Here is a 55522-nt window from a genome sequence, read left to right as displayed (position 1 = left end):
TGGAGCTTGATGGAGTCCTTGGCGCTCGGCACCGGGATCACGGCGTACGCCACGCCTATCGCGGCCACGCCACCACCGAAGAAGATCAGGAACAGGCTCAGCACCTGCTTCCAGGACGGCATCCACCGCTTGAAGCCGGACTTGCCGAAGCGCGGGTAGTCGATCAGCCGCTTCTTGCCCGGCTTGCCGTTGCGGCCGGCGTTCCGGCCGTTCGGCGGGCCTTCCGATCCGCCGTCACCGCCGCCCTTGCGGCCCTGCTTGCGCATCTCCGCCCGGGTCATCCGGGGCTGCTGGGCAGTCTCGCGCGCCGGGCGGCGGCCACCGGGGCCGGCCCCAGGACCGGGGCGGCCGGGGCCGGACGCCGGCCCGCCCTGCTCCCCCGCGTAGTCGGGTGCGCCCTCGACGGGGCTGCCGTAGGCATACGGACGCCCGGCGGACGCCCGCCTGGAGGGCGGCTCCTCGCCCCCGGGGTTGGCCGACCTGCGCCGGTGTTCGCTCATTCTCTCCGCAGCCTCTCGGTCAGGGTGCACCAGGCGACAGAGTACGGGTCCCTGACAGGTCGCCAATCGGGCATTGGCAGCCAACCAGGACGAACCGGCCTCGATTCATTACATGCCCGTTGCCCAAAGGCCTTGTGATCGCGGTTACGCGTGCCCCTCTTGCTCCTTCCGTGACCCAGGGTTACTGTTGCCGATATATCGAGCCGATACATCGGCGCGACACATCGGTTCGGCATACCTTGCGGGCCGGACCGGCATCCGAAGAGCAGGACCCCGTTACGGAAGGAGGAAGGCGGTATGAGCCGACGCTCCGGCGTCCTCGAATTCGCCGTCCTCGGCCTGCTCCACGACGCCCCGATGCACGGCTACGAACTGCGCAAGCGGCTCAACGTCCTGCTGGGCTCGTTCCGGGCCTTCTCCTACGGAACGCTCTACCCCTGCCTGAAGAGCCTGGTCGCCCAGGGCTTCCTGGTCGAGGACAACCCGGACGTCGAGTACGTCCCGGCCACCGCGCTCAACGGCAAGCGGTCGAAGATCGTCTACCGGCTCTCCGCCGAGGGCAAGCAGCGCTTCGAGGAGCTGCTCGCCGAATCCGGACCGGACGCCTGGGAGGACGAGCACTTCGGCGTGCGCTTCGCCTTCTTCGGCCAGACCGACCGGGCCGTCCGGATGCGCGTGCTGGAAGGCCGCCGCAGCCGGCTCGAGGAACGGCTGGAGCGGATGCGCAGCTCGATCGCCCGCACCCGCGAGCGGTTCGACGACTACACCCTCGAACTCCAGCGCCACGGCCTGGAGTCCGTGGAGCGCGAGGTCCGCTGGCTCAACGAGCTGATCGAGACCGAGCGCGCCACCAGAAACGGACGCAACTCCGCGTCCCCGCAATCTTCGGACGGCCATGGTCCGGCCGCCGGGTCCTCGGACCCGCCCGGGCCACCGTACGACCGCCCGGGGCGCTCCTGACCGGAGCGCTGAGCAGCACCGCGCCGGCCTTGCCGCCGCTCGCGGCGAGGCGTGGGCGCCCCGCGCGCCCGTCAGACAGTCAGAACAGATGTGGAACGAGGTGCCGCCACACCACGGCGACCCTCATGAGATTCAGGGAGCAACCGGAATGGGTTCGGTTCGCGTAGCCATCGTCGGCGTGGGCAACTGCGCCGCCTCGCTGGTGCAGGGTGTCGAGTACTACAAGGACGCCGACCCGGCCGGTAAGGTCCCCGGCCTGATGCACGTCCAGTTCGGCGACTACCACGTGAAGGATGTCGACTTCGTCGCCGCCTTCGACGTGGACGCCAAGAAGGTCGGCTTCGACCTGGCCGACGCCATCGGCAACAGCGAGAACAACACCATCAAGATCTGCGACGTGCCGCCGACCGGCGTCACCGTCCAGCGCGGCCACACCCTCGACGGCCTGGGCAAGTACTACCGGGAGACCATCGAGGAGTCCGACGAGGCCCCGGTCGACGTCGTCCAGATCCTCAAGGACCGCCAGGTCGACGTCCTCGTCTGCTACCTGCCGGTGGGCTCCGAGAACGCCGCCAAGTTCTACGCCCAGTGCGCCATCGACGCCAAGGTCGCCTTCGTGAACGCCCTCCCGGTGTTCATCGCCGGCACCAAGGAGTGGGCCGACAAGTTCACCGAGGCCGGTGTCCCGATCGTCGGCGACGACATCAAGTCCCAGGTCGGCGCGACCATCACGCACCGCGTGATGGCGAAGCTGTTCGAGGACCGCGGTGTCATCCTCGAGCGCACCATGCAGCTGAACGTCGGCGGCAACATGGACTTCAAGAACATGCTCGAGCGCGAGCGCCTGGAGTCCAAGAAGATCTCCAAGACCCAGGCCGTCACCTCGCAGATCCGCGACCGTGAGCTGGGCGCCAAGAACGTCCACATCGGCCCGTCCGACTACGTCGCGTGGCTCGACGACCGCAAGTGGGCGTACGTCCGCCTCGAGGGCCGCGCGTTCGGCGACGTCCCGCTGAACCTCGAGTACAAGCTCGAGGTCTGGGACTCCCCGAACTCGGCCGGTGTCATCATCGACGCCGTCCGCGCCGCGAAGATCGCCAAGGACCGCGGCATCGGCGGCCCGATCCTCTCCGCGTCCTCCTACTTCATGAAGTCCCCGCCGGTTCAGTACTTCGACGACGAGGCCAAGGAGAACGTCGAGAAGTTCATCCGCGGCGAGGTCGAGCGCTGAGCGCTAGCGAAGCCTGCTCGCTGCGAAGGGTGAGCGCTGAGCAATGAGCTCTGAGCTCTGAGCTCTGAGCTCTGAGCTCTGAGCTCTGAGCATTGACGTTTCGTCAGGCTTGACCGGAGGGCCGTCCCGCATCTCGCGGGGCGGCCCTCCGGCGTGTTTCAGTTCCAGGCCTCGTGCCAGGTGACCGGCCCGACGATGCCGTCCACCGTCAGTCCGTGGCGCTGCTGGAAGGCCCGGCAGATCTGGGCCGAGGCGGGCCCGTACCAGCCGTCCGCCGTGATCGCCCAGGTCCGCCAGGCCAGCCGCCGCTGCCACGTCAGCACGTCGTCCCCGTGCATCATCGGCGACTGGAGCTTCAGGTACCGCCCCGGCCACGGCGGCGCCCCACCCGCCTGCCCGGACGTCCGCGCCGCAGGCGTCCCCCCGAGCGCCGGATCCGCCGACACCGTGCCCTCCGGATAGGCCGGCACCCCGTACCCGTACGGCGACCCGGGCCCGCGCCGCGCCCGGGCCTTCCGGTAGACCCCGTCGCCCTCGGTGGACCCGGAGTCGTTCGTATTTCCCTCCACCGTGTAAATGGTGTCGGCGTCGTAGGCGTAGACGACTCCGGTGTGGTCGCCGCCGTCGGGGCCGAGGTAGAAGGGGCCGCCGAGGACGGGGTAGGGGGTCCAGCGGTTGTGGTCGCGCCACCAGGCGACGGCGGTCAGGCAGGAGGCCGTCATGGGCCAGAGGTTGTCCATGCCGGTGCGGTGGGCGGCCCAGGCTTCGAAGGTCGCGCACCAGGGCTGACCGTCGGACCATTCGAGGCCGGGGGTTTCCTCGCTGTAGCGCTGGCGGTTGTTCCAGGTCCCGTCGGGGTCGCGGCCTTCGTGGTGGCCGACCTGGCTGAGCAACAGGGTTGTGAACTCGTCTCGCATGGGAGCCTCCCGTCGTTCCGAGAGAGTTCTTCCCCGGTAAGTGCCCTACGACATCCGGGCGATGGCGCGCCAGCGGTGGTGCGGAGGCGTGCGGGGGGCGCGCGCCGCTCGAAGTTGGTGGAGGTTTCACGTGAAACACCGTCGGCCTCGTGGCACCCTTGGCGGGTGATCGTCGAACAGATCCCGCGAGAGGCCACCCTGCGCGGCCTGCTGCACGGCACCGGTTTTCGGCGCCTGCTGACGGTGCGCCTGCTCTCGCAGCTGTCGGACGGCGTCTTCCAGGTCTCGCTGGCCGCGTACGTGATCTTCTCCCCCGAGCACCAGTCCTCCCCCGCCGACATCGCCGCGGTGCTGGCGGTGATGCTGCTGCCGTTCTCGGTGATCGGCCCGTTCGCGGGGGTTCTGCTGGACCGCTGGCGGCGCCGGCAGGTACTGCTGATGGGCAATCTGGCCCGCTTCGGTCTGGGGCTGGTGACGGCGGCGCTGCTGCTCGGGCGGGCCCCTGACTGGATGTTCTTCGCGGCGGCGCTGCTGGTGACGGCGCTCAACCGGTTCATCCTGGCGGGCCTGTCCGCCTCACTGCCGCGGGTGGTGGCCACGTCCGAGCTGGTCACCGCGAACGCCCTCTCGCCCACCCTGGGCACGGTGGCGGCGGCCTCCGGCGGCGTCGTCGGCTTCCTGGTGCACCAGGTGATGCCGCCCGGCCGGCACGCGGACGCCGTCCTGGTGACGCTGGCGGCGCTGCTCTACCTGTCGGCCGCGCTGGCCGCCCGGCGGATCGCCCCGGACGCGCTGGGCCCCGAGGTGAGCGACGAACTCCCGTCCCTGCGCCAGGCGTTGTCCACCTCCTGGCACGACCTGCTGGCGGGCCTGCGGCACCTGGTGCGGGACTGCCGGCCGGCCGTGCAGGCGCTGGGCGCGGTCACCCTGGCGCGGTTCTGCTACGGCGTGCTGATCGTGGTCGTGCTGATGCTCTCCCGGTACACCTTCAACAGCGCGGCGGACACCGAGGGCGGCCTGGCCAGCCTGGGCCGGGCGGTGATCCTCTCCGCGGTGGGCTTCTTCGTGGCCGCGCTGATCAGCCCGTGGTGCACCCGGCGACTCGGCCTGGTCGGATGGATGACGACCTGCCTGGCGAGCGCGGCGGTGTTCGTCCCGGCGCTCGGACTGACCTTCGACGAAGTCCCGGCGATGGCCGCGGCGCTGCTGCTGGGCGTGGTCACCCAGGGCACCAAGATCTGCGCGGACACCCTGGTGCAGGAGTCGGTGGAGGACGAGTACCGCGGCCGGGTGTTCGCGATCTACGACGTGCTGGTCAACGTCTCGTTCGTCGCGGCGGCCGGGGTGACCGCCCTGGTGCTGCCGCTGAACGGCCGCTCGGTGCCGGTGGTGCTGGGCCTCGCGGTGCTGTACGCGCTCGGCGCGCTGCTGTACTTCCGCGCCGCACGCCGGTCCTGACGGGGTCTCTGCCGCTAGGGTCGTGGGCGCACGGCACGCTCTCGTCGCCAGGGGGAAGAACAGATGAGCACTCCACCGCCACCCGGCCCGTACGGCCAGCCCGGACCGTACGGTCAGCAGCCCGGCCAGCAACCGCCCGGGTACGGCCAGCCTCCCGCATACGGACAGCCGCCCACGTACGGTCAGCCGCCGTCCTACGGCCAGCCCTCGGGCTACGCCCAGCCGCCGGCGTACGGCCAGCCCGAGCCCGGTCCGCAGCCCGCGTACGGCCAGCCCTCCGGCTACGCCCAACCCCCCGCGTACGGCCAGCCCCCCGCGCCGGGCCCGCAGCCCGCGTACGGGCAACCGCCGACCGGCGAGGGGCAGATGCCGGCCTGGGGGCAGGCGCCGCCGCCCGCCAAGCCGCCGTCCCGGAAGGCCCGGATCCGCGGCGCGAGCATCGGCGTGGGCCTGATCGCCCTGGTCGTCGGCGGCCTGTGGTGGTTCGGCTCGCTGTTCGGCGCGGGCAGCAAGGGCGCGAGCGTCGGGGACTGCCTGACCGCCAAGCACGACGAGGTGGCCTGCACCGCGTCGGACGCCAACTGGAAGGTCGTAGGGCGCCACACCGGCATGATCAGCACCTACAGCTGCGCCCAGGAGTACCCGGGATCGACGGCCTACGACAGCCAGTACCGGTCGAAGAAGAAGACGACCAAGTACCGGCTGTGCCTCAGCCCGCTGAACGCCGCGCCGCCCAAGCCCGCCGCCAGCAAGCGCTGACGGGGCGTCAGTCCTTCGGCTGCGCCGCCCACCACTCGTGCAGCGCGGCGACCGCCGCCTCGTGCTCCATCGGGCCGTGCTCCAGGCGCAGTTCGAGCAGGTGCTTGTAGGCGCGGCCGACCGCGGGGCCGGGGCGCAGGCCGAGCAGTTGCATGATCTCGTTGCCGTCCAGCGCGGGCCGGATCGCGTCCAGCTCCTCCTGCTCCTTGAGGGCGGTGATCCGCTCCTCCAGCGAGTCGTAGGTGCGGGCGAGCGCGGCGGCCTTGCGCTTGTTGCGGGTGGTGCAGTCGGAGCGGGTCAGCTTGTGCAGTCGCTCCAGCAGCGGGCCGGCGTCGGTGACGTAGCGGCGCACCGCGGAGTCGGTCCACTCGCCGCCGCCGTAGCCGTGGAAGCGCAGGTGCAGCTCGACCAGCCGGGACACCTCGGCGATCAGCTCGTTCGAGTACTTGAGCTCGCGCATCCGCTTGCGGGTCATCTTCGCGCCGACCACCTCGTGGTGGTGGAAGGAGACCCCGCCGTCGGACTCGAAGCGGCGAGTGCGCGGCTTGCCGATGTCGTGCAGCAGCGCGGCGAGGCGCAGCACCAGGTCGGGGCCGTCGGTCTCCAGTGCGATGGCCTGCTCGAGGACGGTCAGCGAGTGTTCGTAGACGTCCTTGTGGCGGTGGTGCTCGTCGCTCTCCAGGCGCAGCGCCGGGAGCTCGGGCAGCACGAACTCGGCGAGGCCGGTGTCGACCAGCAGGCGCAGGCCCTTGACCGGGTGTTCGGCGAGCAGCAGCTTGTTGAGCTCGGCCTGGACGCGTTCGGCGGAGACGATGGTGATCCGCTCGGCCATCGCGGTCATCGCGGCGACCACCTCGGGCGCCGGTTCGAAGTCGAGCTGGGCGGCGAAGCGGGCGGCCCGCATCATCCGCAGCGGGTCGTCGGAGAAGGACTCCTCGGGGGTGGCGGGGGTGCGGAGCACCCGGGCCTCCAGGTCGTCCAGTCCGTGGTGCGGGTCGACGAAGCCGCGGCCGGGCAGGTCGACGGCCATCGCGTTGACGGTGAAGTCGCGGCGGACCAGGTCCTGCTCGATCGAGTCGCCGTAGCTGACCTCGGGCTTGCGGGAGCTGCGGTCGTAGGCCTCGCTGCGGTAGGTGGTGATCTCGATCAGGAACGAGCCCTCCGCGGTGTCCTTGCGCGCGCCGACGGTGCCGAACGCGATGCCGACGTCCCAGACCGCGTCGGCCCAGCCCTTGACCAGCTTGAGGATCTGCTGCGGGCGGGCGTCGGTGGTGAAGTCGAGGTCGTTGCCGAGCCGGCCGAGCAGGGCGTCCCGGACCGAGCCGCCGACCAGCGAGAGCCGGTGGCCGGCCTCCTCGAAGCGGCGGGCGATCTCGTCGGCGACCGGGGAGACCCGAAGCAGTTCCTGCAGGCCGAGGGTCTGCGCCTCGGTCAGGCCCGGCAGGGCGATCCGGTCGGCGGAGCTGGAATGATTGGTGCTGGACGCATTGGCAGTGGACACGGCTCACAAGGGTACGTGCCCGCCCTGCCCCGCCGCCCTCCTGTTTCCTCCGCCCCGCCGCTCCGGCCAGCTTCCGGCCCGCAACACTGCGTGCCGCAAAGCGTCGTTACCATGCCGGGTGAACGCTCCTTGTCGGAGACCGCCGGGGTCGGGCGGGGCCGCGTCGGTGCGTGGGTCGATCGAGACGATCAGGAACGGCGAGGACGCGCGTGGACGAGCGGACCGGGCGGGGCGCGGCAGGGGCCGGGCGCCGCGGACGGTGGACGGGCCGGCTGGCCAGGAGCACCGCCGCCCTGCTGGCAGGCGGGCTGGTCGGTGCCCTCGCGGCCGCCCCGGCGGCGGCCGGGCCGGGCACCCTGGTGACGGCGTCGGGCGAGTACCCGGCGGCGGTGCAGATCGACACGGTGCAGGTCGGCACCGGGGCGCCGCAGATCGTGCACGAGAACGACACCGTGACGATCACCGGCAAGGTCACCAACTCCGGTTCGGAGAAGCTGAAGTCGTCGAAGGTCATGGTCCGGGTGCCGAACCCGGGCAAGCCGATGCTGGCGACCCGCAGCGACATCGACATGATGGGCTCCTGGGGCTCGCCGAGCGCCAAGGACGGCACCCCGCTGGAGAACCCGGCGCAGGACGTCGGCGACCTGGACCCGGGGCAGAGCAAGGACTTCTCCCTGCCGGTGCCGGTGTCCGCGCTGGGCGCCAAGGAGACCGGCAGCTACGAGCTGGCGGTGGACCTCTGGGGCCGGACCGGCGACGACAAGGCGCACTCGCTGGGCATCGCCCGCACCTACCTGCCGGTCCAGGGCCGGACCACCGCCAAGCCCTCGCCGGTCGCGGTGGTGTGGCCGCTGACCCACGCCCCGGTGCTGGTCGCGCAGACCATGCCGGACCAGGACCAGACGCCGGTGCTCCGGGACGACAGCCTGGTGGGCGAGCTGACCGGTGACGGGCGGCTGAACCAGCTGGTCGAGATCGGCGCGAACATGCCGAACCTGACCTGGGCGATCGACCCGGACCTGCTGGACACCGTGCTCGCGATGACCAAGACGTACCGGGTGCAGAAGCCCGGCACCTCCGGCGAGTCCGCGCGCGACGACAACACCGTGCCGGGCACCGGCCGCGACGCGGCGACGGCCTGGCTGGCGAAGCTGAAGGCGGCGGTGTCGAAGTCGGGCTCCGAGGTGGTGTCGCTGCCGTACGCCGACCCGGACCTGGCGTCGATCGCGCACAACGGCGCCAAGCTGAACGGCATGGACAACGCGCTGCGCAAGGCCATGACGGCCGGGCAGGTCACCACCGAGGGCCGTCTCCAGGTGAACGCCCAGTCGGACGTGGCCTGGCCGTACCGGGGTCTGCTGGACCAGCGCACGGCGGCGGTGGCGAACGCGGCGGGCGGCCGGCTGGTGCTGGTCAACGGCGCGTCGATGCCGGAGTCCGACAAGCTGACGTACACGCCGGGCGCGGCGCGTCCGATCGGCAACGGGCAGACCGCGGTGGTCTCCGACGCCGTGCTGGCCTCGCTGTTCCAGGGCGACCTGGGCACCGTGCACGACCGCACCGCGGCCCAGCAGCGGTTCCTGGCCGAGACCCTGGCGATCGCCCACCAGGAGCCGGAGCACCCGCGCGGCGTCCTGGTGCTGCCGTCCCGCTCGCTGACCGTCGGCACCGCGCTGGCGCTGCGCGACTCGATGCAGGCGGCGTCCGGCAGCGGCGGCTGGGTGACCCCGGCCACCCTGCAGAAGGTCTCCGAGATGCCCGCGGACCCGGGCGTCAACACCGACGTCCCGAACGACTACCCGGGCGACGCGACCGGCGCCGAGCTGTCCTCCGCCGAGCTGACCGCCACCATGGGCATCCAGGACGGCGTGGACCAGCTGATGATGATCCTCACCCAGCCGGAGCGGGTCCGCGGCCCGTTCAGCGCGGCCATGGTGCGGTCGATGTCCACAAGCTGGCGCGACCAGCAGAAGGCCGGCGTCGACTACCGGGCCGGCGTGCAGCGCTACCTGGACAACCTGAAGTCCGCGGTCCGGGTGCCGAAGAAAAGCACCGTGACGCTGCCGGGCGACAACGCGACGCTGCTGATCAGCGTGAAGAACGACCTCACCCAGGCGGTCGGCAACCTGGAGCTGCGGCTCTACTCGAGCCAGCAGAACCGCCTCCTCGTGGGCGACAACCAGCCCGTGGTGCTGGACGCCACCACCAGCCGCACCTTCCGCTTCCCCGCCGAGGCGCAGGTCAACGGCCAGGTCAAGGTGAACGCCGAGCTGTGGACCACCGGCCCCAACCCGCGGCGCTACGGCGAACCGGTGGAGTTCGTCGTCGACGTCACCTCGGTGGCCAGCGGTGTGACGTACGTGATCGCCAGCGGCACCGCGCTGATGATCCTCGCCGGGCTGCGGTTCTACCTGCAGCGCAAGAAGCGCAAGGCGGCCGGCGAGATCGACGAGGACCCGGAGCGGCTGCTGTCGGACGCCGCGGGCGGTGACGACGGCGACGCGCAGGCCGACGCCGACGCGAAGCCGACCGACACGCAGGCCGACGCCGACGCGAAGCCGACCGACACGCAGGCCGACGCCGACGGGAAGCCGACCGACGCGCAGGCCGACGCTGGTGGGAAGCCGACCGACGCGGAGCCCTCGTCCGACCGGGATGACAGCGATCGGGTCTCCGGTGATGAGAAGGTGGATCACTAGGCGCTTCACCCCCGGGCGCCAGTCCCCCCTCTCTGACGTGGATTGGTGGCATGAACGAGCGGAGCGAGCGAGCAACCCAGGACCAGGGCGGAGGTGGGCCCGAGGACCGCGCGGGCGGTCCACGGTCCGCCGCCGCCCCCGCCGACCCCACCGCCGACTGGTACGTCGCCGACACCTACGCCCGTGACCCGTACGCCGCCGAGGCGTACGGGGGCACGGACCCGTACGGCGAGGTCGACCTGCAGGACGCCGCGGGCGCCCAGGACACCCCGAAGGCCACGGCGGCGGTGCCCGGCCAGCCGAGCCGCGAGTCCGAGGCCACCCTGCAGCTGACCGCGCCGGCGCCGCGCTGGGCGTCGATCGCCGCCGAGGTGGCCGCGGAGGCCGCCGAGCCGGCCGGGTCGCGCCGGGACACCGGGACCGCCGAGTACGTCGGCGTGGAGACCCTGCTGTCGGCGCCCGAAGAGGCACCGGCGCCGGCACCGGAACCCGCGCAGGCCGTGACGATGGCCACGGACGTCGACGCGCCGGGCGACCCCGAGCCCGCCCCGGCCCCCGAGCCGGTCCCCGCGGGGGGCGAGCGCCACCCGTACGTGCCGCCGATCGAGTTCGACCCGCCGCTGTCCGAGGAGGAGGCGGTGATGCGGGCCGACGCGGCCGTGCTGGAGGCCAACGCCGCCGCTGCCGCGCCGCCCGAGCCCACCGCCCCGCCGGCCCCGCCGGCCCCGACCGCCCCGCCCGAGCCGGTCGTCGACGGTGCCGGCAGCAAGGTCGCCGGGCTGCTGAACTCCAGCGCCATCATGGCGGCCGGCACCCTGGTCTCCCGCGGCACCGGCTTCCTGCGCACCATGGTGATCGCCGCCGCGATCGGCGTGGCCTCGATGGGCGACTCGTACAACGCCGCCAACACCCTGCCCACCCTGCTGTACATCCTGATCGGCGGCGGCGCGCTGAACGCGGTGTTCGTCCCGCAGCTGGTGCGCAGCATGAAGAACGACGAGGACGGCGGCACCGCCTACGCGAACCGGCTGCTCACCCTGGTGGTGACCGGCCTGGCGGGCGTGGTGTTCGTGGCGGTGCTGGCCGCGCCGGTGCTGGTGCAGCTGATCTCGCACGCGCTGATGCGCGACCAGCAGAGCGCCGACACCACGGTCGCGCTGGCCCGGTACTGCCTGCCGACCATCTTCTTCATGGGCGTGCACGTGGTGATGGGCCAGATCCTCAACGCCCGCGGCCGGTTCGGCGCGATGATGTGGACGCCGGTCCTGAACAACCTCGTGGTGATCTTCACCTTCGCGATGTACATCGGCGTGTACGGCACCTTCCAGCACACCGGGGTCACCCCGCAGGCCATCTCCCCCGAGGGCGTCCGGCTGCTCGGCATCGGCACCATGCTCGGCCTGGCCGTGCAGGCGCTGTCGATGATCCCGTACCTGCGCTCGGCGGGCTTCTCGTTCCGGCCGCGCTTCGACTGGCGCGGGCACGGCCTGGGCAAGGCGGCCCGGCTGGCCAAGTGGACCTTCCTGTTCGTGCTGGCCAACCAGGCGGGCTTCCTGGTGGTGACGCAGCTGGCCACCGCGTCCGGCAAGGCCGCCGAGCACGACGGCCACCTCGGCGTCGGCCTGGCCGCGTACTCCAACGCGCTGCTGATCTGGCAGCTGCCGATGGCCGTGATCACCGTGTCGGTGATGAGCGCGGTGCTCCCCCGGCTGTCCCGGGCGGCCGCCGACCAGGACGCCGGGGCGGTCCGCGACGACCTCTCCTACGGCCTGCGCACCTCGGCGGTGGCGATCGTCCCGGCGGCGTTCCTGTTCCTGTCGCTGGGCCCGGTGATCGGCTCCTCGATCTACGGCCTGGGCAACGGCGGCGCGGCCGCGCAGGGCACCACCGCGGTCGGCTACATGCTCTCCGCGTTCGCCCTCGGCCTGATCCCGTACTCGGTGCAGTACGTGCTGCTGCGCGGCTTCTACGCGTACGAGGACACCCGCACCCCGTTCTCCAACACCGTCTGGGTGGCGCTCACCCAGGCCGGCACCGCGGTGCTGTGCTGGCTGGTGCTGCCCGCGCAGTGGGCGGTGACCGGCATGGCGCTGGGCTACGGCCTGTCCTACGCGGTGGGCGTGTTCGTCGCGGTGCCGAAGCTGAAGGCGCGGATCGGCGGCCTGGACACCGCCCGGATCACCAAGACCTACGTCCGGCTGGCGATCGCCTCGCTGCCCGCCGCCGTGGTCGGCCTGGCGATCGAGCTGTTCGCGCTGCGGGTGCTGGACGGCTGGCTCGGCAACGTGCTGACGCTGCTGGCGGCGGCCGTCGTCCAGGTCGCGGTGTTCCTGCTGCTGGCCCGCCGGATGCGCATCGAGGAGCTCAACGCGCTCACCGGAATGGTCCGCCGGCGGCTCGGCCGCTGACCCGGAACACCGGTCACAGGTTGACGGCACGTCACCCGGAGTGCTGACGATCCGTCGACGACCCAGTCCGCCTACGGTGGGCCGGAGTCGGGGTACGCCCCCGATTCCGGCCCATTCGTCTGCCGTTCGCACGGAAGTGGGCGAGTGGGCAACCTCCAGGCACTCTCAGCGGTCGTACAGGGGGGCCGGGAGTGGGCACAATTGACCTTGCAGCACGGACGTCCACTCCGGCAGCGGCTCGTCGACCGTCCCGGCTTGGCCCGGGACGACACAAGGGGAGGCAGGACCACGGTGGCTGACGGCACCAAGGCGATCGTCGACACGTCCGAGACGGACGGGGCGGCGACCGAGGCCGCGCCCGGAACCTCGCAGCGCGACACCGGATCCGACCGCGGCCCCACCGCGAAAGGCTCCGCCGCCCGCGCGGTGAAGAGCACCGCGAACGGCTCCCCGAAGGACGCCGCGAAGAGCACCCCCCAGGACGCGTCGAAGGACGGGGCGAACGGCTCGGCGAAGTCCCGGGTGAAGGACACCGCGGCCACCCCCCTGCGGCCCGCCCTCACCGCACCCGCCGCCGAGGCCGGAAGCGACGAACCGCAGCAGCCGCTCGCCGAGGCCACCGCCCCGCTCTCCGCGCAGGAGATCGACGCCGAGCTGGCCGCCCAGGGCGCCGCCCGCACCGAACGCCCCTCCCGCAGCCGCGGCGTGCGCCGCCCGCTGCCCCCGGTCGAGCCGTCCGAGCCCGCCCCGGCCACCAGCACCGAGACCCTGGACGCCGACACCGCCACCCTGCCCACCGTGCTGCCCGCCCCGCAGCGACACAGCGGCGACAAGATCGGCGGCCGCTACCGGCTGGAGGAGTGCATCTCCGAGTCGGACACCTTCACCAGCTGGCGCGCCGTCGACGAGAAGCTCCGCCGCGCCGTCGGCGTCCACCTGCTCTCGGCCGGCCACCGCCGCGCCAAGTCGGTGCTCACCGCCGCCCGCAGCGCCGCCCTGCTCGGCGACCCGCGCTTCGTCCAGGTGCTGGACGCGGTGCAGGAGGGCGAGCTGGTGTACGTGGTCCGCGAGTGGCTGCCCGGCGCCCGCGACCTGGCCGAACTGCTGGCCGACGGCCCCCTCGAGCCCTACGACGCCTACCAGATGGTCCGCCAGGTCACCGACGCCATCGCCGCCGCCCACCAGCGCGGCCAGGCGCACCTGCGGCTCACCCCCAAGTGCGTGCTGCGCACCGACGGCGGCCAGTACCGGATCAACGGCATCGCGGTGGACGCCGCCCTGCGCGGCCTGCCCACCGAGGACGCCGAACTGACCGACGTCCGTGCGATCGGCGCACTGCTGTACGCCGCGCTCACCCACCGCTGGCCCTACCCGGAGGACCGCTACGACCTCCAGGGGCTCCCCAAGGACCTCGGTTGCGTACCCCCGGACCAGGTCCGGGCCGGCGTCCACAAGGGCCTGGCGGAGCTCGCCGCCCGGATCCTGTGCGAGCAGCCGCCGCAGCACAAGGCGCCGATCACCACCCCCGCCGAACTGGCCGCGGCCATCGCCGAGCTGCCCAAGATCCGCCCGCCGGAGCAGCCCGCCCCGCCCGCGCTGCGCGCCCTGCCCACCTCCCGGCCGCGCTACTCCCCCGCCGCGCCCACCCAGGCGATCCCCACCACCGCACCCGCCCCCGCACCGGCCCCCGCTCCGGCCCCGGTCGCCCCCCGGCCCGCTCCGCGCCGCCGTCGCGGCCTGCGCCGGGTACTCAAGTGGACCGCCTCGCTGCTGGCCCTGTCCGCCGTCACGGTCGGCTCCTGGCAGGCCGTGGAGTACGTCAACAAGAAGGACAACGGCACCACCAGCCACAGTTCGCCCGCCCCCACCCCGAGCGGCAGCGCCCCCGCCGCCACCGGCGCGAAGCTCGCCATCAGCTCGATCGTCCCGTTCAACGCGTACGGCGACAACAAGGACGAGCACACCAGCGAGGTCCCGAACGCCACCGACGGCAACCCGTCGACCGCCTGGACCACCCAGCGCTACAACGACCAGCTCGGCGACTGGCGGCCCGGCACCGGCCTGCTGATCGACCTCGGCTCGCCCCACCCCGTCAGCTCGGTGGACGTCCAATTCATCGGCTCCACCAAGGTCGAACTGCGGGCCGCCCCGACCGGCGCCACCACCGCGCCGACCGCCGACGACAACGGCTTCAAGACCCTCAGCCAGATCGCCACCGGCTCCGGCAACAAGGTCAGCCTGAAGCCCACCGCCCCGGTCAACACCCGGTACCTGCTGGTCTGGCTCACCAACCTGCCCACCGGCGACGACGGCGGCTACCGCGGCAAGATCGCCGAGATCCAGGTCAACGGATAGCCCCGACCGGCAGCCGGAACCCCGGCACCTCTTGATCCGCCCCGCCGGATCCCCAACGATGGTGACCCACGGCCGCCGGAGCGGACGGCCGGACCGCGAGGAGGGGGCGGATGGCCGAGGAGCCCACCGACGCCGAACTGCTCGCCCGGCACACGGCGGGCGATCCGGACGCCTTCGGGGTACTGGTACACCGCCACCGCGACCGGCTGTGGGCCGTCGCGGTGCGCACCCTCGGCGACCGCGAGGAGGCCGCGGACGCACTCCAGGACGCTCTGGTCTCCGCGTTCCGCGCCGCGGCCGGCTTCCAGGGCCGCTCGGCGGTCACCACCTGGCTGCACCGGATCGTGGTCAACGCCTGCCTGGACCGCGCCCGCCGCGGCGCCGTCCGCCGGGCCGAGTCGCTCGACCAGCACCCCGGCGGCCCGCCGGAGGCCGCGCTCGGCACCAGCGAGGGCGCCGAGAGCCACGCGGTGCGCTCCGAGACCCGGCGCGAGGTCGCCGACGCGCTGGCCGCGCTGCCCGCCGACCAGCGGGCCGCCCTGGTGCTGGTCGACATGCAGGGCTACCCGGTCGCCGAGGCCGCCGAGGTGCTCGGCGTCCCGGTCGGCACCGTCAAGAGCCGCTGCGCCCGCGGCCGGGCCCGGCTGCTGCCGCTGCTGCGCCACCTCGGCCCGGGCGGTGTTCCACGTGAAACCGATACTGCCCAGGTTCCACGTGGAACCGCCGCCGCCCGCGTTCCGCAGGAGACCGATCCGGCCCGTGTTCCACGTGGAACAGTCCTCGCCCCAGGCCCCCGGGAGGCCCCCGGTGTTCCACGTGGAACACCGCCCGCGCCCCGAGCCGGGAACCCGAACCGGCCCGCCCCCGTCCCACCAACGGATCCCGCCACCGCGCTGGAAGGAGATGCGACCCCGCGATGACGCCGCACCCGCCTTCCGAGCACCCCGATCTGGACGTGCTGGCCGACCTGGCCGAGGAGCTGCTCCCGCCCGAGCAGGCCGAGCCGCTCCACCACCACCTGGCCGGCTGCCCGTCCTGCGCCGAGGACTACGCCGCGCTCCGCGGCCTCCCGGAGCTGCTGGCGGACACCCCCGCCCCGCCAATGCCGCAGGACGTCGCCGACCGGCTGACCGCGGCGCTGGCCGCCGAGTCCGCCGCGCGCACCGAGACCCACCCCGAGGACCGGACCGAGGCCCGCACCAACGACCGTCCGGAGCGCCCCGCCGCAGGCCCGTCCGGCCCGCCCCGCACCGGGGGGCCCGCCGGGTCCCCGCGCGCCGCGAACGGCCCCGGCCGCCGCGAGCGCCGCCGCCGTCGCGCCCTGAGCCTGCTGCTCGCCACCGCCGCCGTGGCCGTGGTGGCCACCGTGGGCGGGGTGCTGCTCAACCGGAACGCACCGAGCAGCACGGTGGCCACGGCCACCGGCGGCAAGGCCGTGCCCCAGCCGACGGCCGCCGACGCCTCGCGCCCCAAGCCGAACGTCGCCGGCAGCGACGGCCCGAACCTCACCGCAGGCAGCGGCGGCCCGGACTTCACCGCCGACCAGCTCCCGGCCCAGATCCACGCACTGCTGGCCACCAAACCCGTCGCGGGCCTCTCCCCGGCCGACGCCGGCAACGGCCCCGCGGCCTGCGCCCTGAGCGCGGCCGGGCACCCGGGCGAACCGCCGCTGACCGCCGGAACGGGCAGCTACCAGGGCCGGCCGGTGCTGGCCCTGGTGTTCCGCCCGCCGGGCGGCAGCGGGCCGCTGGACGTCTACCTGGCCACCCCGGACTGCCCCGGTTCGACGATCCTGCTGCACAGCACCGTCCCGGCCCCCTGATTCCTCACCGTTCCACGCCGCCCACTCCCGGACCGTGGGTGGTTGGTGCGGTCGGGCCTGGGAATGCGGGAGACTGGTAAGTCGTTGTCCGGGGCGGCGGAGCGACCGCCCTCCCCCGCGCAAGCGGGACGCCCATGCGAACCAGGAGATGCAGTGAGCGACGTCCGTAACGTGATCATCATCGGTTCCGGCCCGTCCGGATACACCGCTGCGCTGTACACCGCGCGTGCCTCCCTCCGGCCGCTGGTGTTCGAGGGCGCGGTCACGGCCGGCGGCGCGCTGATGAACACCACCGAGGTGGAGAACTTCCCGGGCTTCCGCGACGGCATCATGGGCCCCGAGCTGATGGACAACATGCGCGCGCAGGCCGAGCGCTTCGGCGCCGAGCTGGTCCCGGACGACGTCATCGCCGTCGACCTCACGGGCGACATCAAGACCGTCACCGACTCCGAGGGCACCGTGCACCGCGCCCGCGCCGTGATCGTCACCACCGGCTCGCAGCACCGCAAGCTCGGCCTGCCGAACGAGGACAAGCTCTCCGGCCGCGGCGTCTCCTGGTGCGCGACCTGCGACGGCTTCTTCTTCCGCGACCAGGACATCGCGGTGGTCGGCGGTGGCGACACCGCCCTCGAGGAGGCGACCTTCCTGTCCCGCTTCGCCCGCAGCGTCACGGTCGTCCACCGCCGCAACACCCTGCGCGCCTCCAAGGCGATGCAGGAGCGCGCCTTCGCCGACCCGAAGATCACCTTCGCCTGGGACAGCGCGGTCGAGGAGATCCACGGCGACCCGAAGCTGACCGGCCTGACCCTCCGGGACACCAACACCGGTGACCTGCGCGAGCTCCCGGTCACCGGCCTGTTCATCGCGATCGGCCACGACCCGCGCACCGACCTGTTCAAGGGCCAGCTCGACCTCGACGCCGAGGGCTACCTCAAGGTCGAAGCCCCCTCCACCCGCACCAACATCCCCGGCGTCTTCGCCGCAGGCGACGTGGTCGACCACACCTACCGCCAGGCGATCACCGCCGCCGGCACCGGCTGCTCCGCCGCGCTGGACGCCGAGCGCTACCTCGCCGCGCTGACCGACGCCGAGGCCGAGACCGCGGCCGTCGCGGTCTGACACCACACCGGGCCGAGCAGCCCTCCGGCCGGGGGCGGCGACCGTTTCCTCCCCGAAACAGAACCGCCCCCGCCGTTGTTATCCCTCTCGCATCTCTCCTCCGACCCCAAGGAGTTCCCGTGGCCGGCGCCACCAAGGAAGTAACCGACGCCACCTTCGCGGCCGAGGTCCTCAAGAGCGACAAGCCCGTCCTGGTCGACTTCTGGGCCACCTGGTGCGGCCCGTGCCGCCAGATCGCCCCGGTCCTGGAGGACATCGCGGCCGAGCACGGCGACAAGCTGTCCGTCGTCAAGCTCGACGTGGATGCCAACCAGGAGACCGCCGCGGCCTACAACGTGATCTCCATCCCGACGCTGAACGTCTACAAGGGCGGCGAGCTGGTGAAGACCATCACCGGTGCCCGCCCGAAGGCCGCGCTGCTGCGCGAGCTGGCCGAGTACCTGTAAGTCCGTTCCGGACGGCCGTCGCCGAGGCGGCCCGCGCGGGGAACCCCCGTACGGGCCGCCTCGGCGTTTCCGTGGCCCCACGAGCCGTCGCAAGCCACCGCAAAGCTCCACGAGGCTTCGTCAGGAAGCCCTGAGAGCACGGCGGCCCGCTCCGCGCCGACCGGCCCGGAGCGGAGAACGCGTCCCGCAAACTCCCTCAGGCACCCTCAGCCACCCTCAGAACGGCCGCAGCGCCGGTTCCTTGCGCCGCCCGCCGAGCAGCCGCTCCAGCGCGCCCTCCATGTCACCCTTCCAGGACAGCGTGGAACGCGCCTCCAACCGCAGCCGCGGATACCGGTGGTGCGGCCGGACGGTCTTGAAGCCGACCGCCAGCAGGTACTCGGCGGGCAGCACGCAGCTGGGGATCTCACTGCCCTGTGCGCCGAACGCCTCGATCGCCCGGAAGCCGCGCCGGATCAGGTCCTTGGCCACCGTCTGCACCAACACCCGCCCCAGGCCCTGTCCCTGAAACTCCGGCAGCACCCGGGCGACCATCAGCTGCACCGCGTCCGGGGAGATCGGGCTGGTCGGGAACGACTGCCCGCGCGGCACGTACGCGGGCGGGGCGTAGAGCACAAACCCGGCCGGCCGGTCGTCCACGTAGGCGACTCTGCCGCAGGATCCCCAGTCCAGCAGTACCGCGGAGATCCAGCCCTCCTTCTCCAACTCGCCCTTGCCGCCGTCCTGCGCGGCCCGTCCGCTGACCGGATCGAGCTCCCAGAACACGCAGGAGCGGCAGGTGTTCGGCAGCTCCGAGAGGTTGTCCAGTGTCAGCGGAACGACCCTTCGCCCCACGCCCGTACCTCCTCCTCCACGCGGAAACCGGCCCTGGAGTCCAGTCTGCTCCGAGCGACGAAACGGGTGCACGTTTCACGTGAAACATGCACCCGTTGTTCGCCGTTCGGGCTCACCGTCAGGACAGCTGCAGCCCCTGCTCGCCCGGCGCGAGGCTGTCCAGGATCCGGTTCAGGTCCTCGACCGAGGCGAACTCCAGCACCACCTTGCCCTTGCCGATCCGGCCGTCACGCTGCGAGGCCTCGACCTTGACCCGGGTCTCGAAGCGGTCCGAGAGCCGGTCCGACAGCTCGGTGAAGGCCGGCGAAACCGTCCGGCCCACCCGCGGACCGGCCTTCTTCGCCTTCGGGGTCTCACCGGCCATCAGCCCGGCGATCTCCTCGGTGGCCCGCACCGTCAGCAGCTCGGCCACCACCCGCTCGGCCAACAGCTCCTGGCCCGCCCCGTCCGGCACCATCAGGATCGCCTTGGCGTGCCCGGCGGTGACCGTCCCGGCCGCGACCTTCAGCTGCACCGCGACCGGCAGCTTCATCAGCCGCAGCGTGTTGGACACGTGCGAGCGGGACTTGCCGACCCGCCCGGCCAACTGGTCGTGCGTGCAGGCGAAGTCGCGCAGCAGCTGGTCGTACGCGGCAGCCTCCTCCAGCGCGTTCAGCTCGGCCCGGTGCAGGTTCTCCAGCAGCGCGTCCAGCAGCAGCTTGTCGTCCTCGGTGGCCCGGACGATCGCCGGGATCACCTCCAGGCCGGCCTCACGGGAGGCCCGCCAGCGGCGCTCACCCATGATCAGTTCATAGCGCTCCGGGCCGGTCTGACGGACCACCACGGGCTGCAGCAGGCCGACCTCCTTGATCGAGGCGACCAGTTCGGCGAGCTTCTCCTCGTCGAACACCTCGCGCGGCTGGCGCGGGTTGGGGCTGATCGAATCCAGCGGCAGCTCGGCGAACCGGGCCCCGTTCACCGGCGCCAGCGCCTGCTCCAGCACACTGCGGCGCTGGTCCCCGGCCAGCTCCCGCAGACTCTCCGCGGCGGCCTTGGCCGCCACCGTGCCGCGATCGGTGGGAACCACCGGCGCCAGCGGGGCGGCCGGTGCGGCCGCTCCCCCGGCCGCCGCCGGGGTCGCCGGAATCAGCGCCCCCAGACCCCTGCCCAGACCCCTGCGCGTGCCACTCACCGCATGCCCTCCATCGAACTGTGCTGTGCCGTCGACGCGGACGGCTCCGCGCCATTGCGAGGCGGAACGACCTCCGCACCCGCCCGGTGGCGCCCCACCGTCGTCTTCGCGACCTCGGCCCGCAGCGCCAGCTCGCGCCCCGCCTCCAGGTAGGAGAGCGCGCCACTGGAACCGGGGTCGTAGGTGAGCACGGTCTGCCCGTAGCTCGGGGCCTCGGAGATGCGCACCGATCGCGGGATGGCGGTGGCCAGCACCTCCTTCTCGAAGTGCGTCCGCACCTCCTCGGCGACCTGCGCGGCCAGCCTGGTCCGGGCGTCGTACATGGTCAGCAGGATGGTCGACACGTGCAGCATCGGGTTCAGGTGCGCCCGCACCAGCTCCACGTTCTTCAGCAGCTGGCCCAGTCCCTCCAGCGCGTAGTACTCGCACTGGATCGGGATCAGCACCTCCTGGCCGGCCACCATGGCGTTGACGGTCAGCAGCCCGAGCGAGGGCGGACAGTCGATCAGCACGTAGTCCAGCGGCTGCTCGTAGGCGGCGATGGCCCGCTGCAGCCGGCTCTCCCGGGCCACCAGCGAGACCAGTTCGATCTCCGCGCCGGCCAGGTCGATGGTGGCCGGGCAGCAGAACAGCCCCTCGACGTCCACCACCGGCTGCACCACGTCGGCCAGCGGCTTGCCCTCCACCAGCACGTCGTAGATCGACGGCACTTCGGCGTGGTGGTCGATGCCCAGGGCGGTCGAGGCGTTGCCCTGCGGATCGAGGTCGATGACCAGCACCCGCAGGCCGTGCATGGCGAGCGAGGCGGCCAGGTTGACGGTGGTGGTGGTCTTGCCGACCCCACCCTTCTGGTTGGCGACCACCATGACCCGGGTGGCGGCGGGTCGGGGAAGCCCCTCCCCGGCGTACCCGGTGACGGGAACGACGGCGTGCGCGGCACGTGCGACGGGGGTTTCATCCACCTGATCGACGATCTCCGACTCCTGCATGGGGGCCAGTGTTTCACGTGAAACCGGAGCCGCGACAGTCACTGCCGGGGCCCGTTCACGGGTCCGGTTCAGCTCCTGATCAAGTACGCCGGTCAGCAGGAAGCGACGTTTCACGTGGAACACGATGCCCGGAATGTCGGTATCCGGCGGCCCGACACTCCGGGGTGCCGACAAGCCGACGGGGCGGGTGACCCGATCGCCACCCGCCCCGCAACTTCACCGCGTCCAACCGGGTCAGCGCCGCCCGCGGCCACTGCCGCCACGCCGGCCGGCGCCCTCGGCGCCCTTGCCGCCGCGACCGGCCCGGGCCGCCTTGGCCCGCCGGGTGGCCGCCTTGACGCCGCCGGGGCTCTCGCCGGCCTCCACCCGGACCACCCGGGTCTGGGTCTCCAGCACGCCCTCGCCGACGCCGATCACCGACCACTTCACCGCGCCGAGCCGGGTCAGTGCCGCCCGCGAGTCGGTCAGCTCCTGCTCCGCGGTGTCGCCCTTCAGCGCCAGCATCTGCCCGTAGGGCCGCAGCAGCGGCATGCCCCATCCGGCCAGCCGGTCCAGCGGAGCCACCGCACGGGCGGTCACCACGTCCACGGCCAGCTTGCCGATCATCTCCTCGGCCCGGCCGCGCAACACGGTGACGTTCTCCAGACCGAGCTCACGGACCACCTCCTCCAGGAAGGTGGTGCGCCGCAGCAGCGGCTCCAGCAGCGTCACCGAGACGTCCGGGCGGGCCAGCGCCACCGGGATGCCGGGCAGCCCGGCACCCGAGCCGACGTCGCACAGCGAGACCTCGTTGGGCAGCAACTCGCCCAGCACCGCGCAGTTGAGCACGTGCCGGTCCCACAGCCGGGGCACCTCACGCGGACCGATCAGGCCGCGCTGCACGCCGGCGGTCGCCAACAGCTCGGTGTAGCGCACGGCCAGTGGCAGCCGATCGCCGAAGATCCGTCCCGCTGCCGCCGGCGCTTCGGCCAGCCCCTCCAGCGGCGCCTCAGGCTCCGTGCCGTCCCTGTCCATCTCTGCCTCTCCGCTCACCGTCGAATCCACCCACCCGTCCTGCACTGTTCCACGTGAAACATCAGTCCACCGCAAAGGCAACGACCCCGCCCGCGAGAGGCGGGCGGGGTCGGACGCCGTTCCGACGGCACCACCGGCATCAGGCCGGCAGTACGACCACACAACGCTGGGGCTCCTCGCCCTCCGACTCGCTGCGCAGCCCCGCGGCTGCCACCGCGTCGTGCACCACCTTGCGCTCGAACGGGGTCATCGGCTGCAGCTTGACCTGCTCGCCGGTGCGCTTGACCCGCTCGGCCGCGTCCGCGCCCAGCTCCGCGAGCTCGGCCCGCTTGCGCGCCCGGAAGCCCGCGACATCCAGCATCAGTCGGCTGCGCTCACCGGTCTCCCGGTGCACGGCCAGCCGGGTCAGCTCCTGGAGCGCCTCCAGCACCTCGCCGTCCTGGCCCACCAGCCGCTGCAGCGTCCGGTCGTCGCCCTCGCCGACGATGGAGACCAGCGCCCGGTCCCCCTCGACGTCCATGTCGATGTCGCCGTCCAGGTCCGCGATGTCCAGCAGACCCTCCAGGTAGTCGGCGGCGATGTCACCCTCGCGTTCCAGACGCGTGAGGGCGCTCTCACCGGCCGGCGCGGTCTCGACGGCGGAGGTGGTGCCATCGGTCACAGGTGGACTCCTTCAGCAATGAGGCCCTCGGATGGGGGCCGGGAACGAGGGTCGGGACTACTTCTTCTTCGGCCGCGGGGTCTGGCCGCCGCGCTTCGGCTGCTGGCGCTGACCCTGCCGGTCGGCCGGCTTCGCCCCGCCCGCCTTCGTACCGGGCTGCTCGGCCTCGGTCGGCTCGGCGCTCGCCTCGTCGCCCGCCGGGCCCTGCTCCTCCGCGGCGTGCGCCTGGTGGGCCGCCGTCGCCTGGCGCTGGGCCTTGCTCTGCTTGCGCGGCTGCTGCCGGCGCACCTGCACGCTCTCCTCGGCCACCGCCTGGGCCTGGGCCTCGGCGCTCTTGGAACCGGTCAGCGTGGCCAGCACACCGCCGGCCTTCTTGACCGAGCCGTCCGGGTTGAGCCGGCCCTGCTTCTTCAGACGGGCCTGCCGCTCGTCCCACGCCCGGCTGCCCGGCGTCGGGTTGTTGCGGATGACGACCAGCTGCTGGCCCATCGACCAGACGTTGGTGGTGAGCCAGTAGACCAGCACACCGACCGGGAAGTTGATACCCATCACGGCGAACATGACCGGGAAGACGTACATCAGCATCTTCTGCTGCTGCATGAACGGCGTCTTGACCGACAGGTCCACGTTCTTGGTCATCAGCTGGCGCTGCGTGATGAACTGCGACAGCGACATCAGCACGATCATGACCGCACAGACGATCTGCACCTGGATGCTGTCCGCGCCGACGAACTTCGCCGACAGCGGGGCACCGAAGATGTGCGCGTGCTTGGCGCTCTCCAGCAGGCTCTGGTCGATGACGCCGATCGGCTTGTCGTTGGCGACCGAGGCCAGCACACCGTAGAGGGCGGTGAAGAACGGCGCCTGCACGAGGATCGGAAGGCACGAGGAGAACGGGTTGGTACCCGCCTCCTTGTACAGCTTCATCATCTCTTCGGACTGGCGCTGCTTGTCGTTCTTGTAGCGCTCCTGGATGGCCTTCATCTTCGGCTGGATCGCCTGCATGGCCCGGGTCGCCTTGATCTGCTTCACGAAAAGCGGGATCAGGCAGATCCGGATGACGACCACCATCATCACGATGGACAGGCCCCAAGCCCAGCCGCCGTCAGGATCGAAGACGTGGCTGAACAGCGAGTGGAACTGGACGATGATCCAGGACACCGCGTAGTAGAGGGGACTCAGAAAACCGAAGGTCACCGGTCAGACTCCTTGGACATCGGGCTTCGCCACCGGCTCCGGCTCGGCGGTCCCGCTCGTGGGGGTCATCAGATTGCGCAGCCGGCGGTGCCACACCGGATGCTTTCGCGGCGGAACATGGTCGACCCCACCGGGAGACCAGGGATTGCAGCGCAGGATGCGCCAAGCGGTCAGCCCGCTTCCCTTGATCGCCCCATGGACGCGCACCGCCTCGTACCCGTAGCGGGAGCACGAGGGGTAGTAACGGCACACCGGGCCGAGCAGTGGACTGATCGTCCACTGGTAGAGCCTGATCAGGCCCATCAGCAGGTACTTCATCGCCCTGTTCCCGTCGGGGCACTGCCGGCCGGATCCGACCTGATCAGGCGGCGCAGCGCCGCGTCCAGGTCGTGCCCGAGTTCTTCGTACGAGGCCGCCGCCGCAGCGGGCAACGCCCGTACCACTATCAGGCTACCTTCGGGCACCCGGGACAGACGCTCGCGGACCAGGTGACGCAGCCGACGCTTCACCACGTTGCGGACCACGGCCGGACCCACGGCCTTGCTCACGACGAAACCCGCACGCGCCGAAGGAAGCCCCTCGGCGACGTGCGGGCGGGAGTCGCTGTTCCGGTCGGCGCCCTCATCAGGTGCCACCTCTCTGTGGAGGTGGACCACCAGCAGGGGCCGACCGGCGCGGCGACCGCGTTTCACCGCGGTCGCGAAGTCCTGGCGCCGCCGCAGCCGATTCTCGGTGGGCAGCACTGCAGACCCTTGGCGCGGATCAGGCGGACAGGGCGCTGCGGCCCTTGTTGCGACGCGCGGCCAGGATGGCGCGGCCGGCGCGGGTACGCATACGCAGCCGGAAGCCGTGGGTCTTGGCGCGACGACGGTTGTTCGGCTGGAAGGTGCGCTTGCTCACTCGGGGGCTCCTGGGGTGAATCGTAGGATGACGGGAGGTCGCTTGGCCGTCACCGTGCGTCCGCGCGATCTCCCCTTGCACTGGGAAATCCGGTCCCGGGGCCCAGATCTGCTGGACCGGGACCACCACGGCGCCCGTGCTGCGCGCGTCATGGAAGCGGGTGGACCCGCGGACATGCGGCAGCGGCCATCGACAACTCGACCTGGTTACGGTACGCGGCGGCGGGTCCGAGGGTCAAACCAGGTGGGTGTCGGCCCGTTGCCCACAGCCTGTGGACAACGACTTGAATCAGCTCTGCGCGCTGACTACCGTTGCAGGACTTGTCTCTTTTGTTCTGTGCTCGCGGCCGCCTTCGCGCCGCGCCCACCCCAACCACTCCCGACCTTGACTGACTGCCCCTGCCCGGGGAACGAGAAAGCGTGTACCAGTGGCTGATGTCAACAGCGATCTCGTCCTGATGTGGTCGAGGGTCGTCGAGCGACTGGTCAGCGACAGCGATGTCGTGGAGAAGGACAAGAACTGGGTCCGTCGCACCCAGCCGATGTGGATGATGCACGACACCGCCCTGCTCGCGGCGCCCAACGAGTTCGCCAAGCAGGTGCTGGAGGGCCGGCTGCTGCCGCAGCTGACCGAGGCCATCTCGCACGAATTCGGCCGGCAGGTGCGGATCGCCGTCATGGTGGACGCCAACGCCGCCCCGCCCGCCGAGCAGGAGCCCGAGCCGGAGCCCGAGGACGGCGCGGAGTGGCCGCACCCGCGGTCCGAGCACGGCTACCCGTCCGAGCAGGGCTACCCGTCGGAGCAGGGCTATCAGCAGGCCGAACAGGGCTACCAGCCGCAGCCGGGCGCCTGGCCGGGCCGCCCCGGCGGCGACGACTACCAGCGCCCGTCCTACCCGCAGGGCTACCCTGCGGCCGAGCCCTACGGGGCCCCGCCGCAGGACCCGTACCGGGAGCAGCCCGACCCGAACGGCGGGAGCTGGGAGCCGCAGGCGGCGCCCGAGCGGCGCCCGGAGCCGGCCCCGCGGCGGACCAGCCGTCCGGGCCCGGACTCGGCGCAGGGCGACCTGTTCGGCGGCGCGCTGGGTTCCCCGGACGAGGACCGGCCGCGGCACGGCGGCTCCCGGCGGGGCGCGCCCCGTCCGTCCGACCGGCCGGCCCCGGTGGAGCGGCGACCCGCTCCCGGCGTCCCGGCCCCGCCCGGCGCTCCCCCGGCCGGCGGCTCCCGCAAGGACGAGCCGAACGCCCGGCTGAACCCCAAGTACCTGTTCGACACTTTCGTGATCGGCGCCAGCAACCGCTTCGCGCACGCCGCGGCGGTGGCGGTCGCCGAGGCCCCGGCCAAGGCGTACAACCCGCTGTTCATCTACGGCGAGTCCGGTCTCGGCAAGACCCACCTGCTGCACGCCATCGGGCACTACTCGCGCAGCCTGTTCCCGGGCACCCGGGTGCGGTACGTGAGCTCCGAGGAATTCACCAACGAGTTCATCAACTCGATCCGGGACGGCAAGGCGGACGCGTTCCGCAAGCGCTACCGGGACATCGACATCCTGCTGGTCGACGACATCCAGTTCCTGGCCAGCAAGGAGTCGACGCAGGAGGAGTTCTTCCACACGTTCAACACGCTGCACAACGCCAACAAGCAGATCGTGCTCTCCTCGGACCGGCCGCCCAAGCAGCTGATCACGCTGGAGGACCGGCTGCGCAACCGGTTCGAGTGGGGCCTGATCACCGACGTCACGCCGCCGGAGCTGGAGACCCGGATCGCGATCCTGCGCAAGAAGGCGATCCAGGAGCAACTCAACGCTCCCGCCGACGTGTTGGAGTTCATCGCGTCCCGGATCACCCGCAACATCCGGGAGTTGGAGGGCGCGCTGATCCGGGTCACCGCGTTCGCCAACCTGAACCGGGCGCCGGTGGACCTGGAGTTGGCCGGGATCGTCCTGAAGGACCTGATCCCGGGCGGCGCCGAGGACGCCGGGCCGGAGATCACCGCGCAGGTGATCATGCAGCAGACCGCCGCGTACTTCGGGCTGGGCGTGGAGGACCTGTGCGGATCCTCGCGCAGCCGGGTGCTGGTGACGGCCCGTCAGATCGCCATGTACCTGTGCCGGGAGCTGACCGACCTGTCGCTGCCGAAGATCGGCGCGCAGTTCGGCGGCCGGGACCACACCACGGTGATGCACGCGGACCGGAAGATCCGCTCGCTGATGGCCGAGCGGCGGTCCATCTACAACCAGGTCACCGAGCTGACCAACCGCATCAAGAGCTAGCCGCAGGGCGGCAGTTGACGCATCCGAAGGGGAGTCGGGCCGAGTCGGCCGGGCTCCCCTTCGGCGTGCCCGCAGCGGGCCGCAGACGGGCCGCAGACGGGCCGGAAACAGGTCGAAGACGGGCTGGTGGACAGGCCGGGGACAGGCCGGAGACGGGCCGCCCGGGCGAATCCGGGCGATCCGTGGGTGTGGAACGGCCGGCAGCGGGGCAGGAATCGACTCAGTGGCCCCGGGCGGCCGATCCGCCGCCCACCCGAACATCAGCGCAGCAATTCGAACGGTTCGGGTGCGTACTGGAGTTGTCCACAGGAACGGGTGGGATTTCCCCGTCCACAGGCTCCACCGGCCCGAGTTATCCAGAGGTTCCTCCACAGGCGGATCACGGCTACGCTCTTCGGCGCAGGTCAGACCCCTGTGGACTTGTGCACAACAGTTATCCACAGCCTGTGGAGAACTGAGGAGTCGTCAGGGTGTCCTCAGCGTCGTCCACAGGTCGTCCACAGGAGATGGGGAGTTATCCCCAGGTTTTCCACAGCGGCGTCCACAGTTCGACAACATCAACTCCCTTGTCAGGCCTGGGTGTGAAAGGCGTCACGTGATGTTGATCGAAGCCCGTGGATAACCCGGGCAATTTCTGTGGATGAACCTGGGGATAACCTGTGGATACTGACAGTGCCCTGTGGATTACGCTCCGCTGTCCACAGCAGGCCTAGGTTGTCCACATCGGCCGTCCACAAGACCTGTGGACAAAAAATCGGCTCTGACCTGCGAAAACGGGGTTATCCACGGTATCCACAGGCCCTACTACTACTGCTACACCTAGAGACCTCGAGACTTGATCAACAGTGGGGGTGGCCCGAATCTGTGGACAACCGCGCCCCGACATCTGTTCGGCTTGCTTCCGCCCATCTGCCCCGACTGTCGGCCGAGTACGTCAGACTGTCCTTCGGCACCTGGAAGCCGAGCGGAGCGAGTCCGGTCGGCGGGGAGCCGGAAGACGATCAACAGCGCCGGTCGGCGATACGGGCCGACGGCGCGGCGACAGCAGCCAGGAGGCGGTTACCGGTGAAGTTCCGGGTGGAGCGTGATGTCCTCGCGGAGGCGGTGGCCTGGGCCGCCCGCAGCCTCCCCGCGCGGCCGCCGGTGCCGGTGCTGGCCGGCCTGCTGCTGACGGCGCAGGAGGGCAAGCTGGCGCTGTCCGGCTTCGACTACGAGGTCTCGGCCCGGGTCGAGCTGGAGGCGGACGTCGAGGAGGCCGGCACCGTCCTGGTGTCCGGTCGCCTGCTCAACGACATCTCGCGCAACCTGCCGAACCGCCCGGTGGAGATCTCCACCGACGGCATGCGGGTCAGCGTGGTCTGCGGAAGCTCGCGGTTCACCCTGCCGACGCTGCCGGTCGACGAGTACCCGGCGCTGCCGCAGATGCCGACCGCCACCGGCACCGTCCCGGGCGACGTGTTCGCCTCGGCGGTCAGCCAGGCCGCGGTCGCCGCCGGCCGTGACGACACCCTCCCGGTGCTGACCGGCGTCCGGGTCGAGATCAACGGCAGCGGGATCACCCTGGCCGCCACCGACCGGTACCGGTTCGCCGTCCGCGAGCTGCTGTGGAAGCCCGAGCAGGACGACATCAACGCCGTCGCGCTCGTCCCGGCCAAGACCCTGCAGGACATCGCCAAGTCGCTGGGCAGCGGCGACCACGTGTCGATCGCGCTGTCCACGGGCGGTGCCGGCGAGGGCCTGATCGGCTTCGAGGGCGCCGGCCGGCGGACCACCACCCGCCTGCTGGAGGGCGAGTTCCCGAAGTTCCGGTCGATCTTCCCGACCGAGTTCTCGGCGGTTGCCGCGGTGCAGACCCAGCCGTTCCTGGAGGCGCTCAAGCGCGTCTCGCTGGTGGCCGAGCGCAACACCCCGGTCCGGCTGAACTTCGAGCAGGGCGTGCTGACCCTGGAGGCCGGCTCGGGCGACGACGCCCAGGCCTCCGAGCGGGTCGAGGCGGACCTCGAGGGCGACGACATCTCGATCGCGTTCAACCCCGGCTACCTGGAGGAGGGGCTCAAGGCGATCGACGCCGCGTACGCGCAGCTGAGCTTCACCACCCCGACCAAGCCGGCCCTGCTCACCGGCAAGCCCGCGGTGGACGCGGAGCCCGACGAGGCCTACCAGTACCTGATCATGCCGGTCCGCCTCTCCGGCTGACCGAGCCCGGATCACCAGGGGCGCGAGGGCCACCGGCCTCCGCGCCCCTGTGGCTGCCCGGACCTTCCCGATCAGCGGCGTAGGCTCGGGGAGCGCGGCAACGGCGCCGCCGTCAAGCACGACACCACAGTGAAGGACTTGTCATGGAGCTCGGCCTCATCGGTCTCGGCAAGATGGGCGGCAACATGCGCGAGCGCATCCGCCGCGCCGGCCACACCGTCATCGGCTACGACCGCAACCCCGACCTCGCCGACGTCGACAGCGTGGAGCAGCTGGTCGCCAAGCTCGAGGGCCCCCGCGTGGTGTGGGTGATGGTCCCGGCCGGCGGCCCGACCCAGGAGACCGTCGAGCACCTGGCCGAGCTGCTCTCCCCCGGCGACGTGGTGGTGGACGGCGGCAACTCCCGCTGGACCGACGACATCCAGCACGCCGAGCTGCTGGCCGCCAAGGGCATCGGCTTCGTCGACTGCGGCGTCTCCGGCGGCGTCTGGGGCCTGGAGAACGGCTACGCGCTGATGTACGGCGGCAACGCCGAGCACGTCGCGAAGGTCCAGCCGGTCTTCGACGCGCTCAAGCCCGAGGGCGAGTTCGGCTCGGTGCACGCCGGCAAGGTCGGCGCCGGCCACTTCGCCAAGATGGTCCACAACGGCATCGAGTACGCGATGATGCAGGCCTTCGCCGAGGGCTGGGAGCTGCTGGAGGCGGCCCCCGAGGTCACCGACGTGCGCGAGGTGTTCCGCAGCTGGCAGGAGGGCACCGTCATCCGCTCCTGGCTGCTCGACCTGGCGGTCCGGGCGCTGGACGACGACGAGCACCTGGCCAAGCTCAAGGGCTGGGCCGCGGACTCCGGCGAGGGCCGCTGGACGGTCGAGGCCGCGATCGACCACGCGGTGCCGCTGCCGGCGATCACCGCCTCGCTGTTCGCCCGCTTCGCCTCCCGCCAGGACGACTCGCCGCAGATGAAGATGATCGCCGCGCTGCGCAACCAGTTCGGCGGCCACGCGGTCGAGTCGAAGTAACCACCCACGGCCAGAAGGCGAGCGCAGTCCACCGTCATGCACGTCGCGCACCTGTCGCTCGCCGACTTCCGTTCCTACGCCCGGGTCGAGGTTCCGCTCGACCCGGGCGTCACCGCGTTCGTGGGGCCCAACGGGCAGGGCAAGACCAACCTGGTCGAGGCGATCGGCTACATCGCCACCCTGGGCAGCCACCGGGTCGCCACCGACGCCCCGCTGGTGCGCCTCGGCACCGAGCGGGCGGTGGTCCGGGCCAACGTGGTCGCCCAGGGCGGCCGGAACACCCTGGTGGAGCTGGAGATCACCCCCGGCAAGGCCAACCGGGCCCGGCTGAACCGCTCCGACAACGTCCGCCCGCGCGACGTGCTGGGCGTGCTGCGCACCGTGCTGTTCGCCCCCGAGGACCTCACCCTCGTCAAGGGCGACCCGGGCGAGCGCCGTCGCTTCCTGGACGAGCTGCTGACCGCCCGCGCGCCCCGGCTGGCCGGGGTGCGCTCCGACTACGAGCGGGTGCTCAAGCAGCGCAACGCCCTGCTGAAGACCGCCGCGACGGCCCGCCGGCACGGCGGCGGCAAGGCCGCCGACCTGGCCACCCTGGAGGTCTGGGACGGCCACCTGGCGCGCACCGGGGCCGAACTGACCGCCTTCCGGATCCAGCTGGTCGCCGCCCTGCAGCCGCTGGTCGCCGAGGCCTACCGCCAGCTCGCCCCGGGCGGCGGGGAGACCGTGCTGGAGTACCGCTCCTCCTTCGAGGGCGAGCTGCCGACCAGCCGCGAACAGGCCGAGCAGCAGCTGCTGGACGCCCTGCAGGCGGCCCGGCCGCAGGAGGTCGCGCGCGGCCTGACCCTGGTCGGCCCGCACCGCGACGAACTGCTGCTGCGGCTCGGCCCGCTGCCCGCCAAGGGCTACGCCAGCCACGGCGAATCCTGGTCGTACGCGCTGGCCCTGCGGCTCGCCTCGTACGAGCTGCTGCGCTCCGAGGGCGGCGAGCCGGTGCTGATCCTGGACGACGTCTTCGCCGAGCTGGACGCCCGCCGCCGCGACCGGCTGGCCGAGCTGGTGGCCGGCGGCGAGCAGGTGCTGGTCACCGCTGCGGTCGCGGAGGACGTCCCGAAGGCGCTCAGCGGCGCCCGGTACGCCGTCGCGGACGGCACCGTGACCCGGCTCACCGCGTGAGTCCCGGCGAGCCCGTACCCTGGACCGCTCGTCGGTGCAGTTGTCCACAGCCTGGGGATGGAGCGTGATGTCGGAGGGTTCGGAGCTTTCGGGTGTGGACCTGGCCCGGGTGGCGTTGCGCGCCGCCAAGGAGCAGGCCCGGCAGCGCGGCGAGCAGGTCCGCGAGCGCCGGGAGGCCAAGCGGACCGGACTGCGCAGCGGCGCCCGCGCGGACGGCCGCGACCCGGTGCCGCTGGGTGCCGCGCTGAACCGGCTGATCACCGAACGGGGCTGGGAGGCGCCGGCCGCGGTGGGCGGCGTGATGGGCCGCTGGTCGCAGATCGTGGGGCCGGACATCGCTGCGCACTGTGAACCCAAGTCGTACGCGGAGTCCGAGGCGGTGCTCACCGTGCAGTGCGACTCCACCGCGTGGGCCACTCAACTCCGGCTGCTGGCACGCCAGTTGGTGGCCCGGCTGAATCACGAGCTGGGGCACGGCACGGTCCGGGTGATCAAGGTACTGGGCCCGGACGCCCCGGTCCGCGGTTACGGGCGGTTGCGGGCGCCCGGCAGCAAGGGCCCCGGGGACACCTGGGGCTGAGCCCGGCGGAGCGGATCGGGGCCCTCCGGAATCGCTGACGGCCCGTCCAGGCGCTCTGAGCCCCCCTGCCGAGTATCGGGACTCGTCCCGAGGGGATTCAGGGCGGCACATCTGCCCTCAGGGGCTGCCAAACGCCCCTCTCTGTCAGTCGTACCGGTAGACTGAAGCGCAAACACCGTTGCGTGGAGCAACAGAGTCGAAACGCCGTGGTCGCACACCTGCCCAGACAAGCGGGAAGGGGCGCGGCCCCGCTGTGCCAGAGAGGGCGCTTCGTGGCCGATTCCGGCAACCCCAGCCAGACCCCAGACCCGTCCGACAACAAGGCGTACGACGCCAGCGCGATCCAGGTGCTGGAGGGACTCGACGCCGTCCGCAAGCGCCCCGGCATGTACATCGGCTCGACCGGTGAGCGCGGCCTGCACCACCTGGTCTACGAGATCGTCGACAACTCCGTCGACGAGGCGCTGGCCGGCCACGCCGACACCATCGACGTGACGATCCTGTCCGACGGCGGCGTGCGGGTGGTGGACAACGGCCGAGGCATCCCGGTGGGCATCATGCCCGGCCAGGACAAGCCGGCCGTCGAGGTCGTCCTGACCGTGCTGCACGCGGGCGGCAAGTTCGGCGGCGGCGGCTACGCGGTCTCCGGCGGTCTGCACGGCGTCGGCATCTCCGTGGTGAACGCGCTCTCCAACCGCCTCGCGGTGGACATCCTCACCGACGGCGCCCGCTGGACCCAGGAGTACAAGGCCGGTGCCCCGACCGCCCCGCTGGCCAAGCACGAGGCCACCGAGGAGACCGGCACCACCGTCACCTTCTGGGCCGACCCGGACATCTTCGAGACCACCGTCTACTCCTTCGAGACGCTCTCCCGCCGCTTCCAGGAGATGGCCTTCCTCAACAAGGGCCTGACCATCTCGCTGACCGACGAGCGCGCCGAGCACGCCGACGAGGAGGGCAAGCCGCTCGCCGTCACGTACAAGTACGACGGCGGCATCGCCGACTTCGTCGCGCACCTCAACTCCCGCAAGGGCGAGGCGGTCCACCCCTCGGTGATCGACTTCGAGGCGGAGGACAAGGACAAGCGGATCTCCGCCGAGATCGCGATGCAGTGGAACTCCTCCTACACGGAGGGCGTGTACTCGTTCGCGAACACCATCCACACCCACGGCGGCGGCACCCACGAGGAGGGCTTCCGTGCCGCGCTGACCGGTCTGATGAACCGGTACGCGCGCGACAAGAAGCTGCTCCGCGACAAGGACGACAACCTCTCCGGCGAGGACATCCGCGAGGGCCTGACCGCGATCATCTCGGTCAAGCTCGGCGAGCCGCAGTTCGAGGGCCAGACCAAGGACAAGCTCGGCAACACCGAGGCCAAGACCTTCGTGCAGAAGGTGGTCAACGAGCACCTGGCCGACTGGCTGGACCGCAACCCCAACGAGGCCGCGGACATCGTCCGCAAGTCCATCCAGGCCGCCAGCGCCCGGGTCGCCGCCCGCAAGGCCCGCGACCTGACCCGCCGCAAGGGCCTGCTGGAGTCCGCCTCGCTGCCCGGCAAGCTCTCGGACTGCCAGTCCAAGGACCCGGCCGAGTGCGAGATCTTCATCGTCGAGGGTGACTCGGCCGGCGGCTCCGCCAAGCAGGGCCGCGACCCGCGCACCCAGGCCATCCTCCCGATCCGCGGCAAGATCCTGAACGTCGAGAAGGCCCGGATCGACAAGGTGCTGCAGAACACCGAGGTCCAGGCGCTGATCTCGGCCTTCGGCTGCGGCATCCAGGAGGACTACGACGCCGAGAAGCTCCGCTATCACAAGATCGTGCTGATGGCCGACGCCGACGTCGACGGACAGCACATCCGCACCCTGCTGCTGACCCTGCTGTTCCGCTTCATGCGCCCGCTGGTCGAGGCCGGGTACGTCTACCTGGCGATGCCCCCGCTGTACAAGATCAAGTGGGGCCGGGACGAGTTCGAGTACGCCTACTCCGACCGCGAGCGCGACGCGCTGATCGCGGCCGGCGTCGAGGCCGGCCGCCGGCTCCCCAAGGACGACGCCATCCAGCGCTTCAAGGGCCTCGGCGAGATGAACGCCGAGGAGCTGCGCGTCACCACCATGGACGCCGCCCACCGCCTGCTGCTCCAGGTCACCCTGGAGGACGCCGCCCGTGCCGACGACCTGTTCTCCGTCCTGATGGGCGAGGACGTCGAGGCCCGCCGCTCCTTCATCCAGCGCAACGCGAAGGACGTCCGCTTCCTGGACGTCTGACGTCCGCCAAGGATCGTTGAAAGGAAACTGACCACCAGTGGTCGACGACAACCGTCCGGACGGCGGCGAGCAGCCCGAGGACAGCACCACCCCTGCCCAGAGCGGACACCGGGTCGAGCTCATCGAGCTCGAGACCGAGATGCAGCGCTCCTACCTCGACTACGCGATGAGCGTCATCGTGTCGCGCGCCCTGCCCGAGGTCCGCGACGGCCTCAAGCCGGTGCACCGCCGCGTGCTCTACGCGATGTACGACGGCGGCTACCGGCCCGAGAAGGGCTACTACAAGTGCGCCCGCGTGGTCGGCGACGTGATGGGTAACTACCACCCGCACGGCGACACCTCGATCTACGACACCCTGGTCCGCCTCGCGCAGACCTGGTCGATGCGGATGCCGCTGGTCGACGGCAACGGCAACTTCGGCTCCCCGGGCAACGACCCGGCCGCGGCGATGCGCTACACCGAGTGCAAGATGATGCCGCTGGCGATGGAGATGATGCGCGACATCGACGAGGAGACCGTCGATTTCGCCGCCAACTACGACGGCCGCCAGCAGGAACCCACCGTCCTGCCCGCACGCATCCCCAACCTGCTGGTCAACGGCGCCACCGGCATCGCGGTCGGCATGGCCACCAACATCCCGCCGCACAACCTGCGCGAGGTCGCCTCCGGAGCGCTCTGGGCGCTGGAGCACCCCGAGGCCTCCAACGAGGAGCTGCTGGAAGCCCTGATCGAGCGGATCAAGGCCCCCGACTTCCCGACCGGCGCGCTGATCGTCGGCCGCCGCGGCATCGAGGACGCCTACCGCACCGGCCGCGGCTCGATCACCATGCGCGCGGTGGTCGAGGTCGAGGAGATCCAGGGCCGCCAGTGCCTGGTGATCACCGAGCTGCCGTTCCAGGTCAACCCGGACAACCTCGCCCTGAAGATCGCCGACCTGGTCAAGGACGGCCGGATCGCCGGCATCGCCGACGTCCGCGACGAGTCCTCCTCGCGCACCGGCCAGCGCCTGGTCATCGTGCTCAAGCGGGACGCGGTCGCCAAGGTCGTGCTCAACAACCTGTACAAGCACACCGACCTGCAGACCAACTTCGGCGCCAACATGCTGGCCCTGGTCGACGGCGTGCCGCGCACCCTCTCGCTGGACGCCTTCATCCGGCACTGGGTCGCCCACCAGATCGAGGTCATCGTCCGCCGGACCACCTTCCGGCTGCGCAAGGCCGAGGAGCGCGCCCACATCCTGCGCGCGCTGCTCAAGGCACTCGACCAGATCGACGCGGTGATCGCGCTGATCCGCGCCTCGGAGAGCGCCGACGCCGCCCGCACCGGCCTGATGCAGCTGCTGGAGATCGACGAACTCCAGGCCAACGCCATCCTCGAGATGCAGCTGCGCCGCCTGGCCGCCCTGGAGAGCGCCCGCATCCTCAGCGAGCACGACGAGCTCCAGGCCAAGATCAACGAGTACAACGCGATCCTCGCCTCGCCCGCCCGGCAGCGCGAGATCGTCTCCGAGGAGCTCACCGCGATCGTCGAGAAGTACGGCGACGAGCGGCGCTCCACCCTGATCCCCTCCGACGGTGACCTCTCGATCGAGGACCTCATCGCCGAAGAGGACATCGTGGTCACCATCACCCGCGGCGGCTACGTCAAGCGCACCCGCTCCGACCTCTACCGCTCGCAGAAGCGCGGCGGCAAGGGCGTGCGCGGCGCGCAGCTGAAGCAGGACGACATCGTCGACCACTTCTTCGTCACCACCACGCACAACTGGATCCTGTTCTTCACCAACAAGGGCCGGGTCTACCGCGCCAAGGGCTACGAGCTGCCCGACGCCGGGCGCGACGCCCGCGGCCAGCACGTCGCCAACCTGCTGGCCTTCCAGCCGGAGGAGCACATCACCCAGGTGATGGCGGTGCGCACCTACGAGGACAAGCCGTACCTGGTGCTCGCCACCCGCGGCGGCCTGGTCAAGAAGTCCCCGCTCAAGGACTACGACTCCCCGCGCTCCGGCGGCCTGATCGCGATCAACCTGCGCCAGGACGAGGAGGGCCGGGACGACGAGCTGATCGGCGCCGAGCTGGTCTCCGCCGACGACGACCTGCTGCTGATCTCCAAGAAGGCCCAGTCGATCCGCTTCAAGGCCACCGACGAGGCACTGCGCCCGATGAGCCGGGCCACCTCCGGCGTCAAGGGCATGTCGTTCCGCGAGGACGACGAACTGCTCTCGATGAACGTGGTCCGCCCGGGGACGTACGTCTTCACCGCCACCGACGGCGGTTACGCCAAGCGGACGTCGGTCGACGAGTACCGTGTCCAGGGTCGCGGCGGATTCGGTATCAAGGCTGCGAAGATCGTCGAAGGCCGGGGCTCGCTGGTCGGCGCCCTGGTGGTCGAGGAGACCGACGAAATCATGGCCATCACGCTCTCCGGAGGAGTGATCCGGACCAGGGTTTCCGAGGTTCGTGAAACCGGACGTGACACCATGGGCGTCCAACTGATCAACCTCGGAAAGCGCGACGCGGTGGTGGGCATGGCCCGCAACGCGGAAGCCGACGAGGAGGAGGGCGCGGAGCTCGACGCCGAGGCGACCGAGACCGCGACCGCCACCGAGCACGAGGCGGACGGCACGCCCGACCAGGGCTGACGCACGACCGCGACCGTGGTGCCCGTCCCGCTTCCGGCGGGGCGGGCATCGCGGGTTGACCGCAGGCCAACCGGGCAGGCGGAGCGAGCACAACACGGACCAGGCGGTTCGATCGGCCTGGCGGACGGTTCGGGAGGACCACGGTGAGCGGAGCCACGGGTGCTGGAGGTGCCACGGGCGGTCTGTCGGGCGGACCGGGCGGGACACCGTACGGTGCGCCGCAGCGCCCCGAGAACCCCGCCACGTCCACCTCGGTGATGCCGCAGGCCGGCCAGCCCGGCTACAGCGGCCAGAACCCGCCGGCCCCCAGCGGCCCGCCCGGCTTCTCCCAGCCCACCACGTACGCCAAGGGCCAGAACACGCCGGCGCGCGGCACCCGCACCGGCGGCCCGGGCCCGCAGGGCGGCGCCCCCGGCGCCCCGCGCCCCGCACAGGGCACCGGTGGTGGCGGTGGCGGCGGCGGCGGCGGCACCGGCCGGGTCCGCAAGGCCCGGCTGCGGATCACCAAGGCCGACCCGTGGTCGGTCATGAAGGTCAGCTTCGTGCTCTCGCTGGCCGTCGGCATCATCGTCATCGTCGCCTCCGCGGTGCTCTGGATGACCCTGGACGGCCTCGGCGTCTTCGACTCCCTGACCAGCACCCTCAAGGACGTCACCGGCACCGACAGCTCCGGCGCGTTCAACCTGATGGACTACATCGGGTTCGGCAAGGTCATGCTGTTCACCACCCTGATCGCGGTGGTCGACGTGGTCCTGATGACCGCGCTGTCCACCCTCGCCGCGTTCATCTACAACACCGCGGCCGGCTTCACCGGCGGCGTCGAACTCACCCTCGCCGAAGAGGACTGACCCAGCGTCAGATCACGGAATTCCCCGGGCCCCGAAGGCTGTTGAAGCCTTCGGGGCCCGTCGCCGTCTCCGGCGGCAATCGGGTGACCGGGCGGCGCGCCGGGATCGGCCGCACCGCAGCCGCGTGGACAAATGACATACACGAACGAGCACGGGGCCCACCGGCCGCGACAGCGGACACCGGGCGGCCCGGACGGGTACGGCCGGTCGAGAGGTCCGTGATGGCGGAGAACGCACAGCAACTGGTCCGAGCACTCGAAGGCCTGATCGGCCGTCGGCTCCCACTGCGAGTACGCACCTGGGACGGCTCCCAGGCCGGCCCGCCGGGCGCCCCCACCATCGTCCTGCGCAACCGCCGCGCCCTGCGCCGCCTGATCTGCGCCCCCGGCGAGCTCGGCCTGGCCCGCGCCTACGTGGCCGGCGACCTCGAACTCGACCCCGGCACCGACCTCTACGAGGTGCTGGACGCCGTCGCCGCGTTCGCCGAGGACCCGGACATCCGCGCCCTGCGGCTCGGCCCGCGCCACTTCCTCGGCGCCCCCGGCCGCCGCCTGCTCGCCGCCGCCCTGCGCCTCGGCGCGCTCGGCCCGGTGCCCGCACCCCCGCCCGAGGAGGTCCGGAGCCGCCGCGGCAGCCTGCACAGCCGCCGCCGCGACCGCGCCGCGATCAGCCACCACTACGACGTCGGCAATGACTTCTACGGGCTCGTGCTGGGCCCCACCATGGTCTACTCGTGCGCCTACTGGACCCCCGACTCCAAGAGCCTGGAGGACGCCCAGGAGGCCAAGCTCGACCTGATCTGCCGCAAGCTCGGCCTGCGCCCCGGCATGCGACTGCTGGACGTCGGCTGCGGCTGGGGCTCCCTGGTGCTGCACGCGGCCCGCCACTACGGCGTCCAGGCGGTCGGAGTGTCCATCTCCACCGAGCAGGTCGCGCTGGCCCGTCAGCGGGTCGCCGAGGCCGGCCTGGCCGACCGGATCGAGATCCGGCTCCAGGACTACCGGGAGATCCCCGACGGGCCCTTCGACGCCATCTCCAGCGTCGGCATGGCCGAACACGTCGGCTCGGCCCAGTACCTGGTCTACGCCCGCCACCTGTACGACCTGCTCGCCCCCGGCGGCCGCCTGCTCAACCACCAGATCGCCCGCCGCCCGCTGGACCCAGGCGAGAAGTACCGGCTCTCCCCCTTCATCGACCGCTACGTCTTCCCCGACGGCGAGCTCTCCCCCGTCGGCGCCACCGTCACCCGCCTGGAGGAAGCCGGCTTCGAGGTCCGCGACGTCGAGGCCCTCCGCGAGCACTACGGCCGCACCCTCCGCGAATGGGTCGCCAACCTGGAGGCTCACTGGCCCGACGCCGCCGCCCTCGCCGGCCGCGGCCGAGCGCGGGTCTGGCGTCTCTACATGTCCGCCTGCGCCCTCGCCTTCGAGCAGAACCGCATCGGCATCAACCAGGTCCTCGCCGTCCGCCCCACCCCCGCGGGCGCCTCCCGCCTCCCCGCCACCCGCGCCCAGTGGCTCGCCGAGGCCACTGAGCAGCACCGTCCGACGGGGGCCGCGGATACGGATTTGGGAGATCAGCCATCGGTCCGCTAATCTTTGAGTGCGGCAAGGGCCTATAGCTCAGACGGTTAGAGCGCTTCCCTGATAAGGAAGAGGCCACAGGTTCAAGTCCTGTTAGGCCCACCGGCGCGAAGGCCCCGATCACCTGGTGATCGGGGCCTTCGACATTTTCCCCGTAACCTCCGGCCGCGACGGCTCGTTGAGCCCGGTGCGCAGAGGCGAAACACAGGGTGAGCTGACTCGAAACTGATGTGAAGTCGGGGATAGCCGGGCGACAGCCCCGGTCATTGGGTGACGTGGGACACAACGCGACCTCTGCTCCGGCCGGCGGATGACCGGCCCCGCCCGCCCCGGGCACCCGGGCGGTTCCCCCGTCACGTCTTCTTTCACCCTGTGAGGCATCCCCATGTCCATGGAAGCCGCCCTGCTCGAATCCAGGACGCTCCGAAGCGGCCTGTGCGAGCGCACCGAAGTCCTCGACGAGGTCAAGGCCCTCGTCCTGCTGCCCGACGGGCTGCACGTCACCACGCGGATGGTCGCCGACTACTTCGGGGTCGGCGAGAACGTGATCCGGTCGGTGCTCCGGCGTCACCGCCGGGAGTTGGAGAGCAACGGGTACACCGTCCTCAAGCCTGTGGACAAGCCCGGGATCCAGAAGTGCAATATGCGCTTCTGGCAGGTCAGCGGCCCGGAGAGCGGTCAGCCGCAGGCGGGGGCGGGCGATCTGTCCGCGCAGCCTGTGGACAACCCCGCGAACCAGAGTGACGAGGTGTCACTCTGGCAGGTCAGCGGCCCGGAGAGCGGTCAGCCGCAGGCGGGGGCGGGCGATCTGCCCGCGCAGCAAGTGGTCAGCCGCCCCCAGGGCGGTGGGAACGGTGTCGCCCTGTACTCCCGCCGGGCGGTGCTGAACGTCGCGATGCTGCTGCGGGACAGCGAGGTTGCCCGCCAGGTCCGCAGCCGACTGCTCGACATGATCGAGAGCGCGGCCCGTCCGGCGGCCGAGCCGCCGGGCGTCCACATGTTCCGGGCGCGGCCGTGGAAGCGGTGGAGCGAGCTGCGGTGGGACGAGGAGGAGGCGGTGCGGCGGGATCCGGCCGTGGCGGCGTGGCGGCGGCGGATCGACGGGCTGGAGCCGTTCGAGGAGTGCCTGCCCGCCGTGCCGCCGGCGGGGGAGGAGCCGGAGGACCTGCCGGGTGTGGTCGCCGAGCTGGCCGAGGCGCTCGGGTCGGTGGACCGGCGGTTGGAGGCGCAGGGCGTGGTGATCTCCGCGATCAGTGTGCGGATCGCCCGGCAGGAGTCGCGGCTGGACGCCCACGGAGGCCGGCTGGACGCGCTGAGCGAGGACGTCCGGGCGATCCGGCGGGATGTCGCGCTGATGCGCAGGCGTCGCCGCGGATAGTTGCCGGGGTGTTCGAAGGGCCCGTCGGCGGTGCGGAACCGACGGCGGGTCCGACTCGTCGGTATTCGGGGAAGGCAGTGGGCTCGCAGTCCGATGACCGTACTGGTAGGGAAGCGTCAAAGGCGCTTGCAGATCGGCCGGTTGACGGTGGCGGGGGCCGCTTCTGAACCGGTTACCGGTGTGTATCATCGGCCCCAGGGCGGTCTTCAGCCTGACCGCTGGTTCGTGCCCTTACATCCAAGTAAGCAAGAAGGACGAGGTCCCGCGGTGAAGAAGCTTCTCCTGGTCGCCCTGGTCGCCCTCGGCGGCTTCTTTGTCTACCGTCAGGTCCAGGCGGACCGCGCCGAGCAGGACCTGTGGACCGAGGCGACCGACCCGGTTCCGGCCGGCCGCTGAGCTGACGCACGAGTCTTCCTCGGACCGGCCTGCGGAGTACAGGCCGGGGCCGGTCCGAAACCCGCGTGGGGCGCTGCCCGGGAGCGGGTAGGCTAGTGCCCGTTGCTCGGGGCCTTAGCTCAGTTGGTAGAGCGCTGTCTTTGCATGGCAGATGTCAGGGGTTCGACTCCCCTAGGCTCCACAGTCGTTGAACGGCCCCCGACCTGGGGAAACAGGTCGGGGGCCGTTTGCGTGCCCGGAACCTTCCCGCACAGATTCCCGCACCGACCTGTGCTGCGGGCGTACGCTAATGCAATGGCCCACATTCGCGTTCGAGAACGCAAAGACGGCAGTCGCGTTTACACGGTCACATGGCGTAGCGATGGGAGGGGGAGCAAGGAGCAGGGGGAGCCCTTCGCCGACGAGAAGTCAGCCGAGCGCTTCAAGGACTTGGTCAACGGACACGGCCAGCAGTGGCCGCCCGGATGGGTACCGGGCAGGGGATTCGTCGAGCCGGATCCGGACCCGGAGCCGGCCGCCGAGATCGACCCGGCCCACTGGTTCGAGCCGTACGCGATGAAGCACATCGACAACCTCACCGGTGTCGAGGGCGGCACCAAGCGGAAGTACCGGCGCCTGGTCGAGCAGAACATGGTGCCGTGGTTCCGTGACCACGCCGTGGTGGATGGCCCGTACGCCATCCGCAGCGAGCATGTGAAGCAGTGGGTCAACGACATGGCCGACGGTGTACCCGCGCCCCACGACCCGCCCGAGAAGAAGCGGCGAAAGTTCGCGGCCAAGACCATTCGCAACCAGCACGGTCTGCTGTCTGCGATCCTCGCGGCGGCCGCCTCCGGCGAGAACCCGCTTCGCAGCGTGAACCCGTGTCTCGAGACCAACCTTCCCCGGGCGGACGACTCGGATGAGGAGGTCGCCACCTTCCTCGAACACTGGGAGGCCGGCCTGATCCTCAGGCATCTCGCGCCGGACGCCGTTGACCTGGCCCAGGTGCTGCTGTCCACGGGCCTGCGGTGGGGAGAGGCCACTGCCCTGCAGGTGCGCGACCTGGTCAGGATCAACGGTCGTCCGGCGATACGGATTTCGCGGGCCTGGAAAGAAGCCGAGGACGGCGGGCGCGAGATCGGGCCGCCGAAGAGCAAGAAGAGCCGGCGAACCTTGGTTCTGGCCCCGTTGGAGGCAGCCATCCTGCAGCGGGCTGCCCGAGGCAAGAAGCAGACCGACATCCTCTTCCCGGCCCCGGAGGGAGCGGCCTGGCAGGCTGGGACGTTCCGGCGGCTGCGCTGGCTGCCTGCAGTGGAGGCGGCCCAGGCCGAGGGGCTGACCAAGGCGCCGCGGATCCATGACCTTCGGCACACTCACGCGTCGTGGCTGATCTACCGGGGGATCCCGCTGCCGGCCATCTCGGCGCGCCTCGGCCACGAGAGCATCCAGACCACGGTCGACCGGTACGGCCACCTGCTCATCATCATGGACGACGACCTGGTCTCCGCCGTCGCTTGGTCGATGGAGTTCGCGCTGAAGGTCGAGATCCCCGACGATGTCCGCCAGGCGGCCGCCTTGCTCGAGGTGCCGGTCCGGGCCTGAAAAACGCCGTCGGGCCCCTGCGTGGCGGGGGCCCGACGGCGAGTTTCACAGTGTTGCGGGGACGGGCGGCGACAACCCCGCCCGGCCTTCGATGATGATCCGGGGAACCAGCGGAGCGAGCACCTCGAGCGCGGTGTCGGCGTCCAGTTGGTGGGCAGTCACCCACGCGTCGATGAGCGACGCGGCAGCTGCCACGTCTCTCTCGGCGTACACCTGGTGATCGGCGATCAACACCAGGCTGTCGCCGATCAGGGCCAGGACGGACGGAGCACCGTCGTCCAGCCGATCCGTGATGTACCTGACACTTCGTGGGCCCAAGTCAACCCCCTGTCTCGGCATATGCCGCGTCCCGCGAGGCCGAATCGAACGTACACCCGATGAGTGGCCGGAAACAGGAGGTTGTCGATCCGCATCAAAGATGTTTGGGATTAAACATCCCTTGGCTCGCTTTTTGCATCGCTCTGGGCGATCAGTGCCTCAAGGACCGCCCGAATCCTGGGCAGTTCATGCGGGTTCACCTCAGCGAGGTGGCTCACGATCGCGCGGGCGTCCGGGGGGAGATCGCTCAGCTCACTGCTCGTGTACTCCAGAAACTGCTCTGCGGCGGCCGCCTGTACTTGGGTGCGCGGCAGTCTGAGGCCGACGGCAAGGGCCCTGAGGGTGTGAGGTTCTGGGGCCCGGTTGACCTTCCCCTTCGCGAGGTCGTTCAGCCAACTGAGGCCCGGGCCGTTGCCCGTCTCTGGGTCGATGGACTGTTTTGCGATCTCTCGGAAGGTGGTACCGCCGGCCAGCGCCTCATTGAGGATGTCCGTCAAGGGCGTCGGGCGAGGATCTCCCCCGCTCGTGCTGTTGGCCATCGCCGTCTCCTTCGCGCGCTTCCCCCTCGGTCGGAGGGGTACTCGGGCGCGAACGACGCGCCCGCGTTCGCGAACGAGGCTACAGGTGCCGGGATCGGCGCGCTTCATGCTGCCCGACAAGTTCACGCCATCTTGAGCGCGAGATGAGGTTCCGCTGAGGTTGTTCTCGATTGGGAACAACGGCATGGCGTTCTGAAACGAGAACGCGTATGGTTCATTCCGGAACACCGAGGCGCATTCAGCGGCTCGGAGCAGCAAGGAGTGACCCATGACCCTCGCCCTCGCCCGGCCCGCGCCGGCCGCCCTCGCGGAACTGCACATGCCCGTCCCCCCGCTCCCCGGTGGCGTCCCGTACCTCACGTACAAGGGGCTCGCCGAGTACCTCGGCATCAACGAGCTCTGGCTGCGCCGCCACATCAAGCGCCTGCCTCACGAGAAGTACGGGCGAGAGGTCCGGTTCAGCGCCGCAAACGTCGCTGCGATCCGCGCGATGCACAGCCACGCCCCGCTGCCCGCTGAATCGGGCGAGGCGCCGCTCATCCCGCTGGCGACCGGCCGCACCCGCCGGGCGTGATCGCGGTGGCGAACCAGAAGCCGGAGTCCCCGCTCCTCCTGGTCCGGATCGTCGGAGCCCCCGTACCGGCCGCCGCGGCGATCGCCGCGCTCCGCAGCAGCGGCAGCTTCACGATCGCTCGTGTCTCCCGCCCGCTGCCGGCTGGGCGTGACGGCGAGATCCGCCAGTACGTACGGCTCCGCCCGCGCACCGGCCAGTAACGACAAGGGCCGTCCCGGGGTCCAGCCCGGAACGGCCAGCCCTACCCACGCCAACAGTCAGGAGTAGGACATGAATCAGCCTACCGGCGCTCTGCAGCGCCAGGCCCGAGCCCTTCGAGTCGTGGCACGGCTCACTGCGGCTGCCCTCGTCACCACCGACCCGGCCGCTCCGGCCCCGCGCTGGGAGTTCCCGGACGCCGGGGACACCGCCGCCCGCGCCACCTTCGACGGCCCGGCCGGCCTGGTGGGACTCAACGCCTGGCGGGAGATGCTCGGTGACGCTGCCAAACTCAACTCGCGCCGTACCCCGACCGGGATGGCCTGGGCGCTGACGGTGCGACAGGACGGCGTGACCGTCGTGCTGTGCGCCGCCGCCGCGTTCACCCGTCCCGTTCCCGCCACCTCCGTTGCTCCGGCCCGACTGGCGGTAACGGCATGAGCCACCGCACCTACGGAGAGCTGTTCCAGCAGTACACCAGCGCTACGCCCGAGATCGGGGTCGACGCGCTCGCAGCGATCCACGCATTGGACCTCGACACGATCGTGCCGATCGCCAAGGGCTGGCCGACGGACTGGCGGCTGCACGCCGAGCTGCTGCTGCACGCCGCTGGCGAGGTGCTCCGCGGCCTGGTGGCCGAGGTGGTGATCCTCGACCGTGAACTTGCCAAGACTGAGGCCGAGTTGGAGCGCTCGAAGATCGCCGCCCGTGTGGCCACCGAAGCGGCGACCGAGGCCGTTCAGGCCGCTGAGGCCCGATTCCCCATGCACAGGCCGGACAGCCCGCCGATCGCGTCTGCTGCTCGGGTCGCGTACCAGGCGGCGCTCGCCCTCACCCCGGCACCCGTGACGATCTCGCTCGACGCCTACGAGAACACCCCGTCGGTCCACTTGTTCGGGGCCAGTGCCGTCACACAGTGGGCCGACCAGCTCGGCAGGCCTGTAGTCGTCGAGGAGACCGAGCGGGACGGTTCCACCCGGATCAAGGCCACCATCGAGGTGGACGGCGTCAGGGTGGAGATGTTCGGTACCGGCTCGCGGCCGGCCGCCGCCCCCGAGCTGGAGTCGACCCAGTGACCGTCGACCGCACCCACGCCGCCGAGCTGGTCATCCGGGCGATGCTCTTCCGCGACCCTCGCCCGGCCAGCATCGCCCAGGCCCTCGCCGACGCCGGCCTGCTCCGCAGCCCGCTGGCCACCGTGTACCGCGCCCTCTACGACACCGACAGCCTCGGCCTGCACACCACGGCAGGAGCGGCCGCCCATGTCTGCGAGGAGGCTGCTGCCCAGGACTGGCCCGACGCGCGGCTCACCTGGTCCCCGGTCGTAGAGGACGAGCCGGAGGGGCTGATGGCCATGTACGCGGGCGACACCCCGACCGAGTACTACACCGAGCCGCTGCTGGTCCACGACTCGACCGGCGGTGCGCGGTGAGGACGCGCCCGCACTTCACCTCGCCCGGCGCGACCGCGGCGCAGAAGGCATGGAACGAGGGTAAGACCGGCACGCCGAAGCCGCGCCCGGCGATCCCGCTCACCGAGTGCTGCCCCGTTGACGGGTGCGGCGCGACCATGTCCCCGCCGCCCGCCGCCGTCACCGGCTGGACCTACGCCGAGGTGGCCGGGTCGACCGATCCGGGGCGCTGGTGGTGCTCCGGATCCTGCGCCGCTGTCGGCATCGCCCGCGCCGAGCTGCTGGTGGTGGCCCCGTGACGCTCATCCTGCTGCTCATCGTCCTGCAGGTCCTGGCCCTCGCCGGCCTGCTCGTGCTGTGGGTGGACGACCTCCTCTACGAGATGCGCACCGACCGTCCGGGCTACCACCGCCGCGTCTACGCGGTGACCGTCCGGCAGTGACCGCCGCGCCCGGGCCGGTGCCGTTCTTCGGCCTACGAGTCGTGTTCGGCTCCGGCCCGTGGCCCCGGGCCGGCCAGTCCTACATCCCCCCGACCGCCGACTACGCCTGCCCCTGTGGCTGGACCGACGCCGCGTACGGCCCCGCCGCCGTCGCCCGGTTCGCGCACCGCGAGCACGGCGTAGCGGCCCAGCACAGCCAGCACTGCCAGCTCCGCACCGAAAGGCACCCCGCCCCATGAGCACGACCACCCTCCGCATCGACACCACCACCGGCGAGCTGATGCCCGACCAGGTCCCGGTGCCGTTCGGCCAGTTCCTCGACCAGCACATGAACGGGCGCGTCCACGACGACGCCACCGCCGAGCTGCACCAGCTCATCGCCGCCGTCACCGCGCACTGCAAGAAGGGGACGTTGGCCGTGCTGGTCACCGTCGAGCCGTCCCGCGGCAACGTGGACGGGAACCCCATCAGCATCGCGATCACCACCGTGCTGAAGGCGCCGAAGGGGATCACGCCCAGCGCCCCGTACTACGTGGATGCCGAGGGCAACCCGTCGAAGCACGACCCGCGGGTGGACCTCCGCCAGCCCGCGCTGTTCGGGGGAGAGCGATGAACGGCCCGGACCACTACGAGATGGGCGCTGCACTGGCGGTCCGTGCCGAGCGGCTCGCTGCGGACTTCCCCGCCGAGGCACTGGCCGTGGCCACCACCGCCACCGCGCACGCCACTCTGGCGCTCGCCGCCGCGGTCGGTATCTCCGCCGGCTACCCCGGCGGCCTCCTCCCCATCACCGACTTCTACCGGTGGTCCGAGGTCGCCAGCGTGCTGCGGGCGCCCGACCTCGACGTCCGAGGTCCGCGCGGCCACGTCCGGCTGGCAGACCCGTTCCCCGTGCTGGTCGCCGCGCTGCGCGCCTACGCCGACGAGCACCCGCTCGCCGCCGAGTTCACCGACGTGGAGCGCCGCGACCGGATCGCCGAGCACCTGGCCGCCGCGCTGCTCGCCGACCGCACCGACGGCGCCCCGTACGTCCCGCCCCAGCCCGACGGCCCCAGCCAGCCGTAGGCCCCACACAGCGGTGGGGCCCAAAGCACAGCGAGCCCGGGCCCCACCGCACCAACACCATCCGAGGGAGCACCATGCCGCGGCCCGCTGCCGCTGCCGCCCTGCCCGACCCCGCCGGGCAGCCCCCGGCCGAGCACGTCACCCGCTTCCCCGCCCGCTGGCTCGGCGTCGAGACCGTCACCGGGGACACCCTGCGCGCGGTCACGCTCGTGGGTGACTACGCCCGGATGCGTGACGGCTACTGCTGGGCCGCGGACCCCACCCTGGCCGCTGTCCTCCGCCTCCACCCCCGCACCGTCGCCGCCGCGCTGCGCACCGCCGAGGAGGCCGGCCTCGTCCAGGCCGAGCGCCGCCCGGGCGGCACCTCAGCCCGCACCATAACCCCGGCCGCCGAGGACGAGCTGATGGTCTGCATCAGCGCCGCTGCCCGCAACACCCTCGGCGGCAGCCAGTTCGTCACCTACTGCGCGCTGGCCGTCCGCCAGCACCTCGATGACCGCACCTCGATGCGCCGCATCTCGGCGATGTGCGGCATCTCAGAGGCCACCGCCCGGACTGCCGTCGCCGAGCTGGTCGCCACCGGCTGGATCAGCCGCACCGACTCCGCCGGCGCCGCCGCCCACTACACCGCCCACCCCGCCCCGATCGCCGGCATCCCCACCCAGCTCGCCCTGTTCGCCAAACTGCGCCGGACCGCCGTCGACCGCCGCGAGCAGCCCGCCGCTACCGCCCCAGCGGAGTGCGACGGCCAGCTCTCCTTCGACTTCACCCCTCCCAACTCGGCTCCCACCACCCCTCCCAACTCGGCTCCCACCACCCCTCCCAACTCGGCTCCCCAAACAGGCTCCCTACAACAAGATCCCTCCAACAGGCCTGCCGCCGTGGGCGGTTGCGGTTCCGGCGCAGCCGAAACCACCTCACCGCGCGACACGGGCGCGCGCCCGGGTACCCGCGCGACGTCCGCCCGGGCTGGGCGCCCGTCGGCTTCGCCGGCACCGACTACCACCCTGCCCCCACTCCTCATCACCCCCCAGATCCGCCGCGTCCTGGCCGAGCTCCCCGACGCCCTCATCGACCGGATGAGCCGCTGGGAGCAGCGGGAGGCCGCCCGCGCCATTGGTGCCGCGATCCACGAGGCCGACGGCAACGTCGTCCGGGTCGCCGACCGTGTGCAGCGTCGCTGGGCATTCGCCACGCCGGACGCCATCCGCTCGTCGTACGGCTGGCTCACCCGGGTCGGCTTGGCCCGCCGCGGCTGCGACCGGCCGTCCTGCGAGGCGGGCTGGGACTTCGTGCACCGCGCCGACTGCATCGCCTGCGGCTACCTGGCCGAGGGCACCCGGGCCCGCGCCGCCGCCCGCCGCCACCCAGCCCCGGCAGCAGCTACGACGCCCGCCCCGCCCGCCGGACACCCGCCCGTCATCCCCCGGCCGTCCCGGCCCCGGTACTGCCCGACCCACCCGTCCGTCGCCGTGCCGTGCGCGATGTGCGCCGCGCCGGCCGCCTCGGAACCCGTTCCGGACGCCGCCGCCCGGGCCCGCGCCCTGGCCACCGCCCGGACCGCCCGTGCCGCCTACCGCGGCACTACCGTCCCGACCCCCGCCGCCGCCTGAAAGGACCGCCTGATGCCTCCCAGCCGCGCCGCCCTCGCCGTCAAGCACGCGCGAGTCCGTGAACTCGCCGCCAAGAACGTCCCCACCGCCGTCATCGCCCGCACCCTCGGCATGGACCGCCGCGAGGTCCGCAAGGTCCGTAACGCGGCCGACCTGCCCGCCCCGCCCCGCGGCTACGAGCGACAGCCCCTCACCCTTGAGGAGAAGTGGGCCGAGCGGACCCGTCCGCTCGCCGACGGCCACCTCGAATGGACTGGTGAGCGCCAGAACGCCAGCCGGACCCCCGTCCTGCGCTATCGCGGCCGCTCGTACAGCCCGGCCGCGATCGCGTTCCGCATGCAGCACGGCGTCGCTCCGGTCGGCCAGGCGTTCAGCGGCTGCGGCACCCGCCACTGCGTCGCCCCTGCCCATGTTGACGACACCGCTCGCCGGATCCGGGACCGCAACGCGCTGCGGGTCGTACTCGGTACCGCCGCCCGGCCCGCCGTCTGCCGCCGCGCCGGCCACGACCAATCCGTCCACGGACGCATCCAGCCCAACGGGGCCGCGTACTGCCAGGCGTGCAAGCGGGGCGACAAGGCCGCCGCCCGCCTCGCAGCCGGCAACAGCAGCCCCGCCGACACCCGCTGATGGCCCGCCACCCCGCCAGACCATGGAGACCAACATGACCACCAACCAGCCCACCGCCCGCCAGGAACTGCTCGACGAGCTCCTCACCGGCGAGGACCCGTCGGCACCCGAGTACCCCGACGCGCCCGCCATGTCCGCCCGCGTGCTCGGCCTTCGCGCCGCCGCCCGCATCGCCCGCGCCGTGCAGAAGGGCTGACCCATGGCCACCCCCGACGAATACGCGCCGCTCATCGCCCTCGACCCGCCCGCCGCCGGTCGTTGGACCGTCACCGCCGACAACGTGTGGGACGTCCTCGCCGAGACCGACGCGGCCGGCCTGTGGGCCGGGAAGCCCCACTTCGCCCCGGCGCCGACGGGTGCCGAGTCCAGCACGGTGGTCGACGGGATCACGCTCAGGCCGCCCAACGTGCCCGAGCGGGTCGTGGCGTACTTCGGCGACACCATCGTGCTCGCCGACGGCGTCTGGTCGGTCGAGCGCGCCGAGGCGGGTGTCCGGTGACCGCGCCCACCCCGCCCGCTGAGTGGACCACCACCACCGAATGGCCGATCCGGCTCAAGCTCGGCAGCCACCCGGTGCACGCCGCGGCGAACGTTTGGCGTAGCTGGTACGAGTGCTGGACTGCATGCGGCAAGCGGCCCGGTGAGTACCAGACCCCGATGCCGTCCGGCTGGAGCGTGACCTGCCGCGGATGCCGTACGGCGCTCGCCACCCAGGCCGAGGCGACGGGGGCGAGCCGGTGACCGCGCCCGAGCAGCCCGACCTCCGTCAGCGCATTCTCGAAGCCCTTCACGGCGTCCTGCGCGACGCCCTGAATGCCGCCCGGTGGCCCACCTCTACCGGTCTCGTGGCCATCGAGCAGACCGACGCCGCGCTGGCCGTGGTGCAGGCCGAGCTGGACGCCGCCCGTGCCGAGCGCGACCAGTACTGCGACCGCGTCGACACCCTCACCGCCGTCTGCCGGAGCAACAAGCAGGCGCACCGGATCACCGTCGGCGAAGTCGACCGGCTCACCGCTGAGCTGGCCGCCTGCGACGCCGACACCGCCCGGCTCCGCGAGGCGCACGCCGCCCTGGCCCTTCAGGCCGGCCACTACGAGCGCCGCTGGGAATCCACCGTTGCCGAGGCCCGGAGGCAGGCCCGCCGCGCCGACGCCGCCGAGCACCAGCTCTCGACCGACAACCACCTCCGTCGCAACGCCGAGGCCAACTACACCATCGCGGTGAGCCTCCGGGCCAAGGCTGATGACGTCCTCGCCTTGCACCGCCCGGTCACCCGCGGCGCCATGACGATCTGCGACGCCTGCTCCCCGAAGCGCGGCGACGGGCCGTCCCGCCACGTCCTCGTCGCCTACCCCTGCCCGACCGCCGCCGTCCTCAACGCTCCGTTCCTTCCGACCACCTGACCACCCGTCAACCCGAGGGGTCCGAAATGACCACCCAGAATGCCACCGACATCACCTACGACGATACCGAGCCCTGCGGCGAGGGCATGTGCCGCTGCGACTGCGACGAGCAGCACGGCCCGTGCGGCTGCGACTGCCCCCGCGACGACTACGGCCAGCTCCTCTACCGGGACTGACAGCCGCCCAATCACCCACCCGCCGGCCGCCCGCACCAGGCGGCCGGCCCCAACCAGAAGGAGCAGCACCGTGTACCCGGCCCTGTTCAGCACCCCCGGCATGAAGCAGTTCGCCGAAGAGGTCGACGCCGAGTGCCAGGCCCAGATCACCAAGTTCGGCGACCAGTGCCATCCCAACCTGACCGGCACCCCGATCTCACGGAACGACGCCCGCCTCCTCTTCGCCAAGTACGCCGCGAACTACCGCGACATCAACAACGGCAGCTTCGACCCGCGCGACCCGGACCGGCGCCTCGACTGGACCGGAATCCTCCTGGAGGAGGTGTACGAGGCGGTCGCCGAAGCCGACCCCGCGAAGCTCCGCGCCGAGCTGATCCAGGTCGCCGCCGTGTGCGCGGCCTGGGTGCACGACCTCGACCGCCACTGACCCCACCCGCCGGCCGCCTCGCTCGGTCGGCCGGCCCAACCCGAAGGAGCACCTCATGGGCATCCACACCAGCGCGTACCTCGCGTACGGCGCCCCCATCACCGGGGTCCGCTACGGCGACGACCTCAACGCCCCCCTCGCCACCTACAACGCGACCGTCACCTACCCCGACCCCCACCGCGACCGCGTCGGTCACCTCGCCGCCGGCAGCTACGACAACGACAAGCTCTACCTGGTCACCTACTGCGCCAACGCCGACCTCGACGACCCCGAGCGACTGACCGTCGACGACCTCAACCCGCTGCACCCGCCGCACTGGGACCGGCACCTGCATGCCGCCGCCAAGGCCTGCGGCGTGCACCTGATGAGCGCGCCCGGCTGGCTGCTGATCGCCGCCCAGAGCTGACCAACCTGCCCCGTGGCTGCCGCGCGATGCGGCGGCCACCCCACCACCAGGAGCACACCGTGACCCGCCCACTCACCAGCACCGAACACCAGCTCCTCGACCAACTCGTCCGCACCGGCCAGTCGATCGGCGTCCTCGCCGCCCGTGACCCGCGGCACGCCCGCGAGATCCGCAACACCGCCGCCCGCTGCTGCCGGGCCCTCGGCGCCCGCACGCTCGACCACGCCATCCAGGTCCACCGCACCAACCAGGAGACCCAGTGACCCCCGAACAGACCCTCACCGCTGCCGCGGCCAAGCTGCGCAGCCTCGCCACCGCCGCCCACGCCACGGCCCCCGGGCCGTGGAGCACCCGACCCAGCTACCGGCGGCCGCACCTCAGCCACCCCGAAGACGCGACCGGACGCCGGCTCGCCCACGAGGGTGCCGTCAGTACCCGAGGCGGCGCGCCCTGGATCTACACGGACGTGTCCGCGTACCTCGCCCTCATGCACCCCGCCGTCGGCCTCGCGGTTGCCTCGCTGCTCGCCGAGGAGGCCGACAGCGTCGCCCAGGACGGCGGCGTCGTCCAGAACTCCACCACGGAAGCCGCCCTCGCCATCGCCCGCGCCATCCTCGGCGAGCAGCCGTGACCCGCGAGCACGCACCGCGTCCCGGCCGCACCTGGGAGACCGCCGTCCGATCGGTCGAGCACGTGGTGGAGGAGAACCAGGCCGAGCCGCGGCCCAACCGCGAGACGCGTCGAGCAGCGGCCCGCACCAACAACGCCCGCCAGCTGTTCACCGCCGCCGACGAGTACCCGCTACCGCCGGACCGCACCACCACCGACCTGCCCGACATTGGCACCTACCCGCCCGGGAGCACCACGTGAACCTCCTCCAACCCACCGACGAGCAGCGCGAAGAACTCGCTCGCGCGATCGCCGAGTTGACCGCCACCATGCAGGCGTCCGCCGCCGCGTTCGTGCAGGTGGTGGTCCCCGCCGTCCAAGCCGCAGCGCAGCAGTTCGCCATCCTCCAGCAGCAGTTGCAGGCCGCCGGCTTCCTTGACGCCAGCGGTAAGCCCGCCCGGCTCACCGACCGCCCCGCCTGGCAGACCCCGTACGGACCGCCCGCACGCCGCCACTGACTGCCCGATCTCGCCACCAGCCGCCCACCGCCTGACCAGCGCCACGAGGAGACCGCCATGCTCACCCCCGCCGCCACCACCCGCCTCCACCACCAGCTCCGCGAGCTGCCCGAGCTCCTCGCCTACGCCCACCTCGCTGTGATGCCCGGCAGCACTGCCCGCACCGGCTACGTCACCGGCGCCACCCGCACCGCCCCCACCCCGGCCCGGCTCGACGTCCTGTCCCTCCTCGGCCCCGCCGCCACCGACACCGTCCACGACCCGCACGGCGACCAGGACGGCCTCACCCCCGCCACCGGCACCATCACCGCCTGGACCCGCATCCACACCGAGGAACACGGCCAGCAGCCCGCCAACGCCACCCTCGGCGCCCAACTCGCCTACCTCACCGCCCTGCTGCCCTGGGCCGCCGAACAGCCCTGGGCCAACGAGTACGCCGCCGAAATCGCCGACATCCACCGCCGCTGCACCCCCCTCGCGCTCCTCCACCCCCGCCGGCGCGCGATGCAGCTCCCCTGCCCCCGCTGCCAGCTGCTGACCCTCACCACCGAAGACGGCCACGACACCGAGTGCTGCAACCCCGGATGCGGCACGATCCTCCGCCCCGACGAGTACGACCAGCGCGCCACCGCCTACGCCGACTCCCTCAACGCCGCCGCCTGACTCACCCGCCGCACGGGGTGACTCACACCGCGAGTCACCCCGCCCGACCCCTGAGGCATCCACGATGAACCCGCCCACCACGACCACCGACGAGACCCGAACCGCCATAGCCCGGGCCCTCGCCAGCCCCTACGTCTACCGCACCGCCATGCCCCCGCAGGGTGGCCCCGAACTCGCCGACTCGCGCCCGAGTCAGGCTCAACGGGAGGCCGCTGAAGCGACGCTGGTCGCCCTCCACCGCTGCTGGCGACGCGGTGACTCAACCCGCACCGCCGCCGCCACGTGCGGGGTGAGTCAGTCCACCGCCACCAGGCGCTACCGCGAGTTCAAAGCCAGCACCAACGAGGCGGCCCGGCCGCTGGTGAGTCGCGCGAGCGCTTGAAGCAGCGAGCAGGGCCCCTCCGGCGGAGAGTGCCGGAGGGGCCCTGCTGTATCGGCGGGATCAGTTGTTCTGCGCCTGCTCCCGCCTGGCCGCCTGCGTGTTCAGATTGTTGGCCGTGGTGATCACGCCCTTCGCGCTGCCGTCGTACCCATCGGAAACGGCGTCGTGGATGATGTTCGCTGCCACGTCCCGCATCGTCTCGGGGCTGCCGTGCCAGTTCTGCTCGCTCGGGGTGGTTCGCTCCGTTGCCATGGGCCGATCCTGGCCCGCCAACAGCCAAGCCCGGGGCAGTTGTTCGAACCCGACCGGGACCGCACTGCCCGCGATCGAAGTCAGTAGCGCACGACGGCGGCCGGGGTCCACAGCTGAGCGCTTGCGCAAGATCCGCCCGTTGTGCGACGCTACTGCCAGCACCACATGTGTGCCCACAGACACTCAGAACCCCGCAGCCGAGCAGTAGCTGCGGGGTTCTGGCGTTTCCTCAGGAGGTGCACATGGACCAGTTGCTCACCGGCCCGCAGGCCGCCGAGCTGTGCCAGGTCAGTCCCATCACCATCCGGAACTGGAAACGCCGCGGGCTCATCACCCCTGACGGGCTCGACGAACGCGGGCGCCCGCTCTACAACCAGCTCACCATCGCCAGAGCCGAAGCCCACACGCGGCGGCGCGCCGGCCGCCAGCTCCCCGCCGCATAGACCAGCGGCCCGCCGAACTCCCCCCACGGCGGGCCGCTCCCATTCGGGCCGGTCACAGCACCGTCACAACGCCCACACGGTGGCCATGCGCGTGCCACCGTGTCGGCCATGCGCATACGACTCCTCGCCGCCGGCCTGACCGCAGTTGCCATCGCAACCCTCACCGCCTGCAGCAGCAACCCGGCATCCCCGGCAGCACGATCCTCCAGCAGCCCAACTCAGCCGGCCAACAGCCCGAGCACCGCCAGCATCGGTTCGAGCGCCCCGCCCGCAGGCAGCATCCCGTCCCCCAACGCTGCACAGACCGCTGGACTGGTCGCCGCGCTGAAGGCCGTCAACCCCGAGATCGCTGTGGACCAGGCCAAGGCTGTCGCCCGGGCCCGCAACGTCTGCCAGGAGATCAAGGCTGGCAAGGACGACACCACCCTGGCCGCCAACGCTGCGGCTCGGTTCAGCGGAGGCAGCGTCACCATCACTCCCGAGCAGGGCACCGCGATCGTCGCTGGCGTGAAGGCGGCCTTCTGCTCGTGACCGTCGCACCAATGAGCCCCCGAGGAAACGTCCTTGGGGGCTCACGCATG

64 protein-coding genes, 2 tRNA genes and 1 pseudogene (1 of these 67 cut by a window edge) are annotated in these 55522 nt (G+C 71.6%); 52 read left to right on the top strand and 15 right to left on the bottom strand.

Annotated features, from left to right (window positions below; all coding sequences use genetic code 11):
* On the bottom strand, window positions 1-500 hold the start of the coding sequence (locus tag ACFYST_RS06455) for a transglycosylase domain-containing protein (protein ID WP_387860428.1). Its footprint begins 2122 nt before the window's first position; only the first 500 of its 2622 coding nucleotides appear in the window; it begins with the start codon at window positions 498-500; its stop codon lies off the left edge, out of view.
* Window positions 501-797: 297 nt separating this feature from the next.
* Here ACFYST_RS06455 and ACFYST_RS06450 point away from each other — a divergent pair, with 297 nt between their 5' ends.
* The gene (locus tag ACFYST_RS06450; protein ID WP_387639781.1) at window positions 798-1460 is read left to right on the top strand and encodes a helix-turn-helix transcriptional regulator; all 663 of its coding nucleotides are present in this window, start codon (window positions 798-800) and stop codon (window positions 1458-1460) included.
* A gap of 148 nt (window positions 1461-1608) precedes the next feature.
* Window positions 1609-2691, top strand: coding sequence for an inositol-3-phosphate synthase (locus ACFYST_RS06445; RefSeq protein WP_043915344.1), 1083 nt, complete (start codon window positions 1609-1611; stop codon window positions 2689-2691).
* Between the two features lie 158 nt (window positions 2692-2849).
* Here the strand turns inward: ACFYST_RS06445 and ACFYST_RS06440 are convergent, their stop codons facing one another.
* Complete coding sequence (locus tag ACFYST_RS06440) at window positions 2850-3608, bottom strand: peptidoglycan-binding protein (protein ID WP_387860425.1); 759 nt, start codon at window positions 3606-3608, stop codon at window positions 2850-2852.
* A 165-nt stretch (window positions 3609-3773) separates the two neighbouring features.
* On the opposite strand from ACFYST_RS06440, the gene ACFYST_RS06435 reads away from it, so the two are divergent.
* Window positions 3774-5066, top strand: a complete 1293-nt coding sequence (locus tag ACFYST_RS06435) for an MFS transporter (protein ID WP_387639786.1) — start codon at window positions 3774-3776, stop codon at window positions 5064-5066.
* A 63-nt stretch (window positions 5067-5129) separates the two neighbouring features.
* A complete protein-coding gene (locus ACFYST_RS06430; RefSeq protein ID WP_387639789.1) occupies window positions 5130-5825 on the top strand; it encodes a hypothetical protein in 696 nt (231 codons plus the stop codon).
* A gap of 7 nt (window positions 5826-5832) precedes the next feature.
* Here the strand turns inward: ACFYST_RS06430 and ACFYST_RS06425 are convergent, their stop codons facing one another.
* Complete coding sequence (locus ACFYST_RS06425) at window positions 5833-7275, bottom strand: CCA tRNA nucleotidyltransferase (protein WP_387640713.1); 1443 nt, start codon at window positions 7273-7275, stop codon at window positions 5833-5835.
* 260 nt (window positions 7276-7535) lie between these two features.
* Here ACFYST_RS06425 and ACFYST_RS06420 point away from each other — a divergent pair, with 260 nt between their 5' ends.
* The 7 genes from ACFYST_RS06420 to trxA all read left to right on the top strand — a co-directional run bounded on the left by ACFYST_RS06420 (window position 7536) and on the right by trxA (window position 18175).
* The gene (locus tag ACFYST_RS06420; protein ID WP_387860422.1) at window positions 7536-10025 is read left to right on the top strand and encodes a DUF6049 family protein; all 2490 of its coding nucleotides are present in this window, start codon (window positions 7536-7538) and stop codon (window positions 10023-10025) included.
* A 50-nt stretch (window positions 10026-10075) separates the two neighbouring features.
* Window positions 10076-12433, top strand: coding sequence for a murein biosynthesis integral membrane protein MurJ (gene murJ, locus ACFYST_RS06415; protein WP_387860419.1), 2358 nt, complete (start codon window positions 10076-10078; stop codon window positions 12431-12433).
* Window positions 12434-12724: 291 nt separating this feature from the next.
* A complete protein-coding gene (locus tag ACFYST_RS06410) occupies window positions 12725-14788 on the top strand; it encodes a serine/threonine protein kinase (protein ID WP_387860416.1) in 2064 nt (687 codons plus the stop codon).
* Between the two features lie 110 nt (window positions 14789-14898).
* On the top strand, window positions 14899-15708 hold the full coding sequence (gene sigM / locus ACFYST_RS06405; protein WP_387860414.1) for an RNA polymerase sigma factor SigM: 810 nt from the start codon (window positions 14899-14901) through the stop codon (window positions 15706-15708).
* Window positions 15705-16610 (top strand): anti-sigma factor family protein, encoded by a 906-nt coding sequence (locus ACFYST_RS06400; protein ID WP_387860411.1) that lies wholly within the window; start codon window positions 15705-15707, stop codon window positions 16608-16610. The genes sigM and ACFYST_RS06400 overlap by 4 nt, the downstream gene beginning before the upstream one ends.
* A 153-nt stretch (window positions 16611-16763) precedes the next feature.
* Window positions 16764-17729: a thioredoxin-disulfide reductase gene (gene trxB / locus ACFYST_RS06395; protein ID WP_387860409.1), complete on the top strand. Its 966-nt coding sequence runs from the start codon at window positions 16764-16766 to the stop codon at window positions 17727-17729.
* Window positions 17730-17848: 119 nt separating this feature from the next.
* Window positions 17849-18175, top strand: a complete 327-nt coding sequence (gene trxA / locus ACFYST_RS06390) for a thioredoxin (RefSeq protein ID WP_380480255.1) — start codon at window positions 17849-17851, stop codon at window positions 18173-18175.
* A gap of 216 nt (window positions 18176-18391) precedes the next feature.
* Here trxA and ACFYST_RS06385 read toward each other — a convergent pair whose 3' ends face one another.
* The 9 genes and pseudogenes from ACFYST_RS06385 to rpmH all read right to left on the bottom strand — a co-directional run bounded on the left by ACFYST_RS06385 (window position 18392) and on the right by rpmH (window position 24941).
* The gene (locus ACFYST_RS06385; RefSeq protein WP_387860406.1) at window positions 18392-19009 is read right to left on the bottom strand and encodes a GNAT family N-acetyltransferase; all 618 of its coding nucleotides are present in this window, start codon (window positions 19007-19009) and stop codon (window positions 18392-18394) included.
* A 118-nt stretch (window positions 19010-19127) separates the two neighbouring features.
* The gene (locus tag ACFYST_RS06380; protein WP_387639809.1) at window positions 19128-20180 is read right to left on the bottom strand and encodes a ParB/RepB/Spo0J family partition protein; all 1053 of its coding nucleotides are present in this window, start codon (window positions 20178-20180) and stop codon (window positions 19128-19130) included.
* Window positions 20177-21228: pseudogene (locus tag ACFYST_RS06375) on the bottom strand (ParA family protein). The gene ACFYST_RS06380 and the pseudogene ACFYST_RS06375 overlap by 4 nt, the downstream one beginning before the upstream one ends.
* 175 nt (window positions 21229-21403) lie before the next feature.
* Complete coding sequence (gene rsmG / locus ACFYST_RS06370) at window positions 21404-22183, bottom strand: 16S rRNA (guanine(527)-N(7))-methyltransferase RsmG (protein ID WP_387640716.1); 780 nt, start codon at window positions 22181-22183, stop codon at window positions 21404-21406.
* Window positions 22184-22322: 139 nt separating this feature from the next.
* Window positions 22323-22844, bottom strand: coding sequence for a protein jag (locus ACFYST_RS06365; RefSeq protein ID WP_387639812.1), 522 nt, complete (start codon window positions 22842-22844; stop codon window positions 22323-22325).
* Between the two features lie 57 nt (window positions 22845-22901).
* Window positions 22902-24041 carry a membrane protein insertase YidC gene (gene yidC / locus ACFYST_RS06360; RefSeq protein WP_387860404.1) on the bottom strand — a complete coding sequence of 380 codons (1140 nt, stop codon included), beginning with the start codon at window positions 24039-24041 and terminating at the stop codon, window positions 22902-22904.
* A gap of 3 nt (window positions 24042-24044) precedes the next feature.
* Window positions 24045-24359 carry a membrane protein insertion efficiency factor YidD gene (yidD, locus tag ACFYST_RS06355; RefSeq protein WP_387639816.1) on the bottom strand — a complete coding sequence of 105 codons (315 nt, stop codon included), beginning with the start codon at window positions 24357-24359 and terminating at the stop codon, window positions 24045-24047.
* Window positions 24356-24784, bottom strand: coding sequence for a ribonuclease P protein component (gene rnpA / locus ACFYST_RS06350; protein ID WP_387639818.1), 429 nt, complete (start codon window positions 24782-24784; stop codon window positions 24356-24358). Before rnpA ends, yidD begins: the two co-directional genes overlap by 4 nt.
* A gap of 19 nt (window positions 24785-24803) precedes the next feature.
* On the bottom strand, window positions 24804-24941 hold the full coding sequence (rpmH, locus tag ACFYST_RS06345; protein ID WP_387639821.1) for a 50S ribosomal protein L34: 138 nt from the start codon (window positions 24939-24941) through the stop codon (window positions 24804-24806).
* A 427-nt stretch (window positions 24942-25368) separates the two neighbouring features.
* On the opposite strand from rpmH, the gene dnaA reads away from it, so the two are divergent.
* The 14 genes from dnaA (at window position 25369) to ACFYST_RS06275 (ending at window position 42872) form a co-directional block, all read left to right on the top strand.
* Complete coding sequence (dnaA, locus tag ACFYST_RS06340) at window positions 25369-27213, top strand: chromosomal replication initiator protein DnaA (protein WP_387860402.1); 1845 nt, start codon at window positions 25369-25371, stop codon at window positions 27211-27213.
* Between the two features lie 1065 nt (window positions 27214-28278).
* Window positions 28279-29409, top strand: coding sequence for a DNA polymerase III subunit beta (gene dnaN / locus ACFYST_RS06335; protein WP_387639826.1), 1131 nt, complete (start codon window positions 28279-28281; stop codon window positions 29407-29409).
* A 143-nt stretch (window positions 29410-29552) separates the two neighbouring features.
* Entirely contained in the window at window positions 29553-30428 is an 876-nt protein-coding gene (gnd, locus tag ACFYST_RS06330) for a phosphogluconate dehydrogenase (NAD(+)-dependent, decarboxylating) (RefSeq protein WP_387639828.1), read from the top strand.
* 36 nt (window positions 30429-30464) lie between these two features.
* Window positions 30465-31601 carry a DNA replication/repair protein RecF gene (recF, locus tag ACFYST_RS06325; RefSeq protein ID WP_387639831.1) on the top strand — a complete coding sequence of 379 codons (1137 nt, stop codon included), beginning with the start codon at window positions 30465-30467 and terminating at the stop codon, window positions 31599-31601.
* Between the two features lie 67 nt (window positions 31602-31668).
* Entirely contained in the window at window positions 31669-32181 is a 513-nt protein-coding gene (locus tag ACFYST_RS06320; protein ID WP_387639835.1) for a DUF721 domain-containing protein, read from the top strand.
* 272 nt (window positions 32182-32453) lie between these two features.
* Window positions 32454-34445, top strand: a complete 1992-nt coding sequence (gene gyrB / locus ACFYST_RS06315; RefSeq protein ID WP_387639837.1) for a DNA topoisomerase (ATP-hydrolyzing) subunit B — start codon at window positions 32454-32456, stop codon at window positions 34443-34445.
* Window positions 34446-34482: 37 nt separating this feature from the next.
* Window positions 34483-37083: a DNA gyrase subunit A gene (gyrA, locus tag ACFYST_RS06310; protein ID WP_387639840.1), complete on the top strand. Its 2601-nt coding sequence runs from the start codon at window positions 34483-34485 to the stop codon at window positions 37081-37083.
* Window positions 37084-37226: 143 nt separating this feature from the next.
* On the top strand, window positions 37227-37931 hold the full coding sequence (locus tag ACFYST_RS06305; RefSeq protein ID WP_387860399.1) for a DUF3566 domain-containing protein: 705 nt from the start codon (window positions 37227-37229) through the stop codon (window positions 37929-37931).
* A gap of 221 nt (window positions 37932-38152) precedes the next feature.
* On the top strand, window positions 38153-39526 hold the full coding sequence (locus ACFYST_RS06300) for a class I SAM-dependent methyltransferase (protein WP_387860396.1): 1374 nt from the start codon (window positions 38153-38155) through the stop codon (window positions 39524-39526).
* Between the two features lie 16 nt (window positions 39527-39542).
* Window positions 39543-39616: transfer RNA gene (locus ACFYST_RS06295), tRNA-Ile, on the top strand.
* Window positions 39617-39899: 283 nt separating this feature from the next.
* Complete coding sequence (locus ACFYST_RS06290; RefSeq protein ID WP_387860393.1) at window positions 39900-40892, top strand: hypothetical protein; 993 nt, start codon at window positions 39900-39902, stop codon at window positions 40890-40892.
* 267 nt (window positions 40893-41159) lie between these two features.
* Complete coding sequence (locus ACFYST_RS06285) at window positions 41160-41288, top strand: DLW-39 family protein (protein ID WP_014137031.1); 129 nt, start codon at window positions 41160-41162, stop codon at window positions 41286-41288.
* Window positions 41289-41396: 108 nt separating this feature from the next.
* Window positions 41397-41469 (top strand) — tRNA-Ala (locus ACFYST_RS06280).
* A gap of 113 nt (window positions 41470-41582) precedes the next feature.
* Window positions 41583-42872, top strand: coding sequence for a tyrosine-type recombinase/integrase (locus tag ACFYST_RS06275; protein ID WP_387860390.1), 1290 nt, complete (start codon window positions 41583-41585; stop codon window positions 42870-42872).
* Between the two features lie 45 nt (window positions 42873-42917).
* Here ACFYST_RS06275 and ACFYST_RS06270 read toward each other — a convergent pair whose 3' ends face one another.
* Both ACFYST_RS06270 and ACFYST_RS06265 read right to left on the bottom strand, forming a co-directional pair.
* Window positions 42918-43190 carry a hypothetical protein gene (locus ACFYST_RS06270; protein ID WP_387860387.1) on the bottom strand — a complete coding sequence of 91 codons (273 nt, stop codon included), beginning with the start codon at window positions 43188-43190 and terminating at the stop codon, window positions 42918-42920.
* A 110-nt stretch (window positions 43191-43300) separates the two neighbouring features.
* A complete protein-coding gene (locus ACFYST_RS06265; protein WP_387639912.1) occupies window positions 43301-43729 on the bottom strand; it encodes a hypothetical protein in 429 nt (142 codons plus the stop codon).
* Window positions 43730-43997: 268 nt separating this feature from the next.
* Here ACFYST_RS06265 and ACFYST_RS06260 point away from each other — a divergent pair, with 268 nt between their 5' ends.
* The 25 genes from ACFYST_RS06260 (at window position 43998) to ACFYST_RS06140 (ending at window position 54246) form a co-directional block, all read left to right on the top strand.
* Window positions 43998-44303: a hypothetical protein gene (locus ACFYST_RS06260; RefSeq protein WP_387639915.1), complete on the top strand. Its 306-nt coding sequence runs from the start codon at window positions 43998-44000 to the stop codon at window positions 44301-44303.
* Entirely contained in the window at window positions 44300-44503 is a 204-nt protein-coding gene (locus tag ACFYST_RS06255) for a hypothetical protein (protein WP_387639917.1), read from the top strand. The genes ACFYST_RS06260 and ACFYST_RS06255 overlap by 4 nt, the downstream gene beginning before the upstream one ends.
* Window positions 44504-44573: 70 nt before the next feature.
* Window positions 44574-44942 (top strand): hypothetical protein, encoded by a 369-nt coding sequence (locus ACFYST_RS06250; RefSeq protein ID WP_387639919.1) that lies wholly within the window; start codon window positions 44574-44576, stop codon window positions 44940-44942.
* Window positions 44939-45577, top strand: coding sequence for a hypothetical protein (locus ACFYST_RS06245; RefSeq protein WP_387639922.1), 639 nt, complete (start codon window positions 44939-44941; stop codon window positions 45575-45577). Before ACFYST_RS06250 ends, ACFYST_RS06245 begins: the two co-directional genes overlap by 4 nt.
* Window positions 45574-45933, top strand: a complete 360-nt coding sequence (locus tag ACFYST_RS06240) for a hypothetical protein (RefSeq protein WP_387639925.1) — start codon at window positions 45574-45576, stop codon at window positions 45931-45933. Before ACFYST_RS06245 ends, ACFYST_RS06240 begins: the two co-directional genes overlap by 4 nt.
* A complete protein-coding gene (locus tag ACFYST_RS06235; RefSeq protein WP_387639927.1) occupies window positions 45930-46211 on the top strand; it encodes a hypothetical protein in 282 nt (93 codons plus the stop codon). Before ACFYST_RS06240 ends, ACFYST_RS06235 begins: the two co-directional genes overlap by 4 nt.
* The gene (locus ACFYST_RS06230) at window positions 46208-46354 is read left to right on the top strand and encodes a hypothetical protein (RefSeq protein WP_387639930.1); all 147 of its coding nucleotides are present in this window, start codon (window positions 46208-46210) and stop codon (window positions 46352-46354) included. The genes ACFYST_RS06235 and ACFYST_RS06230 overlap by 4 nt, the downstream gene beginning before the upstream one ends.
* Window positions 46351-46593 carry a hypothetical protein gene (locus tag ACFYST_RS06225; protein WP_387639932.1) on the top strand — a complete coding sequence of 81 codons (243 nt, stop codon included), beginning with the start codon at window positions 46351-46353 and terminating at the stop codon, window positions 46591-46593. The genes ACFYST_RS06230 and ACFYST_RS06225 overlap by 4 nt, the downstream gene beginning before the upstream one ends.
* Window positions 46590-46967: a hypothetical protein gene (locus ACFYST_RS06220; RefSeq protein ID WP_387639934.1), complete on the top strand. Its 378-nt coding sequence runs from the start codon at window positions 46590-46592 to the stop codon at window positions 46965-46967. Before ACFYST_RS06225 ends, ACFYST_RS06220 begins: the two co-directional genes overlap by 4 nt.
* Window positions 46964-47419, top strand: a complete 456-nt coding sequence (locus ACFYST_RS06215) for a hypothetical protein (RefSeq protein WP_387639937.1) — start codon at window positions 46964-46966, stop codon at window positions 47417-47419. Before ACFYST_RS06220 ends, ACFYST_RS06215 begins: the two co-directional genes overlap by 4 nt.
* A gap of 74 nt (window positions 47420-47493) precedes the next feature.
* Complete coding sequence (locus tag ACFYST_RS06210; protein WP_387639940.1) at window positions 47494-49032, top strand: hypothetical protein; 1539 nt, start codon at window positions 47494-47496, stop codon at window positions 49030-49032.
* A 12-nt stretch (window positions 49033-49044) separates the two neighbouring features.
* On the top strand, window positions 49045-49662 hold the full coding sequence (locus ACFYST_RS06205) for a hypothetical protein (protein ID WP_387639942.1): 618 nt from the start codon (window positions 49045-49047) through the stop codon (window positions 49660-49662).
* A 34-nt stretch (window positions 49663-49696) separates the two neighbouring features.
* Window positions 49697-49858, top strand: a complete 162-nt coding sequence (locus tag ACFYST_RS06200) for a hypothetical protein (protein ID WP_387860384.1) — start codon at window positions 49697-49699, stop codon at window positions 49856-49858.
* Between the two features lie 3 nt (window positions 49859-49861).
* Window positions 49862-50161 (top strand): hypothetical protein, encoded by a 300-nt coding sequence (locus tag ACFYST_RS06195; RefSeq protein ID WP_387639946.1) that lies wholly within the window; start codon window positions 49862-49864, stop codon window positions 50159-50161.
* Window positions 50158-50403, top strand: coding sequence for a hypothetical protein (locus tag ACFYST_RS06190; RefSeq protein ID WP_387639948.1), 246 nt, complete (start codon window positions 50158-50160; stop codon window positions 50401-50403). Before ACFYST_RS06195 ends, ACFYST_RS06190 begins: the two co-directional genes overlap by 4 nt.
* Window positions 50400-51065 carry a hypothetical protein gene (locus tag ACFYST_RS06185; protein WP_387860381.1) on the top strand — a complete coding sequence of 222 codons (666 nt, stop codon included), beginning with the start codon at window positions 50400-50402 and terminating at the stop codon, window positions 51063-51065. Before ACFYST_RS06190 ends, ACFYST_RS06185 begins: the two co-directional genes overlap by 4 nt.
* A 26-nt stretch (window positions 51066-51091) precedes the next feature.
* On the top strand, window positions 51092-51241 hold the full coding sequence (locus ACFYST_RS06180) for a hypothetical protein (protein ID WP_387639952.1): 150 nt from the start codon (window positions 51092-51094) through the stop codon (window positions 51239-51241).
* A gap of 70 nt (window positions 51242-51311) precedes the next feature.
* Entirely contained in the window at window positions 51312-51668 is a 357-nt protein-coding gene (locus ACFYST_RS06175) for a hypothetical protein (protein WP_387860378.1), read from the top strand.
* A 55-nt stretch (window positions 51669-51723) separates the two neighbouring features.
* Window positions 51724-52074, top strand: coding sequence for a hypothetical protein (locus ACFYST_RS06170; protein WP_387639958.1), 351 nt, complete (start codon window positions 51724-51726; stop codon window positions 52072-52074).
* Between the two features lie 59 nt (window positions 52075-52133).
* A complete protein-coding gene (locus tag ACFYST_RS06165; protein ID WP_387639961.1) occupies window positions 52134-52337 on the top strand; it encodes a hypothetical protein in 204 nt (67 codons plus the stop codon).
* Window positions 52334-52705: a hypothetical protein gene (locus tag ACFYST_RS06160; RefSeq protein WP_387639964.1), complete on the top strand. Its 372-nt coding sequence runs from the start codon at window positions 52334-52336 to the stop codon at window positions 52703-52705. Before ACFYST_RS06165 ends, ACFYST_RS06160 begins: the two co-directional genes overlap by 4 nt.
* Complete coding sequence (locus tag ACFYST_RS06155; RefSeq protein ID WP_387639967.1) at window positions 52702-52944, top strand: hypothetical protein; 243 nt, start codon at window positions 52702-52704, stop codon at window positions 52942-52944. The genes ACFYST_RS06160 and ACFYST_RS06155 overlap by 4 nt, the downstream gene beginning before the upstream one ends.
* A complete protein-coding gene (locus ACFYST_RS06150) occupies window positions 52941-53201 on the top strand; it encodes a hypothetical protein (protein ID WP_387639970.1) in 261 nt (86 codons plus the stop codon). Before ACFYST_RS06155 ends, ACFYST_RS06150 begins: the two co-directional genes overlap by 4 nt.
* Before the next feature lie 57 nt (window positions 53202-53258).
* The gene (locus tag ACFYST_RS06145; RefSeq protein WP_387860375.1) at window positions 53259-53864 is read left to right on the top strand and encodes a hypothetical protein; all 606 of its coding nucleotides are present in this window, start codon (window positions 53259-53261) and stop codon (window positions 53862-53864) included.
* Window positions 53865-53928: 64 nt separating this feature from the next.
* Entirely contained in the window at window positions 53929-54246 is a 318-nt protein-coding gene (locus ACFYST_RS06140; RefSeq protein ID WP_387860372.1) for a hypothetical protein, read from the top strand.
* A 60-nt stretch (window positions 54247-54306) separates the two neighbouring features.
* Here ACFYST_RS06140 and ACFYST_RS06135 read toward each other — a convergent pair whose 3' ends face one another.
* The gene (locus ACFYST_RS06135; protein ID WP_387860369.1) at window positions 54307-54498 is read right to left on the bottom strand and encodes a hypothetical protein; all 192 of its coding nucleotides are present in this window, start codon (window positions 54496-54498) and stop codon (window positions 54307-54309) included.
* 242 nt (window positions 54499-54740) lie between these two features.
* Here ACFYST_RS06135 and ACFYST_RS06130 point away from each other — a divergent pair, with 242 nt between their 5' ends.
* Together ACFYST_RS06130 and ACFYST_RS06125 are read left to right on the top strand one after the other, a co-directional pair.
* The gene (locus ACFYST_RS06130) at window positions 54741-54941 is read left to right on the top strand and encodes a MerR family DNA-binding transcriptional regulator (RefSeq protein ID WP_387860366.1); all 201 of its coding nucleotides are present in this window, start codon (window positions 54741-54743) and stop codon (window positions 54939-54941) included.
* A 108-nt stretch (window positions 54942-55049) separates the two neighbouring features.
* The gene (locus ACFYST_RS06125) at window positions 55050-55472 is read left to right on the top strand and encodes a DUF732 domain-containing protein (RefSeq protein ID WP_387860363.1); all 423 of its coding nucleotides are present in this window, start codon (window positions 55050-55052) and stop codon (window positions 55470-55472) included.
* Window positions 55473-55522 lie beyond the last annotated feature (50 nt).

It is taken from the genome of Kitasatospora sp. NPDC004614 (genome assembly GCF_042873675.1).
In the GTDB taxonomy this organism is placed as follows: domain Bacteria; phylum Actinomycetota; class Actinomycetes; order Streptomycetales; family Streptomycetaceae; genus Kitasatospora.
Note: the sequence above shows the minus strand (reverse complement) of the source record. Positions and strands in the feature narration are given on the sequence as shown.

What these genes read in the sequence shown, in the direction of transcription:
- ACFYST_RS06125 (WP_387860363.1), top strand. Translation starts at nt 55,050, where the DNA reads ATGCGCATACGACTCCTCGCCGCCGGCCTGACCGCAGTTGCCATCGCA.
- murJ (WP_387860419.1), top strand. Translation starts at nt 10,076, where the DNA reads ATGAACGAGCGGAGCGAGCGAGCAACCCAGGACCAGGGCGGAGGTGGG.
- ACFYST_RS06205 (WP_387639942.1), top strand. Translation starts at nt 49,045, where the DNA reads ATGCCTCCCAGCCGCGCCGCCCTCGCCGTCAAGCACGCGCGAGTCCGT.
- ACFYST_RS06250 (WP_387639919.1), top strand. Translation starts at nt 44,574, where the DNA reads ATGAATCAGCCTACCGGCGCTCTGCAGCGCCAGGCCCGAGCCCTTCGA.
- ACFYST_RS06275 (WP_387860390.1), top strand. Translation starts at nt 41,583, where the DNA reads ATGGCCCACATTCGCGTTCGAGAACGCAAAGACGGCAGTCGCGTTTAC.
- ACFYST_RS06140 (WP_387860372.1), top strand. Translation starts at nt 53,929, where the DNA reads ATGAACCCGCCCACCACGACCACCGACGAGACCCGAACCGCCATAGCC.
- ACFYST_RS06265 (WP_387639912.1), bottom strand. Translation starts at nt 43,729, where the DNA reads ATGGCCAACAGCACGAGCGGGGGAGATCCTCGCCCGACGCCCTTGACG.
- yidD (WP_387639816.1), bottom strand. Translation starts at nt 24,359, where the DNA reads ATGAAGTACCTGCTGATGGGCCTGATCAGGCTCTACCAGTGGACGATC.
- ACFYST_RS06200 (WP_387860384.1), top strand. Translation starts at nt 49,697, where the DNA reads ATGACCACCAACCAGCCCACCGCCCGCCAGGAACTGCTCGACGAGCTC.
- ACFYST_RS06290 (WP_387860393.1), top strand. Translation starts at nt 39,900, where the DNA reads ATGTCCATGGAAGCCGCCCTGCTCGAATCCAGGACGCTCCGAAGCGGC.
- ACFYST_RS06130 (WP_387860366.1), top strand. Translation starts at nt 54,741, where the DNA reads ATGGACCAGTTGCTCACCGGCCCGCAGGCCGCCGAGCTGTGCCAGGTC.
- ACFYST_RS06195 (WP_387639946.1), top strand. Translation starts at nt 49,862, where the DNA reads ATGGCCACCCCCGACGAATACGCGCCGCTCATCGCCCTCGACCCGCCC.
- rsmG (WP_387640716.1), bottom strand. Translation starts at nt 22,183, where the DNA reads ATGGACAGGGACGGCACGGAGCCTGAGGCGCCGCTGGAGGGGCTGGCC.
- ACFYST_RS06440 (WP_387860425.1), bottom strand. Translation starts at nt 3,608, where the DNA reads ATGCGAGACGAGTTCACAACCCTGTTGCTCAGCCAGGTCGGCCACCAC.
- ACFYST_RS06450 (WP_387639781.1), top strand. Translation starts at nt 798, where the DNA reads ATGAGCCGACGCTCCGGCGTCCTCGAATTCGCCGTCCTCGGCCTGCTC.
- ACFYST_RS06400 (WP_387860411.1), top strand. Translation starts at nt 15,705, where the DNA reads ATGACGCCGCACCCGCCTTCCGAGCACCCCGATCTGGACGTGCTGGCC.
- ACFYST_RS06220 (WP_387639934.1), top strand. Translation starts at nt 46,590, where the DNA reads ATGAGCACGACCACCCTCCGCATCGACACCACCACCGGCGAGCTGATG.
- ACFYST_RS06180 (WP_387639952.1), top strand. Translation starts at nt 51,092, where the DNA reads ATGACCACCCAGAATGCCACCGACATCACCTACGACGATACCGAGCCC.
- ACFYST_RS06260 (WP_387639915.1), top strand. Translation starts at nt 43,998, where the DNA reads ATGACCCTCGCCCTCGCCCGGCCCGCGCCGGCCGCCCTCGCGGAACTG.
- sigM (WP_387860414.1), top strand. Translation starts at nt 14,899, where the DNA reads ATGGCCGAGGAGCCCACCGACGCCGAACTGCTCGCCCGGCACACGGCG.
- ACFYST_RS06215 (WP_387639937.1), top strand. Translation starts at nt 46,964, where the DNA reads ATGAACGGCCCGGACCACTACGAGATGGGCGCTGCACTGGCGGTCCGT.
- ACFYST_RS06300 (WP_387860396.1), top strand. Translation starts at nt 38,153, where the DNA reads ATGGCGGAGAACGCACAGCAACTGGTCCGAGCACTCGAAGGCCTGATC.
- ACFYST_RS06135 (WP_387860369.1), bottom strand. Translation starts at nt 54,498, where the DNA reads ATGGCAACGGAGCGAACCACCCCGAGCGAGCAGAACTGGCACGGCAGC.
- ACFYST_RS06430 (WP_387639789.1), top strand. Translation starts at nt 5,130, where the DNA reads ATGAGCACTCCACCGCCACCCGGCCCGTACGGCCAGCCCGGACCGTAC.
- ACFYST_RS06145 (WP_387860375.1), top strand. Translation starts at nt 53,259, where the DNA reads ATGCTCACCCCCGCCGCCACCACCCGCCTCCACCACCAGCTCCGCGAG.
- ACFYST_RS06210 (WP_387639940.1), top strand. Translation starts at nt 47,494, where the DNA reads ATGCCGCGGCCCGCTGCCGCTGCCGCCCTGCCCGACCCCGCCGGGCAG.
- ACFYST_RS06245 (WP_387639922.1), top strand. Translation starts at nt 44,939, where the DNA reads ATGAGCCACCGCACCTACGGAGAGCTGTTCCAGCAGTACACCAGCGCT.
- ACFYST_RS06320 (WP_387639835.1), top strand. Translation starts at nt 31,669, where the DNA reads ATGTCGGAGGGTTCGGAGCTTTCGGGTGTGGACCTGGCCCGGGTGGCG.
- gnd (WP_387639828.1), top strand. Translation starts at nt 29,553, where the DNA reads ATGGAGCTCGGCCTCATCGGTCTCGGCAAGATGGGCGGCAACATGCGC.
- ACFYST_RS06170 (WP_387639958.1), top strand. Translation starts at nt 51,724, where the DNA reads ATGGGCATCCACACCAGCGCGTACCTCGCGTACGGCGCCCCCATCACC.
- ACFYST_RS06445 (WP_043915344.1), top strand. Translation starts at nt 1,609, where the DNA reads ATGGGTTCGGTTCGCGTAGCCATCGTCGGCGTGGGCAACTGCGCCGCC.
- recF (WP_387639831.1), top strand. Translation starts at nt 30,465, where the DNA reads ATGCACGTCGCGCACCTGTCGCTCGCCGACTTCCGTTCCTACGCCCGG.